We start from the raw sequence: 55621 nt of genomic DNA on the forward strand, positions 1-55621 counted from the left end.
GGCCCCGGCCCCGGCCCCGGCCCCGGCCCCGGCCCCGGCCCCGGCCCCGGCCCCGGCCCCGGCCCCGGCCCCGGCCCCGGCCCCGGGCATCCGCGCAGTTCGCTGAGGAGATGGCCCCGCTAGTCGATATCGGCGATCGCCGTCGCTGCCGAGCAGGACGACTGCGTCGGCCCGGTGATACTGCTGCGGCGGATCCTGGACGTGGCGCGGTTCCAGGTCCGTTGTGATCTTGTCCGGCTGGTTGTCACTGCTGCCTCAAGGCGCTCGAGACAGCCATCCGTGTCCTGCGACGTCCGTGCCGTGCGCGAAAGCCGGCCGCTGGGCGCGTTGACATCACATTGTCGATCAAGGCATGAGCTGTCAATCAAGGCATGAGCGGCGGTGATGGTCGACTTTCGAGTCGGCAGTGACGACCAGCCGGTTCGGCTCTTGCTCGGCTGGTTGTGAGGGCTGTCGCGGGGCGCTTGAGACGGCAGTGACAACCACCCGGGGGTGACCGGGGCGGCATGCATGACCCGCACCTGGGGGCGGTCGTGAGGGGAGGCCTGCCGTGGCCGCCGCGAGGCACGGGACGTTGTGTGGCCCGTACCGCAGCATGGTGTGAGAGAACCGCCGCGGACCGGAAGCCGGCGGTGACAAGCTTTCGGCGGCGAGTGGGGTGTCGGCGTCAGCCGGATAGGTCCGGACGGCTCGGTCGACGTCGATCGGCAGCGAAAGGGCTTCGCATGGGAGCGGGCCACGCGGCCGTGACGGCCGCGCGGCTCAACGCGTGGGGGACTCTCGACTCAGTCGAACAGGCCGTGCAGGAAGCTCTTGCGACGGTAGTGACCGTGGTGCCCTTGGGCGGGGCGACGGTAGTGGCCGTGGTGCCCGTAAGCAGGGGCGGCCGGCGGGTAGGCGTGCGGGGCGGGAGCACCGTACGGGGGCGGCGGGGGCGGCGGCGGGTAACCCGGCTGGTGATGCGGTGCGTGAGCGGGCGGCGGCGGAACCTGACCGCCGGCCGGGCCCCGGTTGTAGCTGGCCTCGACAGCGAACAGCTTCTCCAGCTCGCCACGGTCCAGGAAGATTCCGCGGCACTCGGTGCACTGGTCGATCGTGACGCCACTGCGCTCGTAGACCCGCATCTCGCCGTGACACTTGGGACAGGTCATATGCATTTCAATGACGGTACAAGGCTGTGTCTCGCCGTGGGGCGGAAGAACCTGTGTCCTTGCTGAGTGCGGGCGCCCAGAGCAGCAGGGCCGCCGGGTAGAGCAGGTAACCGAATCGTGTCGTCGGCATCAGCAGGATCGCGGTGAGAAGGCCGAACCCGCAGAACAGGGCGACCGACCGGGCGGTCCGTGGCGGGCGGCGCAGAAGCAGCACCCCGATCACGGCGGCGGCCGTCACGAGCAGGGCGGATGCGATGTAGCGGCCGCCCGGACCGGCCTGCGAGATCAGGTATCCGGGGAAGGGGGACTGGGCCGGGCTCGTCACCAGGCCGTGCCCGAGGGTGAAGCGGAACACGTTCTCGATCAGGGCGTCGGCGTCGACCAGCAGCGGCGGCAGCAGGGCCAGAATCGGCAGGCCGAGTGCGCCCGGGAGCAGGCGCCGCCACGTGCCGGTCACGATCGCCTGCACGGCCAGCACGGCGACCACCGGCAGCGCGAACAGCTTGCACGCGGCGGCCGCGCCGACGGCGATCCCGGCCCAGCCGGGACGGCCGGTCGCGACGAGCGCGAGGGCGAGCAGGCACAGGGCCAGGACCGGGATGTCGTCGCCGCCGGTGGCGAGGGTCAGCGCGGTCACCGGGAGGACGGTGGCGGCTTGGACGGCCCGTACCAGCGAGGGGGTGGGCGAGTCCCGTAACAGGAAGATCGCCGCACCGATGGCAGCCACCGTGACCACCGCGAACCAGATCCGCGCATCGGTCCACCAGTGATCGCCCGCAAGGGCGCGCGGCAGGCCGAAGAGGGACATCCCCGGCTGGTACGGCCGATAGCCGAGCAGCCGCTCGTCCAGCGGGATCGCCGCGATCTCCGCTCGGCTCAGATAGGGCGTGCCGCTGTGCAGCAACGACTCGCCCATGTGCTCGACGACGAGCACCTCCTCCTGGGCGCGGTCGGTCCGGCCGGCGGCCCGCTGGACTGCCTGGACGACCAGCGGCAGCAGGGCCACCGCGCCCCATGCCGCCCAGACCAGCAGGTCACGGCGACGGACCAGGTAGACCAGAAGGGCGGCGGCGAGGTATCCGGCGGCGGCGATCGCGCCCCACGCCCGATGCGGCATCAGCGTCGAGGTGAGGGCCGTGACCAGCGCGAAGGCGGCGGACAGCGAGTACAGCAGCAGGTCGACCGCACGGTCCGGCAGCTTGATCACGCGGGCAAGTCTGGCAGACGGCGAGCGGGAAGGCGGACCACCGAACCCTCCTCGTGCAGGGTTGCGGCCAGCACTCCGGGGCGCCCGCCGGAGCCGCGCTGCAGAAGGCCGAGGAAGCGGGCGGCCGAGTACGGCCGGGCGAACAGGTGACCCTGCCCGGCGAGGCAGCCCAGCGCCCAGAGCGCCCGGCGTTGCGGTTCGCTCTCCACACCTTCGGCCACGACCGTGAGGTGCAGGTTGCGGGCCAGGTCGACGGTGGTCCGGACGACCGCCGCGGCTTCGGCGGACGTCTCCACCCCGGCCACGAACTCGGAAGCGATCTTGAGCTGGTGTACGGGGATGCGGGACAGCACGGACAGCGACGACACGCCGGTGCCGAAGTCGTCGATCGCCAACCGGACGCCGGCGTCACGCAGCTCGGCCAGGGTTCGTTCGACCACGTCGAGCTGACTGACGGTCAGCGTCTCGGTGAGTTCGAGGACGAGGCGGTCGGGTGGCACCTCGTGCCGGGCCAGCCGGGCCAGCACCGCGCCGGGGAATTTCGGATCGAGCAGGCTGCGTGGCGACACGTTGACCGCGACGGGCAGATCGAAGCCGGCCTCCCGCCACGTCTGCCGGGCGATCAGTGACTGCTCCAGCACGGCGTCGGCGAACGCCGGGAGCTGACCGGAGCGCTCCACCGTCTCGAGAAACTGCACCGGGTTGAGATTGCCCTGCTCGGGGTGGTGCCAGCGGGCCAGCGCCTCGGCCGCCACCACCTCGCCGGTGCCGAGGTCGACGATCGGCTGGAAGTCGACGGCGAACTCGTGCTCGGCGACCGCCCGGCGCAGCTCGCCGGTCAGCATCAGCCGTTCCAGATCGGCGGTGTCGCGGGCGTGCGCGTAGACGACGGTCTGCTCACCGGCGCGTTTGGCCTGGTACATGGCGATGTCGGCGCGGCGCATCAGCTCCTCGACACTGCCCGTGCCGGCGGCCAGGGCGATGCCGCCGGCCGCCTCCACGGTGAGTTGCATGCCCTCGACGTCGATTCCGGCGTCCAGGGAAGCGAGCATGCCGGTGGCCCGATGCCCGGCGAGGGCCGGGGTGGGCAGCCCGGTGAGCAGCACCGCGAACTCGTCGCCGCCGAGCCGCGCGACCAGATCACCGGGGGCGGCGGCGTCCCGCAGCCGGCTCGCCACCTGGCGCAGGACCTCGTCGCCGGCGGCGTGCCCGAGGGTGTCGTTCACCTCTTTGAAGTGGTTCAGGTCGATCAGCAGCAGGGCGAACAGCCCGGAATGGGTGGTGGCGCGGAAGAGGCGGTCGGCCTGCTCGTACAGCCGGCGGCGGTTGGCCAGGCCGGTGAGCGGGTCGTGCGCGGCGGCGTGGGCGTTCTCGGCGGCGATGCGGGCGAGTTCGGCGTACGCCTGCGCGTTCCGGATCGCCGTGCAGAGCGCGGACGCGAAGGTGCGCAGTTTGTACTGCTCCACCTCGGTGAGCCGGACCGTCCCGCCGAACCGCAGCCGCAGCACCCCGACCCGGACGCTGCCGTCCTGCGCGACCAGGTCGACGGTGGTCTCGTCGACGGGTCGCTCTGCCGTGGGGCGGAACGGGCCGTCGGCGAGGATCTGCGATTCGGTGGCGCGCACCGTGCGGGCGGCCAGGTCGATCTCGGCCTCGGCCGCGGAGAAGATCTGCGCGGCCCGGGTGGCCGCCGAGTACAGGACCCGGGTCAGGTCGACGGCGTTGAGCTCGTCGGTGGCCTTGGCCAGGCGCTGCCAGGACTCGCGTTCTTCGCGGGTCCGGACGCTGCGGGATTGCCACAGGTGCATACACAGCACAACGAGCGGGACGATGAGCAGGAGCAGTGGTTCGGCGCCGGCTGCGAGCACCTCGACGACCAGGAGGACGGCGGCCAGTTCACCCAGATAGCAGATGATCTTGCTGGGCCAGTTGCGCAGCGCCACCTGCCACGCCCCGGCGCCGGTGGCGACCGACATCACCGGCGCGAAGATGATGTGGTCGACGGTCACGAAGGTGATCAGCGCGATGACGATCGCCGTGGCGGGGAAGGGCGGACCGTCGAAGGCGAGGAAGACGGCGGCCGCCGAGCCGGCCGTCAGCGCCTCCTTGGCCACGCCGAAGACCGATTTCTGCAGGCCCAGCGGCTTCATGCAGCGCAGCAGAGCCATCGCGACGATGGCGCAGAAGACGACCCAGGGCGCCGGGATGAGGGTGAGCCCGATCAGGACCGGGATCTCGCCCCAGGTGGTGCTGTCGGTGTTGGCCTTGACCCGGACCAGCACCTTCACCCGATTGGCGACGATCAGGGCGCCGCACAGGCCGACGAGCACGAGAGGGTGCGGCGGAGGGCCGGGGAGGCTGATCGCGGACGCCGCGAAACCGGCCGTGACACACGCCGCGAGGACGACGACGAGACCGACGAGCAGCCGTAACTGCTGATCGGTCACGTTTTCGTCGCCGTGGTTGCGGATCATGCGGTCCTTGTCGTCGCCGTGTGCGACCGTGCCGTCGCTCAAGGCTCAACGTAATTGATGCACGTCTGTCCGCGCATCCGAAGTTTTTCAGCCCCACTCCTGGTTACGACGCATGACATTCCCTCCTTTTGTCCTAGGTCGTCCTGACGGGACAAAGGTAGGTTCAGTCTGGTGTCGGATTCCAGTGGATCCTGTCGCTATGCGCAGAATGCGACAATAGCGTGACACTTCATCACTGACAGTTCCGGAATGGGAACTCAATGCGATGTGAATCGCGCTGAGACGCCCTCGGAATTCTATTTCCCGATACCCCGGGAGCATGTCTGAGCTGTGTGGACGAAGTGTGACGGCACGGCAAACTAAGCTTCCGGTATGTCCCAGGGAACCCAGCTCACTCACGTCGACGAGAGCGGCGCCGCGCGCATGGTCGACGTTTCGGCGAAGGCGGTGAGCGACCGGCGGGCGATCGCCGCCGGCCGCGTCCAGACCACCGCGGAGGTCATCGATCTGCTCCGCCGTGACGGCCTGCCGAAGGGCGACGCCCTCGCGGTGGCACGGCTCGCCGGCATCATGGGGGCCAAGAAGACACCCGATCTGATTCCCCTCTGTCACCCGATCGGGCTGCACGGGGTCAAGGTCGAACTGGAGGCCGCCGGCAGCACGGTGGAGATCGTCGCGACCACCAAGACCGCCGACCGGACCGGCGTCGAGATGGAGGCCCTCACCGCCGTCGCGACGGCCGGCCTCGCGATGATCGACATGATCAAGGCGGTGGACCCCGCGGCCAGCCTGGAAGCCATCCGGGTGCTGCGCAAGGAAGGCGGCAAGACCGGAGATTGGGTACGACCGGAGGACCGGCCGTGACCATCCGGGCCCGCGTGATCGTCGCCTCCAACCGGGCGGCGGCCGGCGTCTACGCCGACACCAGCGGCCCCCGCCTCGCCGCCGGGCTCCGCGAACTCGGGTGCCAGGTGGACGAACCGGTCGTCGTGGTCCCCGACGGTGACCCGGTCGCCGAAGCCCTGCGCGCCGCCGTCGCCGACCGCGTCGACGTCGTGTTGACCAGCGGCGGCACCGGTGTCACCCCGACCGACCGCACCCCCGAGGCCACCCGCGGCCTGCTCGACTTCGAGATCCCCGGCATCGCCGAGGCGATCCGCGCCCACAGCCGCGACCGGGTGCCCGCGGCCGCCCTCTCCCGCGGCCTGGCCGGAGTCGCCGGGCAGACCCTGATCGTCAACCTGCCCGGCTCGACCGGCGGCGCCAAGGACGGGCTCGCCGTACTCGGCCCGCTGTTGGCGCACACGGTGGACCAGATCCGGGGCGGCGATCACTGATCCACCCTGCGCACCGCGCCACCGGCCGGATCCGGGACGGGGATCATCGGCCGCCTCGCCTTGCGGGATAGGCTTCGACGGTGACCGAGTCGACCCCTGTGGACTGGGAGCTGGCGCGCACGCTCGCCTATGAGGCGGGCCGTGCGGCGGTGGGCGGCGTGGAGACGATTCCGCTGGCCGAGGCGGACGGCCGGACCCTCGCGGAGCCGTTGCGCACCCTCACCGACCTGCCCGCCTTTCCGACCTCCAGCATCGACGGCTGGGCTGTCCGTGGCAGCGCGCCGTGGCGGCCGGTCGGCCGGGTGCTGGCCGGCGGCACACCGCCGCCGCTCACCGAGGACGGCACCTGCGTCGAGATCGCCACCGGCGCCATGGTGCCGGAGCACGCCACCGCCCTGATCCGGATCGAGGACTCGGTCACCGGCGCCGACGGGCGCGTCGCCGGGGAGCCGCGGACCATCCCCGACCGGCGTCTGCCCGGCGAGGAGGCGCACCTCGGCGAAGAGCTCTTCCCGGCCGGCACGCCGGTGGATCCGGCAGTCGTCGGCGTTGCGGCCACCTGTGGTTACGAGACTCTGGGGGTACGCCCGGAGCCGCGCGCCGCACTCCTGGTCTTCGGCGACGAACTCCTCACCTCCGGCCCACCCGGCGGCGGCCGGGTGCGCGACTCCCTCGGACCGCAGGTGCCGGGCTGGCTGCGCCGTTACGGTGCGACCGTCGGCACCGTGACCGGCCCGGTCAAGGACACGCTCGACGCTCACCTCGACGCGATCCGATCCGCGCTGGACACCGCCGACCTGGTCTGCACCACCGGCGGCACGATGCACGGACCGGTCGACCACCTGCATCCGGCACTGGCTGAGCTCGGCGCGTCGTACATCGTCAACACCGTCGCCGTCCGCCCCGGCTTCCCGATGCTGCTCGCCCGGGTGCCCGGCCCCGACGGCCGCCCGCGTTTCCTCGCCGGCCTGCCCGGCAACCCGCAGTCCGCGGTGATCGCCCTGGTCACCCTGGTGGCGCCGCTGCTCGCCGGACTGCGCGGCCGGGCCCTGCCACCCCTGCCGTCGGTCGTCGCCGGCGCTGATGTGGCCGGCCGCGGCGACTTCACCCACCTGGCGCTCGCCGCCCTCGACCCGGCCGGTCGCACCGCGACCCCGGCCGGCCACGTCGGCTCCGCGATGCTGCGCGGCCTGGCGAACTCGCACGGCTTCGTCGTCGTCCGCCCCGGCGCCCGCGCCGCGGCCGGTGACCTGGTGCCCTTCCTGCCCCTTCCGCTGACTCCCGGGGAGCGCCCGTGACCACCCCTGCCCTCTCCCCGGACCCGTCCGTTCCCACCTCTTCGGCGGCCGCCTCCGCCGGTCCACCCGATCCGGTGTCTCCGGCGGCCGTTCCCGCTGATTCGTCTGTTTCGGCGTCTCCGACCGCTTCTGCCGCCGTCTCCGCTGGCCAATCTGTTCCGGCCGCCTCCGTTGGCGAGGGTGCGTCGCAGCCTGTCGCCGGTGCGGTGACCCGGGCCGAGGTGCTTGACGAGCCGTTGGATCTGGCCGCCCACGAGGCCGCCGTCGCCGACCCACGGGCCGGTGCCGTCGTCTCCTTCCAGGGCGTCGTCCGTGATCACGACCATGGTCGGGGCGTCACCCTCCTGGAGTACGAGGGCCACCCCACCGCCGCCGCCATCCTGCGCGAGGTGGCCGAGGAGATCGCCGCAGACCCGGACGTCTACGCCGTTGCCGTCTCCCATCGCGTCGGAACCCTGCAGATCGGCGATGTCGCCCTGGTCGCCTCGGTGAGCACCGCCCACCGTGCCGCCGCTTTCGCCGCCTGCGCCCGCCTGGTCGACGAGGCCAAGGCCCGCCTGCCGATCTGGAAGCGCCAGGTCTTCCTCGACGGCACCGAAGAGTGGGTCAACTGCCCCTGAACCACCATCACGGCGATCTTGTGAAGCCGCCGAGCTCGGTGGGAGACCTTACGGGGGAAGCGCGGACCGGTCCCGGCGATCGGGTGGTGACCGCCGTTGTCTCGCTGTCCACTGCGGCGTGTCGTCATGAGCGCCAGGCGGATCGGATCTTGAACCTCACGGTCGCCGTCTGTGCCGTTGCAGTGCGGCTTCCGCTGGTCGAGGTCAGGTAACCCGCCATCCGAACGAGCGGAGAACCGCTCGACGTCGACGAGCGGGCTCGATCGCCAGCCGTATGCCGGAAGCGGTCGCTCGCCCGGCGGAACCGGTGCAGGCGACGAGCCGTGGTCGGTGTGATGTCGTGTGAAGTGCGGTGGCGGGCTCCGGCCCGCAGGCGGTGGGTCAGCCGCCTCGGGGTAGTGGGATGGCGGCGCGCCTGGTGGTGGTGACCGGGGTGGGCCGGGCGGGGGCACCGCGCCGCCACGGGAGGGTGTTGACCAGCAGGATCAGGCCGAAGGCGGGGATGTTCCAGCGCAGCGACCAGTCGGGTGTGCTGATCAGCGTCAGGTAGCCGAGGACGGCGGCGGCCAGGTGGACCGGGCCGGCGAAGCGGGTGGGCCGGGACGGGTGGAGGCTGACGTACCGTCGCAGGCCGGTGTCGGCCAGGACCAGGACGGCCGGGATCAGCCACAGGCTCTCCGGTGCGGTGGTCACCGGCCCGGTGACGGCGGTGGTCAGCCCGACGAGGGTGAACGCGGCGACCTCGTCGCCGGCGGCGTGGGCCGACCGGGCGCGGATCAAACCCACCGCCACCAGCAGCATGCTGAAGGAGAACCACACCAGGACCGGTGGTGCGGGGACGTCGTAGAGCCGGGCCATCACTCCGGCCAGGGACTGGTTGGTGGGGTCGCTGATCGGTGCGGGACGGTCGAGTTCCCACATGGTCCTGCCGAACCAGGCGATGGTCTCCGCCGGGGCCACGGTGAGGGTCAGGGCGGTGACGGCGGCCGCGGTTCCCAAGGCGGTGAGTGCGGCCCGGCGTTGCCTGGTGACGAGCAGATAGACGATGAAGAGCAGCGGGGTGACGCTGACGGCGGTGGCGAGGCCGATTCCGGCGCCCGCCCAGGAACCGGACGTCCACGCGCGGCGCAGTGGGCCGGTCCCGAGGGAAGCGACTCCGGTTCGGAGCGGGTGAGTGTGCATATCGGCCCGGTGGGTCCGGAACGCGCGGGGACCTCGGAGAACCCGGCGGATGCGAGGTTCTCCCGGTACGCGGCGGATCGCGAGGACGCGAGGGCCTCCGAGAGCGCGGCGGATCGCGAAGGTGGGGGGCCGTTGGAGGAGCCGGCGGATTCCGGAGGGGTGAGGTCGTCGGAGGAGACGGCGGGCTGCGATGGTTCGGAGGCTGGCGGAGGTCTGCGGGGTGGGGCGGACGTCGGCGGCGTGATGGCGGCTGCGGGCGGCGTGGCGCAGCGCGACCAGGTCGGCGGCGAGCAGGGCGAGGATCAGCAGTTCGGGGCGGCCTTGGCCGAGGGCGGCGCGGACCGGTTCGGCGAGCAGCGCCAGGGCTGACACGGCTAGCACGACCGGGGCGCGCCGGCGGCCGTGCCGGCGGGCGATCGGGCCGGCGATGATCAGGACTATCAGGAGGAGGGCGGCGATTCCGGCGACGGCCAGCAGCCAGCCGGCCAGGTGCAGCGGGAACAGGGTGAGGGGTGCCAGGAGGACGGCCATCGCGGGTGGCAGGGCGGCTCCGGCTTGCGAGCCGGGAGCGCGGTACGCGTAGAGCCCGTCCCCGGCCAGCCAGCCTCGGATCGCCTCATGTTCGACGGCGAGGGCGCTCAGCCCGTACCGCTGAAGGCAGATGGTGATGATCGCAAGCGTGGCCGGCACGCCCAGCGCGACCCAACCTGATCGCATGCGCGAAGCGCTGTGCGCACCTGTGTTCGCCGGAATGGCGCGACCCCCGTCTCGTTACCGGGCACGGCGTGGCCTGCCGGTGGAACCGCCCGCTTGCGCAAGGGCGAAGCGGTCGGAACGGCGGCAGGTCGTGACCGGCGGAAGCGAGTTCGGGGTGCGGTGTGCGACCCGCGCGGTTCCTCGCCCGCTTTAACGCAAAGGCCGCGAGAAGGTTGTTATCCGGGCAATCTGCGCGCAGCGGCAGCCGAGGCTGCGGCGATCTTGGCTTCGCGCTTGGCGGTACGCACCGCGCGCCGCACCGAGCGCTGGCTGCGATCGACCGCGTGCGACGTCCGGTAGCGCAGACCGGGCCGGCCCTCGGTGTCGGCGGCCGCCAGCAGCAGCCCGCCGAGCAGGCCGAGATTGCGCAGCAGATGTTCGCGATCGCCCTTGTCCGCGAGCGTGTGCGGCACCAGGCCGGCGGCCAGCACCGTGGCGGCCGGGCGGGTGAAGCGGCCGGTCGCGAGCGCGAGACCGGCCAGCACGTCGGCGGCCGCCTTGACCCGGACCAGGGTCAGCGGATCGGTGGGCAGACGCGGGTCGGTCCGCTCCAGCATCGGGGTCACCCGGTCGGTGAGCGGGCGGGCCGCCTCGACCCGGGCCTCCGGCCGGGTCAGGGTGCGAACTCCGTCCAGCACGAAGAACGATGCCAGCATGGCTCGGGCTGCGGTGCGTACGGGCCTCATGCCCTCGTTATACCCGGATCCGGGCGATCACACCGGCTGCGTGCGGAGGTATCGGCCGAAGTGCGGGACGGTGAACGCCACGGTGCCTCGTTCGCCCGAGTAGATGAGTCCTTTTTTGATCAGGGCGTCGCGGGCCGGGGAGAGGCTGGCCGGCTTGCGGCCGAGCGCGGCGGCGATGTTTGAGGTCGGCACCGCCGCGTCCATGTCGTTGCCGGGGTCGTCGGAGAGCGCGGCCATGGCCCGCATGTACTCCCGCTCGGCCGGGGTGGCCCGCTCGAACCGGGAGCCGAAGAAACCGACGGCCAGCTCACCCTCGGCCTCAGGGGCGGCCACCCGGACGTCGTCGGCGGTGATCGGCGACTGCGGCGCGTGGTCCCAGGTGGCCTTCCCGTAGGCCTGGACGAAGTACGGATACCCGCCGGACTTCTCGTAGAGCAGGTCGAGGGCCTCCTGGTCGTACTCCACGCCCTCCCGCTCGGCGGGCACGCCCAGCGCCAGGTCGGCGGCGTCCCGGTCGAGCCGATCGATCCGCGCGTAGCGGAAGAGCCGCTCCGAGTACGACTTCGCGGCCGACAGCACGGCCGGCAGGTGCGGCAGGCCCGCGCCGACCACGATCAGCGGGGCGCCCAGCTGGGACAGCTCGTGGCAGGCCGCGCAGAGCGCCGACACGTCGGTCGCGCTGAGGTCCTGCATCTCGTCGATGAACAGGGCGATCCCGGTGCCCACGTCGGTGGCCAGCGAGGCGGCGTCGGTGAAGAGCTCCACCAGGTCGATCTCGATGTCACCGGAGTCGGCGCGGCCCCGGGCGGCCGGCACGTCGATGCCGGGCGCCCACCGGTCGCGCAGTTTGGCGTTCCCGTCGTTGGACCGCAGGGCGAACGCCTTCAGCACGCCGAGCACCTCGTCCACCCGGTCCGGGTCGCGGTGGTGCGGGGCCAGCTCACGGATCGCCATGTGCAGGGCGCCGGAGACCGGGCGGCGCAGCGACTGGTCGGGCCGGGCCTCGATCTTGCCGGTGCCCCAGAGCCGGCCGATCGCGGCGGAGCGCAACGTGTTCAGCAGGACCGTCTTGCCGACGCCGCGCAGGCCGGTCAGGACCAGGCTGCGCTCCGGACGGCCACGGGCGACCCGCTCCAGGACCACGTCGAAGACGTCGAGCTCGCGGCCGCGCCCGGCCAGCTCGGGTGGGCGCTGACCGGCGCCGGGAGCGTAGGGATTGCGCACCGGATCCACGCGTAGCACCGTATCGGGCCATCTAGCGCCAACGCTAGAGTCCACTCGATATCACCCTCTTGGCGGTTCTAGCATTTCGGCTAGAAATCGCTAGACGGGTTCATACTCCCGCAGGCAGAGGACGAAATCGACATCGTCGTACTCAGTGTCGTAGTAGTACCACTTGGTGTACTTAGGTACTTTCGCGCACTTGCTGACCGCGTCCTTCTCCCCCGTGGTGCGGCCGTCGATCCGCTTCAGGATCTGGTACGTGTGCGCTGTACACGCCACGATCCGCAGCTCCGGCTCGACGTTCGTACCCTCGTTGCGGACGCACTGACCGGATGCCGCGAAGCGGGCGTCCGCACTGGTCTGCGGCCGGGGCACATGCGCGGCCGGAGCGGTGGCGGCGATCGGGTCGGCCGGCGGCGGCTCGTCGTCACCGGCGAACGCGAACCACGCGGCGGTCGCCACACCCCCACCCGTCAGCACACTCAGCACCACCATAAGCGCACTCATCGGCAGCCCGGACCGGCGGCGGGGCGGCGCCGGCGGTGACGCGGCCGGCGAATACTGCGGCTGCTGGGGGATCCACGAGGGATCCTGCCCGTGCCAGGGGTCGGAAGCCTCCGAGTACGGCTCGTCGGGGGTCCCGTCCTGCCACGGCTGAGCAGGGTACGGCCCGTTCTGCGACATCGGGGGTCCCTCCGGGAGCGGTCTGCGCTGCCTGCCACCGTAGCGTGCGGCGGGCAATCGGATACCTTTCACGTTCGTGTCGTCACAGTTAGTGATCTTGGCCATGGCTTTCGGTGCCGCGGCGGGATCTTTCCTGCCCCGGATCGCGTACCGCCTGACCGTCCCTTTCGGAGCTCCGCCCCGGACATCGTGCGCCGACTGCGACCGGACGTTCCCCGCCGGAGCAGCCGGCTGGGTCCACAGCGGACCGTCCTGCTGTGGCGGCGGCCATGCCCCCGCCGTCGTGCTCGCGCTGATCGCCGGAGCGCTGGCGGCGCTGCTCGGCCCGGTGCCGGAACTGCCCGTCCACCTGCTGGCGGCACTGCCCGGGCTCCTGCTCGCGATGATCGACCTGGGTTGCCTGCGCCTGCCGGACCGGCTGGTCGGCGCGCTCGCCCTGACCGGCGGAATCCCGCTCGCGCTGCTCGCGCCGGATCGGATCCTCCCGGCGCTGGCCGCGGGTGCGGTGGTCGGCGGCATCTATCTGGTGATCGCGATGCTGCCCCGGCGAGGGCTCGGCCTCGGCGACGTGAAACTGGGCGCGGCACTGGCGTTCCTGCTCGGGTTCGCGGGCTGGCCGGCGGTGGCCGTCGGTTTCGGCACCGCCCATCTGCTCAACGGCGCGATCGCCGCCTGGTTGCTGGTGACCCGGCGGGCACGGCCGATCCCGTTCGGGCCGGCCCTGCTCGCCGGGTTCCTCGCCGGCGTCACAGCAGTCTGAGCTGACGGTCCCTCGGCCGGGACCGGGCAGCCTCGCCCAGCTTCTCGAAAAGTCCGGAATCGATCACGTCGAGGAATGGCGTCGGATGCTGCTCCCGCTCGCTGCCGTGCCGCGTCCGCTTCGCCGAGTGACTGACGTAGAGCCGATCCTGGGCGCGGGTCAGCCCGACGAAGAACAGCCGCCGCTCCTCGGCGACCTCCTCCTCCGAGGGTGTCGAACCCGGCCAGCGCAGCGGCAACAGCCCGTCCTCACAGCCGACCAGGAAGACCACCGGGAACTCCAGGCCCTTCGCGGCGTGCAGGGTGAGCAGGTTGACCGCCTCGGCCCGCGGATCCAGCGCGTCCACCTCGGCGCCGGTCGCCAGTTGCTGCAGGAACAGCGGGAGGTCGTCACCGACCCGGTCGGCCAGCGGCATCAGCAGCTCCGAGGCGGTCCAGATGTCCTCGGGAGCGGGCTGGCCACCGTCCAGTGTGGGCGCGGCGAACCGCTGAGCGAGCACCTGGCCGGCCGCCTTCACCCGGGTCGCCAGCGTGCCACCCGACCCGCCCGCGTGCCGTAGTTCCCGGGCGATCTCCTGGACGCCGGGCCGGTCCCGCAGCCGGTTGTGCGAGCGCTTCTGCACCGGCACGCCGGCGCGTGACAGCGCTTCGACGATCGGCCCGGACTGGGCGTCGGTGCGGTACAACACGGCGATGTCGGAGAACGAGAGGTTGCCGACGGCGGCGGCGCGGGAGTCCACCCGGCCCGAGTCGAGCGAGCGGTGCGAGAGGCCGCCGACGAGCTCGTCGATCGTACGAACCACGAAATCGGCCTCGTCGGACACGCTGCGCGCCGAGTACCGCCCCACCAGCGCGGCCTCCGGATCGAGCCGGGCCGGATCCAGTCGGCGCCCGCTGACCAGCGTCGACGGGGCGATCGCCTGGACCGCGGCGGCCAGGATCGGCGCCGACGACCGGTAGTTACGGGTCAGCCGGACCAGCCGGGCATCCACGAAGTCGGCGTTGAACCGCAGGAAGTACTGTACGTCGGCGCCACGGAACGAGTAGATCGCCTGGTCCGGGTCGCCGATCGCGCACAGGTTGCCGTCCGCCGGGCTGAGCAGCCGCAGCAGTTCGTACTGCAACTCGTCGACGTCCTGGTACTCGTCCACGAAGATCCACTGCCAGCGCCGACGGTACTTCTCGACCAGCGCCTGATCCTCGCGCAACAGTGCCACCGGCACGCTGATCAGGTCGTCCAGGTCGACGAGGTCCTGCTGGCGGAGCAGTTTCCGGTATGCCGCGTCGTCCTCACCAGCCTGCTCCCGGGCCTGAGCCTGCTCGTGCTCGTCGGCGATCCGCCAGCCCGAACCGAGCCCGGCCGCCTTCGCGTTCTCCTTCAGCACGGTCAGGCCGAGGGAGTGGAACGTGCCCACGGTGATGTCCTCGGCCACGTCCCCGAGCAGTGCCTCCAGCCGCTCCTTCAACTCGGCCGCGGCCCGCCGGGTGAACGTGATCGCCAGGCAGCGTTCCGGGAAGACCCCCAGCTCGGCACAGAGGTACGCGATCCGGTGGGTCAGCGTTCGGGTCTTGCCGGTACCCGGGCCGGCGACGATCAGCAGCGGCCCGCCCGGCGCCGAGGCGGCCACCCGCTGCATCGCGTCGAGCCGGTCCAGCAGCCCGGTGCCGACCTCCTCCATCCCGGCGAGCATCGGCTCGAACGGCTCGTGCGGGCTCGGTGGCGGAGCCAGCGGCGGCGGGGCCGGCTTCTCCTTCGCCGGTTTGGACTTGGCGCTCTTCGGCGCGGGCGCCGCCGTCCTGGCACGTGCCGGCGCGGGCTCGGCCGGGAAGTCGAAGAGCGTCTCCATCTGCGGAGCACTGTTGCGGTTGCGCAGCTCACCCGGCTCGAACAGGGTGATCACGCCGTACTCGCCGTCGTAGCCGGGAACCCGCCGCACGTCGCCGCGCCGCAGACGGGTGATCGCCTCGCGCAACTCCTCGCCGCCCGCCTTGCCGATCTCGTCGACCGGCACCTTGCGCAGGATGTCCAGCTCCGGGCCGAGCGTGGCGACCAGGTGGTTGAGCTGGGACTCGACCGTCTTCGACTTCGGGCCGACTCCGTGGATCTCGCCGACGATCTCGTGCAGCTGGATCAGGTGCTCGACGTGGTCGTCCTTCTGGAAGCCGAGCGGACGGTCGGCCAGATCCTCGACGCGGCTCAGCACGCCGACGGTCAGCGGGCGGCCGCATTCCGGGCAGCGGCCGTTGGCGGCGCGCGTGGCGGCGGGCTCCCAGTTGACACCGCAGGCGCGGTGGCCGTCGGCGTGGTACTTGCCCTCCTCGGGGAAGAACTCGAGGGTCCCGGCCAGGCCGAGGCCGTCCTTCACCGCGAAGTAGTCAGGCGTGCCGGTGAACAGGGTCGCCTCCCGGGCCAGAGCGGCCGGGGAGTGCGCGTCCGAGTTCGAGACCAGGCGGTACCGGTCGAGGCTGGAGACCCGCCAGTTCATCTCCGGGTCGGAGGAGAGACCAGTCTCCACCGCGGTGATGTGGTCGGCCAGGTCGGCATAGCAGTCGGCGATGGCGTCGAAGCCGGACTTGGAACCCAGGGCGGAGAACCACGGCGTCCAGATGTGCGCCGGGACCAGGTAGCCGCCGGCCTCCAGGGTGATCTCCAGAAGGTTCCGCGAGTCCAGGCCGAGGATCGGGCGGCCGTCCGCGGTCAGGTTGCCGATCCGGGACAGCGCCGTGTTGATCTTCGCGACCGACTCGAAGTCGGGCGCGTACAACAGGTGGTGGACCTTCCGGGTCTTGTCGTCCCGCTTGTAGATCGTGGAGATCTCCACGCTCAGCATGAACCGGGCCGGCGTGCTGCCGCGCAGCGAACCCGGCAGCCGCTTCGTCACCGGCTTCTCGTCAGCGAGCCGGAACAGGCCGGGCTCGGCAGGCTCCAGGCTCTCCTTGAGATGCTCGAACCAGGCCGGGTGAGTGAAGTCACCGGTGCCGAGCAGGGCGATGCCCTTACGCCGAGCCCACCAGGCCAGGTTGGGCAGAGTCAGATCACGGCTGCAGGCCCGCGAGTAGCGGGAGTGAATGTGCAGGTCCGCGACATATGTATCCGTGCTGACCTTCACCTGAGGCATCCTGTCACGGCCGTCGGTCTCGCCAAGCATCGCCACGCTCAAACACACTTACCGATCTTGATGGGTTACGCCACACGCAATTCGATGACCGTGACCTGCGGGGGCGCGCCCACCCGCACCGGTGGACCCCAATATCCCGCGCCGTTGGTCACATACACCGGCACGCCGTCCACCTCCCCGAAGCCGGAGACTACCGGCTGCTGCAACTTCACGAGCATGTTGAACGGGGCCATCTGACCGCCGTGGGTGTGCCCGGACACCTGGAGATCCACCCCGTAGGGCGCCGCCTCCTTCGCCGCCACCGGCTGATGCGCCATCAGCACCACCGGACGGCTGGTGTCCCGATCGCCCAGCGCGCGGGCGAAATCGGGGGCGTCCCCCTGCTCCTCGCCGGTGAGGTCGTTCACCCCGGCCAGGTCCAGGCCGTCGATCGCCACGCGCTCGTTGCGCAGCGGCCGCAACCCCAACCGGTCCACCTCCCGGATCCACTCCTCCGCCCCGGAGTAGTACTCATGGTTCCCGGTCACGAAGAACGCGCCATGCCGCGATTGGATACCGCCCAGCGGTGCGGCGAACCGGCCCAGCTCGGCGACACTCCCGTCGACCAGGTCGCCGACGACGCAGACCAGATCCGCGTTCACCGAGTTGATCACCTGGACGATCCGCTCCGCGTGGCTCACCCCGGTCAGCGGCCCGATGTGAATGTCCGAGACCACCGCGATCCGGGTCCCGTCCATCGCCCGCGGCAGCTTCGCCATCGGCATCGCGAACCGATCGATCCGCGGTGCACCGGTCGCGGTCCGGACGCCGTACCCGGTGATGCCCGCGGCCGTCAGCCCGGCGAAGATCGCCGTGCCCCGGGCCAGCAGCAGCCGCCGCTCGATCCCCTGCTTCTCCGCCGCCGCATCCCCGACACCGGCATCCGCATCCCCGACACCCACACCGGCATCCTCATTCCCGTCGGCGCCGGAATCCGGTGCGGCGGTCACGGAAGTCGCGACCGCGTCCGCGGGAGTCGCCGTGCCGGTGATGGGATCCGTGGCGCCGCGTGGGGAGACCGGCGTGGCGGCCGCGGTGGTCGCGCCGGTCCGGCTCACCCCTTTCCCGGGGGTACGCCCACCGCTTGCCCACGACCGCAGCATGAGAAACCGTGGAATCTCCAGCACGGCCAGGGTGACGAGCAGGTAGAACATCACGGCGATCCACAGATAGCCGGGCCACGCGAGCCACTTGAAATGTCCGGCGCGAACCCCGATCAAGGTCACCGGCGCCAGCACGCAGAGCAGCACCGCGAGGACCGTCCCGACCCGGCGCCCGACCCCCGGCCGCAGCGGATCCCGAACCAGCCGCTTCCACAAATAGAAGTGGATCAAACCGATGGTCACCAGGACCACCGCGAAGAACCCGAACAACCCAACCCTCCCCCGTCGGCCGACTCGTGGCCGCCCTCACCCTCAGCTTGCCCGACCCAGTGTCCCCGACTCACCGGAGCCCCTGTGCGGATCGAGCAGCGAGCCGGCCCGGCGATGCCCGCTCATGACGGCCACGTCCCGGTCAGGTGGCGGGCCAGCAGGGCGGCGTGGGACAACGGGCTCGACGTGTCCGCCGGGTCGCCGTTGGTCGTGTAGTCGAGCAGGACGAGCCCGTCACCGGCCATCCCGCGCAGACGCTCGACGAGGTCGGGAACACGATGCTCGAGAACCCAGCGATAGGTCGGTAGATAGATCTGCCGCCGGGCGGCCGGATAGTCCAGCAGCTCCGGCCCGTGCAGACCGGCGCGGTGCCCACGGACCGCCCCGAATCGGCGAACCGTCCGCTTGAGGCCCGTCATGGTGGTCACCGTCAGTTTCGACGGATCCACGTCGGTGCTCTCGAACACCTTCAGCGCCTGCCAGACGCCCTCCACCGACGCGGCGGTGACCTCGGAGGTGAACGGCACCGGGATCCCACCGTGCGGATAGAACGGGCTCAACCGCACCCAGGGCTCCGGCGCACGCGAGGTCACATCGATGATGGTGGCGCCCGGATGCGCGGCACGGACCGACTCCGGCTTGCGACGCCGGCTCGCGACATGAACGGCCATGCCCACCCCCTCAGCTTCGCGGCACATGCTGCCCGAGGGGTACGACAAAAACCGCGGCCACACCAACGATCACCGACCGGATCCGACAACAGGAGACCTGCCGTGACGATCCCTCCGGCCTGCAGCGCCCAAGCCGCTGATCGGGTCAGCGTGGACCCGGCGAGGTGCTCCAGGCGACCGTCGGGGCGCGTCAAGCCGCCTACCCGAAGGACGATGGTTCCGGCGGCACACCATCAGGCCCGCCGGAATCATCGAGGATCTGACCTTGGGCCTGGTGCGCCCCGCCCGGAGAACCCGCATGAGGGGCTATCTGTACGGCGCTCCAGCCAACTTGCCCGACCCGCCGAAGCCCGGTAGCGGATCAGCCGCCGGCAAAGGGCGGCAGCACGTCGACCGTCGTCCCGTCCGGCAGCGCTGCGCGGCGATCGTGGCAGGCCAGACTGTCGACCAGGAAGCTGGCCGATTTCAGCACCAGAGCGAGCCGCTCCCCGTGCCGATCGGCGAGCAGCCGGATCAGCTCGTCCACGGTCCCCGCGTCCACCGTCTCGCTGGAGGTGCCGGCGGCTGCCCGGGCCCCGGCGAAGAACCGCACGGTGAGCATCGGCCTCAGCCTCCGATCGCGGACATGGGACGGACCGGCTGAAGGAAGGCGGGGTCGTCGATGCCGTGTCCGGCCCGTTTGCCCCGCATGGCGACCTGCCATGCCTCGCCGATCTCGGCATCGGTCGCACCCCGGCGCAGCAGGCCGCGCAGGTCGCTCTCCTCGGTCGCGAAGAGGCAGTTGCGGACCTGGCCGTCGGCGGTGAGCCGGGTCCGGTCGCAGTCCCCACAGAACGGCCTGGTCACGCTGGCGATGACGCCGACCCGGGCCGGGTCGCCGGCCGCGTCGACGTGACCCGGCACCAGCCAGGTCTCGGCCGGCGCTGTTCCACGTGAAACATCATCGGGCCGCAGATCGAACGGCGCGAGTGCGGCCAGGATCTCCTCTGCGGTGACCATCTCGTGCCGGTCCCACTGATGCTGGGCATCGAGGGGCATCTGCTCGATGAACCGCAACTGGTAGCCGTGCTCGAGAGCGAACCGCAGCAGAGCCGGCGCCTCGTCGTCGTTGACCCCGCGCATCAGCACGGTATTGATCTTCACCGGGGTGAGTCCGGCGTCAGCGGCGGCGCGCAGGCCGGCGAGCACGTCGGCGTGCCGGTCCCGCAGGGTGAGCTCGTGGAATCGGGCGGGGTCGAGGGTGTCGAGAGAGACGTTCACCCGATCGAGGCCGGCATCCCGCAGGGCCACGGCGGTCCGGTCGAGGCCGATGCCGTTCGTCGTCACCGAGAGCCTGGGGCGCGGGTCGAGCCGGGCCGCGTCCGTGATGATGTCGACCAGGCCGCGCCGGATCAGCGGCTCCCCGCCGGTGAATCGCACCTCGGTCACGCCGAGTTGCTCCACCGCGATCCGGACGAGTCGTTTGACCTCGTCGTCGGTGAGTTGCTGCGGTTGCGGCATCCATGCCAGGCCCTCGGCGGGCATGCAGTAGGTGCAGCGCAGGTTGCACCGATCCGTCAGCGAGACACGGAGATCGGTGGCGACGCGACCGAAACGGTCGACCAGCACGTTGTGCACGGATCGAATCTAGCCGTTTTCCGTTACAACCGCCGCAACGAGTCGGCGGCGTTCCGTACCGCGTTCCGGTATCCGCTGCCGAAAGCGGCGGTGTGCACCAGCAGCAGGTGCAGCTGGTGCAGCGGGATCCGGTCACGCCAGCCGTCGGCCAGCGGCCATGTCTCGCGGTAGGCGGCCAGGATCGTGTCCAGATGCGGAACCCCGCCGAACAGGGCGAGCGTGGCCAGGTCGGTCTCCCGATGGCCGCCGTGCGCCGCCGGGTCGACGAGCCAGGCCCGGTCGTCGGCCGCCCAGAGCAGATTCCCGGGCCACAGGTCGCCGTGGATGCGTGCGGGCGGTTCGCTGTCCCCGTACCGATCGATGGTGTTGAGGATCTCCTCGACCACCGCGATGTCGGAAGCCGCCAGCGCACCGCGATCGGCGGAGATCTTGAGGTACGGCGCCAGCCGTCGCTCCGCGAACCAGGCCGCCCAGTCGTCCCCCGGCGTGTTGTCCAGTGGGAGTGGCCCGATATAGCCGGGCCGCGCGGCTCCGAAGGAGGCAGCGCCACATCGGTGCAGCGCGGCGAGTTCATGACCGAACCGTTCGGCGGCAGCCGGCGAGGGCGGCCCCGGTTCGACCCATTCCATGGCGAGCAGGTCGGGAAGGGCGACGAGAACCTCCGGCACGGGTACGCTCCCCGCCTCCCGAAGCCAGGTCAGCCCGGCGGCTTCCGTCTCGAACATGCCCGCCGGCGCCGGCCCGGATGGCCACGTCTTGGCGAACAGCGACGACCCGTCGTCCAGGGTCAACCGGCTGGCCGAGCAGACGCCGCTGCTCACCGGCGTCTCCCGGATCCGTTGGTGGGTGAGAAATGTCGGTAGGTGCTGCGGGTGCGCGCGCAGGTACGCAAGGTCCACCCGCTTATCTTCCGCTTCCCGTGACGTACGTCTCCATTTGGAGGCAAGATGGCGACATGACCCCTGTCATCGTGCGCTCGTACCGCCCGAGTGACCACTCCGCGGGCCGCCGACTGTGGGCGGAGCTCACCCGGCAGCACAACGAGATGTACGGCGAGCACAGGGACGACGGCGGCGCCGGTTTCGAGGAGTACCTGACCCGTCTGGACCTCACCGGCCTCTGGGTCGCCGACCACGCCGACGACGGGGTGATCGGGATGGTCGGGCTGATCATGCGAGGCCGCGCCGGCGAGGTGGACCCGGTCGTCGTGACGATCACGCATCGGCACAAGGGGATCGGCCGACAGCTGCTGAAGCACGTCGCTGACGAGGCGAAACGCCGGAGCATGAGCTCGCTGACGATCTCGCCGGAGTCCCGCAACATCGAGGCGATCCGCAGTCTGCACGCGGCCGGGTACGACGTGGTCACGTCGATCGAGCTGACCATGGACCTGGACCGGCACACCCACGCCCGGCACCGTGAGGGTCTGCAGTTGCACGAGTTGCCGTTCCGCTCCTAGCAGCACTTTCCCGCCGTCGCGCTGTGGACGGCATGGCGTGTCGTCCACAGGGCCGCCAACGGATCTTCGGACTCGGCCACGCTGCCCGGCATGAGATCCGACTGCTCGCTCCCCCTCGGTACGCCCGCCGAGTTCCTCGCGGCCCTGCCGTACCTGCTGGGTTATCACCCGCACGACGCTGTCGCGCTGATCGGCCTGCGCGGGCACGACCTGGAGTTCGGCGCCTGCTTCGACCTGCCGCCGCCGGGATTGGGCGCCGAGGTGCTCCGGGCCGGAGCCGCGGAGATCGCCGTGACGATCGCCCGCCAGGAACCGCAGGCGGTGGTGATCGTCGGTTACGGCCCGCCGCAGCGGATCACCCCGATGACCATGCACCTGGTCGAGGCTCTGCGCGTCGTCGAGGTGCGCGTCTCCGACGCGATCCGGGTCTCGGACGGGCGCTGGTGGTCGTACCTGTGCAGCGAACCGCGCTGCTGTCCGCCCGACGGCGGGCTCTGCCTGCCGCCGGACAGTGTGATCGCGGCCCGGGCGACCTATCTGGGCCATGTGGCGCTGCCCAGCCGGGCGGACCTGGTCACCCAGGTCGCGGCGGTGGAGGGGCAGGCCCGGCAGGCGATGGTGGCGGCCACCGAACGGGCCCGCGGCAGGTTCGCCGGCCTGCTGACGGACGAGCGGGCCGGCCGGCGGATCAAGCAGGCCGGCCGCCTCGCCGTCCGCGAGGTCGAGAAGCGCTATCGCGCCGGCGCCGCGCTGACCGACGACGACGTCGCCTGGATCGGCGTGCTGCTGGTGGACCGGGCCACCGAGGACTACGCGCTCGACAGGTGCGGCGCCGACGACTGGCGTATCTCGCTCTGGACCGACGTGTTACGCCGGGTCGAGCCGGTCTACGTCCCGGCCCCGGCCTGCCTGCTCGGATTCACCGCCTGGCGGGCCGGTCTGGGCGCGCTGGCCCGGGTCGCGGTGAACCGGGCGCTCCTCGCCGAACCCGGCCACCAACTCGCCCGCATGCTCGACGAATTGCTCGATCACGGGATCTCGCCGGGCACGGTGACACGGTGGGCCCCGGAGTAGACGTTCATGGTGGGCTCGCGGAGGAAGCCGACAAGCGTCATCCCGGCCTCCTCCGCCAGTTCCACGGCGAGAGTGCTGGGCGCGGAGACGGCCGCCAGCAACGGCAACCCGGCCATCCAGGCTTTCTGGGTGAGCTCGAAACTGGCCCGGCCGGACACCATCAGCACATGCCCGGCCAGCGGCAGACGGCCCTCCCGCAGCGCCCACCCGAGCACCTTGTCGACGGCGTTGTGCCGGCCCACGTCCTCGCGCAGCACCAGCAGCTCGCCGGCGGCGGTGAAGAGACCGGCGGCGTGCAGGCCGCCGGTCCGGTCGAAGGCACGCTGGGCGGCCCGCAGCTTCTCCGGAAGCCCGGCCAGGGTGCGGGCCGAGATCTCCAGGGGGTCGGCGGCGACGTCGTGGGGCGATCGAGTGCGTACCGCGTCGATGCTGGCCTTGCCGCAGACCCCGCACGAGCTGGTGGTGTAGAAGTTGCGGCTCGGATCGGTGACCGGCGGCGGCACGCTCGGATCGAGCACCACGTCCACCACGTTGTACGTGTTCGGCGTGTCCGTCCCCGCACACAGCTGGGCCGTCGTCACGTCCTCGGCCCGGTGGATCACGCCCTCGCTGAGCAGGAACCCCATGGCGAGATCGATGTCGTCGCCCGGGGTGCGCATGGTGACCGCGAGCGGTTTCCTCCGCACCCGGATCTCCAGCGGCTCCTCGGCCGCCACATGGTCCTGGCGGCGCCGGGTCCGCGGTGGCGCGCTGACATCGATCGTGACGACCGACCGACGGGTCGTGCTCCTACCCATGGCCGTCCCCTTATGGCGTCGAACCGAGCGCGTGGTCACGTCCGGCACGCGCTCGGGATACGGTACTCACGTGGGGGGATTCGCGGCAGTGGTCTTGGCCGGTGGTGCGGCACGGCGGATGGGCGGTGCCGACAAGCCGACTCTGACGGTGGCCGGCCAGTCGATGCTGACCAGGGTGCTGGCGGCGGTGCACGACGCCGACCCGCGCGTCGTGGTCGGGCGGATACCGGCCGACTTCCCGGTTCCGGTGCACGTCACGCGCGAGGAGCCGGCGGGAGGCGGCCCGGTCGCGGCCGCCGCGGCGGGGCTCGCCCTGGTGCCGGAGAAGGTGACCTACACGGCGTTGCTCGCGGCCGACCTGCCGTTGCTCACCGGCGAGGCGATCGACGTGCTGCGGCTCACCCTGGAGTCGGCGCCGATGGACGGGGCGCTCTACCGGGACAGCGACGGCCACCTGCAACTGCTCTGCGGTGTGTGGCGGACGTCGGGGCTGCGGACGGCGCTGACCCGGCTCGCCGAAGCGCGCGGCGGGCTGCACGGCGCGCCGGTGCGTGAGCTGCTGCAACTCTCGCGGGTGGCGGAGGTGTCGTGGCGTCGCCCGGGACCGCCGCCGTGGTTCGACTGCGACACCGACGACGACCTGCGCACCGCGGAGGAGTGGGCCCAATGAGCGAACTCGACGACTGGGTGGCGGAGGTGGTCGCTGAGCTGGGCCTCGGTGACGTCCAGGTGCCGGCCAAGGAGGTGCTCGACGTGGCGCGGGATGTGGCACACAACGTGCTGCGGCCCGGGGCGCCCGTCTCGGCGTACCTTCTCGGGCTCGCCGTCGCCGCGGGCGCCGATCCGGCCGACGCGGCGGCGAGGATAAGCGCCCTGGCGGTCGGCCGGGCCAAGCCCGCCGAATGAAACCCACCGGTCCACGCTGGACCCGGCTCGCTCGATAGGGTGACGGGGACGGAGGTGCGATCATGACGGCAGAAGCCGCTGGCGAGGCGTACGAAGGCGGACTCCTCGACGAGCCGACCACGGCCGACCTACGGGCCAAGGTCACCCAGGCGTGGCGCGAGTTCGCCGCGGCGCTGGCCGGCCTGCTGCCGACCCTGCAACCGGGCTCCCACATCGACCTCACGCTGGACCCGACGGCCTCGGGCACCGGCACGGCGGTCTACTCGGTGAGTCTCCGGGTGCTGCCGGAGGGCGTCGTCGAGGCGCTCGCGGTCGGTAACGCGGCCCTGCCGCAGGAGTTCCGGATGGATCGGGCGGCGGTCGCCGACCTGGTCGCTCTGGGCTGGTCGCCGCCGGGTGTGCTGGCCGGCTCGGGCGACTCGTTCGGTCTGCGGTCCGCGCAGGACAACGCCGCGCAGCTCGCCACGATCATCACCCGGACGCTGCGGGACGTCCACGGCGCTCCGCACCCCGCCTTCCTGGTCTACCTGGTGCACGACGAGGAGGACGAGCCGATCGAGGCGAGTCCGCTCGGCACCGCCCGGCACGAGCCGAGCATCGAGTCCAGCCTGAGCCTGGACGACCTGGACGACGACGAGGCCCTGCACGCGGCGCTCGCCGGGGTCGCCGACGACGTGGTGCCGCTGGACGAGCGGGTTCGTACGGTCGTCGCCACCATGTCCAAGACCACCGTCGACCAGTTGCAGGTCGACGCCGACGGTGACATCGGCATCCGGGCCGGTTCGGCGATGGTGTTCGTCCGGGTCCGGGACAACCCGCCCCTGGTCGACGTCTTCTCCCCGATCCTGACCGAGGTCGAGCCGAGCGAGCAGCTCTATGTGAAGCTCTCCGAGCTGACCAACCGGATGCCGATCGGCCGCCTCTACTGCGCGCAGGACACGGTCTGGGCGTCGATCCCGGTCTTCGGCCGCAATTTCCAGGCCATCCACCTGATGCTGGCGGTGCAGGTGATGACCGGGCTGGCCGACGAGCTGGACGACCGGCTGCACGGCGAGTTCGGCGGCAAACGATTCTTCGGTGAGGGCGACAAGCCGACCACCCCGAAGTCGGGCGACGACAGCCACCGCCCGGGGATGTACCTCTAGGAGCTCAGCGGGATCGCGGTCGGTGCCTCCACCAGCCGCGACAGCACGACCATGCTGCGGGTGGACGTCACGAACGGCTCCGCCCGCAGCCTTTCCAGCGCCTGTTCCAGGTGGCCGATGTCGGCGGCCCGCAGGTGCACGAGCGCGTCCGCCTGCCCGGAGACGGTGTAGGCCCCGATCACCTCGGGATGCCGCCGGGTCGCCACGGTGATCTGGGCCGGGGTGGTCCGCCCGGTGCAGAACAGCTCGACGAACGCCTCGGTCGTCCAGCCCACGGCGGACGGCTCGATGACGGCGGTGAATCCCTTGATCACGCCGGTGGAGCGCAGCCGATCGACGCGCCGCTTCACCGCGGGGGCCGAGAGCGACACCTTGGCGCCGATCTCGGCGTACGAGGCGCGGGCATCAGCGACCAGCAACGCAATGATTCGCTGGTCGACGGCGTCCATCTGCAACGATCCGCCTCCAGAGAGCAAGATTTCGAGCTGTTTGCTGCAACCTAGCCTACTTACTCTTTAACCTCATGAGCTACACGGAGCGCTTGCCGCGAAACAGGACATATCTGATGTGTCCCCCTAAGCATTTCACGGTCGAGTACGCCATCAACCCCTGGATGGACACCACGGTGGCGGTGGACACCGCCCTCGCTCTCCAACAGTGGGAAGAGCTCCGGACCACGCTCACCGGCCTCGGACACGTCGTGCACGTGCTCGACCCGGAGCCCGGCCTGCCCGACATGGTCTACTCGGCGAACGGTGCCTTCTCCGTCGACGGCACCGTCTACGGCGCCCGGTTCCTGCACCCGCAGCGGGCCGCCGAGGCCGTCGCCCACCAGGCTTTCTACCTGGCCGAAGGCTGGAAGTTCGTGGCGCCCGCGCAGGTCAACGAGGGTGAGGGCGACTTCGCCTACCTGCCGCAGGCCCACGGTGGCCTGGTCCTCGCCGGTCACGGCTACCGCACTGATCCGGCCGCGCACGCCGAGGCGCAGGAGGTGCTGGGCCGCCCGGTGATCTCCCTCCAGCTGATCGACCCGGCGTTCTACCACCTGGACACCGCGCTGGCCGCCCTGGACGACCAGAACGTCACCTACTATCCTGGCGCCTTCTCCCCGGGCTCGCAGCGGGTCCTGGAGCGGCTCTTCCCGGACGCGGTGATCGCCGACCGGGACGACGCCGAGGCGTTCGGTCTGAACCTGGTCAGCGACGGCCGTCATGTGATCCTCAACACCGAAGCGACCGCCATGGGGCGCAAGGTGCGGGAGGCGGGATACCTCCCGGTTCATGTGGACCTCTCCGAGCTCAAGCGCGGCGGCGGCAGCGTCAAATGTGCGGTTGCTGAACTCCGCCCCTGAAACGAGCATCGCTCGAACCCGTGCGCAAAGATGGATCGCATGACCGACGACAACCGCACCACTGAGCACACGGAAGACGGCTCCGTCATCGTCGTGGGCCCCGACGGCCGTCCGATGGGCACGTTCGAGTCGGACGGCTCGCTCACCCCGGAGGAGCCGGGCAACCTCATCGAGCAGCCGGCGAAGGTCATGCGCATCGGCAGCATGATCAAGCAGCTGCTCGAGGAGGTGCGCGCCGCTCCGCTCGACGATGCCAGCCGCGGTCGCCTGCGGGAGATCCACCAGCGCTCGATCGCCGAGCTGGAGGACGGCCTGGCCCCCGAGTTGCGCGAGGAGCTGGAGCGTCTGTCCCTGCCGTTCGAGGGTGAGACGCCGCCCAGCGATTCCGAACTGCGCATCGCCCAGGCGCAGTTGGTCGGCTGGCTGGAGGGCCTCTTCCACGGCATCCAGGCCGCGCTCGTCGCTCAGCAGATGGCCGCCCGCCTCCAGCTCGAGCAGATGCGCGGTGGCGTCCCCGGCCGGCCCGCGCTGCCGATGGGCGGCGTCATCCCCGGCAAGCAGCCCACCGGCCAGACCGACATCACCGGTCGCACCGGTCAATACCTTTAAAATCGCATTCTTTGTACGCCCGGGACCGTCCCGCCCGACGAGACCCGTCCAGCCTTCTCCGCGCGAGGTGGTCCCGGCGCAAGGCCATAACGCGGCCTGCGGGCCGAAGCGGTGGTCGACGCCCCACAGATCTCCACACCACCTCGCGTGGAGATCTGTGGCCCGATCCAAGCCGTAGGCCGCCACGCATGTGCTCCCGAAGCGTCCGTGGGCATCCGCGGTCCGATTCGAGCCGCAGATCGCCACACAAGCTGCCGAGGCGTGCGTGGAGAGCTGCGGTCCGATTCGAGCCGTAGATCGCCACGCGAGCTGTTGGAGCGGGTGTGGACGGGCGGCGAGCCCGTAGAGGGGGTGAGCGGAACCACCGCATCAGCCCGCAGCCCGCGTGTCGGCCGCAACCCACCGCACCCACCTCGCGCGGAGCAGGCGGGACGGCCGCTGTCCGGCGGAGAGCGGCGACGACCGTACGAGATCAGAGGTCGAAAAGGGACGACAGGTAGACCGCGACGCCGTCGTCGTCGTTGGTGCCGGTGACCTCGTCGGCGACCGCGCGCAGCGCGGGATGGGCGTTGCCGACCGCGACACCCCGGCCCGCCCAGCTCAGCAGCGGAATGTCGTTGGGCATGTCGCCGAAGGCGACCACCTGGTCGGCGGTGATGCCGTGCCGTTCGCAATACCAGGCCAGACCGGCCGCTTTCGTCACGCCCGCCGCGGAGATCTCCACCAGGGCCGACGACGAGGATCGGGTGGCCTCGACCCGGTCGCCCAGCGTGCTGCTGACCAGCTCGAGGAACTCGTCGGGGTCGGCGGTCGACGAGCGGGCCAGCAGTTTGACGGCCGGCGCCGAGGTCAGCTCCTCCGGGGAGGCGATCACCCGGACGCGGTGGTCGTGCTCCCACCGGATGGTCCAGGTGTCCTCGTGCAGGAAGGCGCGCCCGTCCTCGACCTCGACGGCCAGCGAGATGTCCGGCACCGCGTCGCGCAACTGCTTGGTGACGTCGAGCAGCAGGTCGACCGGCAGCGTCTCGGTGCGCAGCACGGTGTCGGTGTCCGGGTCGTAGATGACCGCGCCGTTGGCGCAGATCGCCGGCAACGGGGCCGGCAGCTGCTCGAAGAGCTGATCGAGCCAGCGGAGCGGCCTCCCGGTGACCACGACCACCGGGACCGGGACACGGCTCAGCACGTCGAGGGTGCGAGGGCTCAGTGTGCGGTCGCCGGTGATCAGGGTGCCGTCGATGTCGGAGGCGACGAGGCGGAAAGGTCCCATCACCGCGACAATAGCCGGTCCAGGTAGTCGGCCACGCCGTCCTCGTCATTGGCGAGTGTCACATCGTCGGCGGCCGCCAGCAGCGACGGGTGCGCGTTGGCGACAGCGACCCGGCCCCAGCCGGCCCACGCGAACATCGGCAGGTCGTTCGGCATGTCGCCGAAGACCAGCACGTCGGCCGGGTCCACCCCGACGGCCTCGGCGACCACCGACAGGCCGGTGCCCTTGTCGACGCCGGCCGGGCAGATCTCCACGTAGTCGAGGCCGGCCTGGGTGACGGTCGCCAGGTCCGGCGGCACCACCCGGCGGGCCGCGTCCAGCAGCTCGTCCACGCCCAGGTCGAAGGACCGGGCGAACGCCTTGATCACTTCGCCGGCCAGGCACTCGGCCCGGGTCCGGGACTCGACGGTCACCGGGTAACGCCAGGTCGGGTCGTAGTCGCCCCAGAGCGGGGAGTCGTCGTGTTCGAGGGCCTCGAACATCACCGACAGCGGGCCGGCCGCCGACTCCAGCGCGCCGAGCGCCTCACCGAGCGCGGTGCCGGGCATCCGGGCCTGCCGCAGGTAACGCGAGTCGGCCAGGTCCAGGACCCAGCCGCCCTGGGCCAGCACGAGGAAGTCGGCGACCCGGATGTCGTTGCGGGTGAGCGAGGTGAGACGCGGGCCGCGGCCGGTGGCGGCGACGATCCGGATGCCGGCGGCGCGGACCCGGTCGAGGACCTCATGGGTGCGTGCCGAGACGGTGTCGTCGCTGCGAACGAGGGTGCCGTCCAGATCTGTGGCGATCAGCTTGGGGAGCCCAGGTTTCATGGAAACCTCCGAGGGTCGGCAAACCCCCGCGGAGGGCGGAAGGAGAACGGTACACCCGAGCGGCCACCAGCTGCCATGACAGCTGGTAGCCGCTCGATGACGAGATCGTTACTTGGCGGGTTCCAGAACCTCGCGGCCGCCGAGGAACGGCTGCAGCGCCTTCGGCACCCGCACCGAACCGTCCGGCTGCTGGTGGTTCTCCAGGATCGGGATCAGCCACCGGGTCGTCGCGAGTGTCCCGTTCAGGGTCGCGGCGGTCTGCGGCTTGCCGTTCTCGTCCCGGTACCGGATGTTGAGCCGGCGCGCCTGGAACGTGGTGCAGTTCGAGGTCGAGGTGACCTCCCGGTACCGGCTCTGCGACGGCACCCACGCCTCGCAGTCGAACTTGCGGACCGCGCTCGACCCGAGGTCACCGGCGGCCACATCGATCACCCGGTACGGGATCTCGACCTTGGCCAGCATCTCCTCCTCCATGGCGAGCAGCCGCAGGTGCTCCTCGGCCGCGTCCTCGGGCTTGCAGAACGAGAACATCTCCACCTTGTCGAACTGGTGGACCCGCAGGATGCCGCGCACGTCCTTGCCGTGCGACCCGGCTTCCCGCCGGTAACACGTCGACCAGCCGGCGAACCGCGACGGCCCGCTGCTCAGGTCGAGGATCTCGTTCGAGTGGTACGCCGCGAGCGCTACCTCCGAGGTGCCGACCAGGTAGAGGTCGTCGGCCTCGAGCCGGTAGATCTCGCTGGCGTGCGCCCCGAGGAACCCGGTGCCCTCCATCGACTCCGGGCGCACCAGGGTCGGCGTGATCGACGGCGTGAACCCGTGCTCGACCGCCTGCTGGATGGCCAGCTGGAGCATGCCGAGCTGGAGCAGCGCGCCGACGCCGGTGAGGAAGTAGAACCGCGACCCGGACACCTTGGCCCCGCGCTCGGTGTCGATCGCCCGCAGCGCCTCGCCGATCTCCAGGTGGTCCTTCGGCGCCTCGATCCGCGGGATGTCGCCGACCTCACGCAGCACGACGAAGTCGTCCTCACCGCCGGGCGGGGCGCCCTCGACCACGTTCGACACGGCCAGGTGGGCCTTGCGCAGCGTCTGTTCGGCCTCGCTCGCCGCGGCCTCGGCCGCTTTCACTTCGAGGGCCAACTCCTTGGTACGGGCCAGCAGCGCCGCCCGCTCGTCCCCGGAAGCCTTCGCGACCTCCTTGCCGATGGACTTCTGCTCCGCCCGGACCGCCTCGAACCGCTGGGTGGCGGCCCGGCGCTCCTCGTCGGCACTCAGCAGGCCGTCCACGAGCTCGGTGGACTCACCACGCAACCGCTGGCTGGCGCGGATCAGGTCGGGGTCTTCGCGAAGCAGACGCAGGTCAATCACGGTTGTCGAGCCTACCGGCGTCCCGGTCCGTTCATCACCCGGATATCCCCCGGTGTCACGATCGGTGCGGCTGGTCCAGGTCGCCCGGGTGCGACGCGAACGGTGTGGCCGGCGAGATGGTCAGGTCGAGTGGCTCGTCGGGCGCCTCCACCTTCCGTGCCGGGGCGGCCGGCCGGACGTCGTCGGTGGTGGTGGCGGCGGGCAGCTGGAGCGCGATCAGCCCGAGGCCCACCGCGGCGATCGCGCACCACAGGCCGCGCCCGTGCGCCACCCGGATCTCCTCGCCGGACACCTCCATGGTGAAGTACCGCGGGATCAGCAGGCTGAAGTCGCCGAGCGGGCCGACCAGCGCCAGCAGCAGGGCCAGCAGGACCCCGCCGGCGGCGAACCCGGCGAGCCGCGCGTGCCCCTTGCCGGCGGCCGGGCCGAACAGGACCAGCACGATCGCGGTCGTCATGACCAGGAGACCGGCCAGGTATCCGGCGCCGGGCGCGCCGAGATCGATCAGCCCGGTCGTCAGGACCCGGCTGCCGGTCGCGCCCTCGCTGTTGATCACCGCCTCGTTCACGGTGGTGGTCTGCCACTCGGAGATCAGCGACCCGAACGCGGCGACGGCGGCCAGGGACGCGGTGAGCATCGGCAGCCGCCGGTCGGTGCCCAGGTCCCGCAGGACGCTGCGCCGGGTGGGCTCACCGAAGCTGATGACCGTGTCGTCGGGCGGGGGTTCCGAAGCCATGGGATCCATCATGGCCGCCCGGTCTGCGAACCAACGAGCGGGATATCGGCTAGCGTGCTGGACATGCCTATTCGTTCTTCTTCTGCCCGCTGGGAAGGGAACCTCACCGAGGGTTCCGGCACCGTCAAGACTGGCAAGGGTGGCCTCCAGGGCGCCTACTCCTTCAAGTCGCGCTTCGAGGAGGGCGAGGGGACCAACCCTGAGGAGCTGATCGCGGCCGCGCACGCCGGCTGCTTCTCGATGGCCTTCTCGAAGGGGCTCGCCGACGCGGGCTTCACCCCCACCTCGGTGGAGACCGTCGCCAAGGTTCACCTGGACAAGACCGACGCCGGTTTCGGTGTCTCCCGCATCGACCTGGAGACCGTCGGCGACGTGCCCGGCATCGACGACGCCAAGTTCCAGGAGCTGGCCACCGCCGCCAAGGAGAACTGCCCGATCTCCCGCCTGCTGAGCCCGGGCGCCGCGATCAGCCTGGTCGCGAAGCTCGCCTGACACACGTTTCACGGTCCCGGCGCGGCCCTTCTGGCCGTGCCGGTGATCCGGGCACAATGGGCTCGTGCCCGTCGACATGAGTCCCGAACGTTTCGAGGAGCTGGTGGGCGAGGCCCTCGACGAGGTCCCCGTCGCGCTTCTCTCCCTGATGAACAACGTCGTCTTCCTGGTCGAGGACCGGCCCGAGGACGGCAGTGACGACCTGCTCGGCCTTTACGAGGGCACGGCGCTGACCGAGCGCGGCTGGGATTACGCCGGCACGCTGCCCGACCGGATCACCATCTACCGCCTGCCCACGCTCAAGGTCTGCGACTCCGAGGACGACGTGGTGGAGGAGGTCGCGATCACCGTGGTACACGAGATCGCTCACCACTTCGGCATCGACGACCAGCGCCTGCACGATCTCGGCTGGGGCTGATCGGGCGCCGGAGGTCTTCCGCGGGGCTCGTGGCGACGTCTTGCTAGACGCCGCTGGAGCGCAGGCCGGCGAGCCAGGCCGCCGAGTTCGCGAAGTCGCCGTCGGAGAGGTTCGGCGGCGCGGCGACCGGCGGCTCCGGCTGCAGCCGGTGCTTGGGGTAACTCCCGAGGAACCGCACCTCGGCGCAGATCCGGCGCAGGCCCTGGAGCGCCTCGCCGAGACGGGGCTCGGCGACGTGGCCGGTGCAGTCGAGAAAGAACACGTACGTCCCGAGCTGCTCGCCGGTCGGGCGGGACTCGATCCGGGACAGGTTGATGCCGCGCACCGCCAGCTCGGTCAGCACCGCCAGCAGCGCGCCGACCTGATCGTGGCGGATCCACAGCGCCAGCGAGGTGACGTCGTCGCCGGTCGGCGTGGCCGGCGCGCCCGGCCGGGTGAGCAGTGCGAAGCGGGTGACCGCCTCGGCCCGGTCGGCGACCTTCTCGGCGAGCACGATGAGGTTGTTGCGGCCCACGCCGATCGGGGCGCACAGCGCGGCGTCGTGCTCGCCGGAGGCCGCGCTGATCGCCGCCGCCGCGTTGGAGAGCACGTCGACGACGACGGCGTCGGGCAGGTTGGCCCGCAGCCAGTGCCGGCACTGGGCGGAGGCCTGCGGGTGCGCGGCCACCGAGCGGATCTCCGCCAGCGGGGTCGCCGTCCGGGCGGCGAGCACGAACTCGACCGGTAGCAGCACCTCGCGGGTGATCATCACCGGGCTGCCGATGATCAGCTCGTCGAGGGTGACCGGGACGGCGCCGCCCACCGAATTCTCCAGGGGCACCAGGGCGGCGTCGGCCTCACCGGTGCGCACCGCCTCGATGGCCTCGGGAACGCTGCGCGCGGGCGTGCGCACCCCGTGCTCGGCGGCGGGAATGGTGCGCAGGGCGGCCTCGGTGAAGGTGCCCTCGGGGCCGAGGTACGTGAAACGGGTGGGCGGCGTTCCGGGCATGTGCGGAGTCTAGTCAATCAATAGGCGCAGGCGAGGACCCTGATGCCGGCCGGGGCCTGTGCTTTGACCTGTGGATTGCACACGTCGGTGCCGGCGGTGACGAACTGGAGGGTGGCCCCGGCGCCGGTGGCGACCACCGACAGCGGCTCGGCCCCGGTCATGCCGAGCGTGGTGAAGCTCCACGTCCCCGAGCAGTACGGCCCATCGGTGACCGTCAGACTCCCGTCGGGCACGCCCGCCTCCTTTCGGGCCAGCTCGATGATCTGCGCGCCGGTCGGCTGCCCCGTGCAGCGGGCCGCGTGCGAGGGAGTCGGGCTGGGCGAGGGCGTCGGTGCGGTCGTCGGTGTGGTCGTCGGGAGGGTCGTCGGCACCGGCGGCACGGTGAAGGTCTGCGTCGGCGGCGGCAGCGTGTACGTCGCCGTCGTGGGCGCCGCCGGCGGCACGAGGCCACCGGACGGCAGGCTGATGCTGGCGTGGGGCCGTGGCGGTCCGGTCGGCAGCGGCTCGGGCGGTGTGCCGCAGGCGCCGGTCAGCAGCAGGACCAGCGCCGGGACGAGCCAACGTGTGCGGGGGAACACGTTGACATGGTAGGGACCGAACGGTCAGCTGGCGATGCGGTGCCCGGCCGAAGTGAGGGTGTTGACCGCCTCGGTGAGCCGCACGGCCGGCACCAGGAGGTAATCCGTGTCGTACGTCGAGAAGGTCACGATGTTGACCCGGGCCTCGGCGAGCGGGCCGACGAGCGAGGCGAGCACCCCGTGCATGGCCAGGTTGAGGTCGGACACGCGCAGACATCGCCAGGCGGTGTCGGCCTCCGCGCCGGTGGGCACCCGGTCGTTCGGGCAGATCACCGAGATCTCGTCGACGCCCCAGGTCACCGAGATGACGCTCTTGTCGTCCGGACCTGCGGTAAGGGAGGCGGGCAGGGATGTTCCGGCCGGAAGCCGACACACCGCGTATTCACCCGGTAACAGGTCTAGATCCAGCATGCTCGCAGACTACGTTGCGGCTGTGTAACAACCAATGGTTGCCACCTGCGGTGAACACCACACCGCGCCGAACAAAAGGGACGTCAGTACCGCACCGGGGACAGGAAGGTCAACGTGCCGCCCACCCGGTCGCCCGCCATCAGCGGAGTGGAGACCGCGTCGACGGTGAGGGGAGCCTCGTCCTCGCCCGGAACGACCCGCATCAGGCCACGGGCCAGCCGCTCGCTGCGCAGCGCCAGCAGGGGCGGGATGTTCTCCGCCTCGGGGTCCTCCAGGCGGCTGCCGCCCGCCGTGAAGTCGATCAGGTGGAGCGCGGTGCTGAGCCGCCGGCCGAGCGCCTCGGCGGGCTTGCCCAGCCCGAGCAGCTCGCTGGCGGACGGCGACACGGCGAGGATCGTGCCGTCGACGCCGAGGATCAGGCATGGCTCGTCGGCGGCCGCGACGGTCATCGTCCAGCGCTCGACGCTGGTGACGAACTCGACCTCCGACGGTGTCCGGGCCTGCGGAACGAACGCTCCCGAGAGGGAGAGCTCAACATGCGCCACCGGCTCCTCCTCGCTCTGCTTCACACCGACGGCCGACTCGCGCCGGCCGTCGACGGCGTCGCAAGGAACGTTACCGGCGGGTCAGCCGCTTGTCAGCGGCAGTCTGTCCGTTGCCGTACGAAGAGTAGTCAAGACCCGGCCGATAGGGCGCGTTCGACCAGGTGCCCGGGTGCTCCGCGACGGCGGTCAGCTTGGCCGCGGTGGCCGGGGAGATCTTCGAGCCACCGGCGATCAGCAGGCGGTCGAGTTCCTTGTCGGTGGAGACCAGACAGTCCTTCGGCAGACCGTGGACGCTGATCACACCGGTGCCCACGAAGGTCAGCACGGCGGTGACCGGGACGTTGAGCCCCACGACGGCGGTGAGGGCCTTGGCGGCGCGGCGGGCGTCCCGGCGGGCCTCGGCGATGTACGCCGGGCGCTTGCCGTTGATCTGTACCACGTCGCCGGCGATCAGCACGCGGTTGCGACCCTGGTCGGTCACCGTGACGGCGTAGATGCCGCCGGGGCCGATCGCCAGGAATCCGGCGCGCTCGTCGGCGGGGTCCGGCTCGTAGTAGGCCTGGCCGAGATCGGTCCGCGGCCAGTCCACGATGTGCCAGTTCGGCCCGAGGCGGTCGAGGCGGGTGAGTGCTCGGGCCCCGGCGGCCTCGATGCGGCGGGCGCCGCGTTCGGCGCGTCGGCGGCGCGCCCACTCGGCGGGGCTGGGCATCCGCTGGGTGTCCTCGAGAACGGAACCCGGATGCTTGCGCTCGATGGGTGTGAGCGCTTGAGACGTCATGGGCAGCGCGGAACGGGTAGGGAAGACAGTCACTGCGACCTCCGGCAAAAGGTCAATCGGGCTCTCTCTATCCAACTACCGTACGTGATCGTATCCCTACGGAACAGACCGGTGAGTGGGAATGAGAGGGGATGAATGCCACATTCACGGCAACTTTTTATTTCGGATGGTGCATCTTGCCTTCCCAAGCTAGCTGCCCGTTCGAACCAGTGCATGACTGTCCCAGGATCTAGGCACAACGTCACGGCACGGTAGCGCTCGGTACGGGATAACCTCTTTCGGGTGTACGTCGACAGTGAAGTCGCCCGCCTCCGTACCGTACTGCTGCACCGTCCGGCAGCGGAACTAGCGCGCCTGACCCCGCGCAACAACGACACCCTCCTCTTCGACGGCATCCCGTGGGTGAGCCGTGCCCAAGAGGAGCACGACGCCTTCGCCGAGGCGCTGCGCAGCCGCGGCGTCGAGGTGCTGTACCTCGGTGACCTGCTCGCCGAGACGCTGACCCTGCCGGAGGCACGGACCGAGCTCACCGCGAGCGTCCTGTCCGACCGCCGGCTCGGCGACACTCTGCGCGCGAGCGTCGCCGACTACCTGGCCGACCAGGAGCCCGCCCGGCTCGCCGAGGTGCTGGTCGCCGGCCTCGCGCACGAGGAGATCAAACCGGGCGGTGGCGGCCTGGTCTACGAGATGATGGACCGGCACGACTTCGTCATCGACCCGCTGCCCAACCTGCTGTTCACCCGTGACTCGTCGGTCTGGGTGCGGGACCGGGTGGCGGTCACCAGCCTCGCCATGCGGGCCCGTCGCCGGGAGACCACGCTCACCCACGCGATCTATCGGCATCATCCGCGTTTTGCCGGCGCCGAGCTGCTCTTCGACCCGTCGCTGGAGCACGTGGAGGGCGGTGACGTGCTGGTGATGGCGCCGGACGTGCTGGCGATCGGCGTCGGCGAGCGGACCACCCCGGCCGGCGCCGAGCGTCTGGCCCAGCGGGTGATCGCGGCCGGTCTGGCGCACACCGTGCTGGCCGTGCCGATCGCTCAGGAACGCGCCACGATGCATCTGGACACCGTCTGCACGATGGTGGACGCCGACGCCGTGGTGATGTACCCGAACCTGGCACACAGCCTGCAGGCCTGGACGATCACCGCGGGCGCCGACGACGAGCTGCGGGTCCATCACCCACGCCCGTTCCTGGAGGCGGCGGCCGAGGCGATGCGCATCGACCGGCTGCGGGTCATCGACACCGGCCTCGACCCGGTCACCGCCGAGCGCGAGCAGTGGGACGACGGCAACAACACCCTGGCCATCGCGCCCCGGCTGTGCGTCGCCTACGAGCGCAACGTCGAGACCAACGCCCAGCTGGAACGGGCCGGCATCGAGGTGGTCCGGATCAGCGGATCCGAGCTGGGCTCGGGCCGCGGCGGCCCGCGCTGCATGAGCTGCCCGATCCAGCGCGATCCACTCGGCTAAATCAAGATCAATTCCCGGTGACGGTACGGGCCACGCGCCCTCACCCCACGAAAGAGGCGGGAGCGCGCGGCCCGGCTTCCGCCGAACGCCGAACGTCCCGCCGAGCGTGTGGAATTCGGCCGTCACGCGCACTCGAACCCGGCCCGGCCGTCATGCGCCCCGAACCCGGTCCGGCCGTCACGCGCACGCGCACGCCACACGCTGCGGAGAAAGTGGGCTATCGCAGCGTCAGCTGGCGGCCGATGAGGCCCTGCTTGGCGCGCCGGGCGGCCGCGTCCAGCGGTTCGTCCACGGCCAGGATGTCGGCGTACCGCTTGGCGAAGTCGGCGAGCGGCGCCTCGAAGTCGGCGCCCTCCGGCTCACCCGGCACGTCCCAGACCGGCACCAGCAGGCCGTGCGCCCGGAACATCCCGGCGAACTTGGTGTCCTCACCCAGCAGCAGGTCACCCGCGGCCGACAGCCGGGACAGCGCGTCCAGTGCCCTGTCCTCCGGCTCGGACAGCACCCAGCGCACGTGGCTCTTGTCCAGCGCGACCCGGCACCAGTACGCCGCCTTGGCCGCGGCCAGCCGCACGGTCGGGTAGATCGACGCGTTGGCCCGTTCCAGCGACGCCTTCACGGTGGCGTCCTGCATCTGCTCGGCGTCCAGCCAGTACTCGAACCCGTCGTGCATGGTGATCTCGAGCGGGTTGTCGACCAGGATGTCCTGAAGGCGCGGGCCCTCGCCGGGCAGGGCCGGCACCGGGACGGTGTCGCCGGGCTCGGTCGCCAGCGCGTTCAGGATCGCCACGGCCAGGTCACGGGAGACGTCACCGGACTGGACGTGCCGCTGCAGGCCGATGAAGATCTGCCCGTCCCGGCGGGACATCGCCGGCCAGGCCATCGGCAGCACCGTGGAGAGGGTGACCGAGCGGTCGCCGTACTCCTCGACGATCTCCGGCTTGAGGGTCAGCGGCGCGGACGCGGCCGGGACCAGCTCGCGCAGGGCGACCCATTCCGGCTCGTCGGCCAGGCCCTCGAACGGGCGGGCGACGAAGATGTCGCGCACCTTCGTCTTCGGTGCGGTTTCGCGGGACTTGCGACGCTTGCTCACGGGGAACCAGCGTAGGCGGTCCGTCCCGCGATCCGGTGACGTGCCCCACCCCGTGTCTTTATTTCGGCCGCTAGGTGCGCCCCTCACACGTGGGCTCGCCGGGCTTGAGGCGTGGGTATCTCGGCCGCAACTCCCCACGCGGGCTTATGCGCGGGGCAGGCGGACCTCGGCGACGGTGCCGCCGTCCTCGCGCGGGCGCAGCGAGACCCAGCCGTTCTGCCGCTCCACCAGTCTGCGGACCAGGTAGAGGCCGAGCCCGGCGCCGGCCCGGTGGTGCCCGGAGTCGGCCTGCCAGTATCTGTCGAAGGCGTGTTCGACGTGGTCCGGCGCGATTCCCGCCCCGCGGTCGGAGACCCGGAATCGCAGTGTGTCGTCGTCGGCGCCGGCGCACACCTCGACCGTGGTGTCCGGGTCGGAGTATTTCTCCGCGTTCGTGACGAGTTCGGTGAGCACGGTGGCGATCGAGTCGCGGTGCCCGTACGCCTTCGGCAGGTCCTCGGGCAGGTGCGCCAGCAGCAACCGTTCCCGCAGATCGCCGGGCAGCTCGGCGGCGGCCGCCCGTAACGCCTCGACCAGGTCGAACGGTCCGGCCGGGGAACCGCCGACCGAGCCGTCCTCCTCGCTCGCGGCGGAGAGCAGCCGGTCCACCAGGCGGGCCAGCTCACCGGCCCGGGTGCGGATCACCCGGACCGCCTCGTGCCTGCCGTCCTCGCCGAGGGTGTCCCAGTGGTTGGTGAGCGTGTCCGCGTACCCCTTGATCACGGTGACCGGGGTGCGCAGCTCGTGGCTGGTCACCGCGACCCACAGATCCCGGTCCGCGTGGCGGCGCACCTCCTCCGGCGCGGGCTCGCCGTGCGCGGGAAGGCCCGCCCCGAGGTGGTAGAGCCGCCCGATGAGGGCGGCCAGCAGGTCCGCCACCGCCTGGTGCTCGGGGCCGGGCGCGACGGGGTCGTCGAAGTACACGTGCAGGGAGCCGGCGTGCTCGTGGCGGGCGCTCAGCGTGTGCCGCACGGCGCCGCTCTCGATCAGCCCGGCGAGATCACCGTCGACGTGCGCGGCCGGGCGGCCGAGGATCGGCTCGCAGATCCCGGTGGCGGCGATGACGCGGCCCTGGCCGGCGGCGAACTCGGCGAAGGCCGCGCCGCACGCCCCGAGCGCCTCGGTGGCCAGCCGGACCAGTTCCTGCAGCACGTCGAGGCCCGCGTCGCCGGAGTCGAGGCGGCCGAGGACCGCGACCTGACCCAGGGTCAGGGCCGCATAGTCGGGGCGGTCCGGCATGTCTGCGAGTCTGCCTCGCCCGCCGGGTTTTCGGCAGACGAACCTAAGCGGATCCTTATGGGTGACCAGGCTCTAGTGGTACAGGTCACATCCGATCGAGATGGTCGAGCACGAACCGTGGACGGTCCGTGATCACGGCGTCCACCCGGTGTCCCAGCACGAGCTCCAGATCCTCCGGGAGGTTGACCGTCCAGACGTACGCCTGGTGGCCGGCCGCCTTGATCGCCGGCAGCAGCCCGGGTTTCGCCCGGACCAGCTCGACGCCGGGCCCCGCGGTCCGCGCGCCGAACGGCAGGCGGCCCCGGCCGACCCCGGGCGCCGCCATCTCCATCAGGTACACCGTGGGCAGGCCGGGCGCCTGGGCGCGGATCCGGCGCAACGCGAGGGCCGCGAAGGACATCACGGTGACCTGTACGTCGTCGTCCGGTTTCGGGTCCGCCAGGCCGTGCTGACGCAGCATCCCGACGAGCCGGCGTTCCACCTCGGCCCCGTACCGCGACGGGTGTTTGGTCTCGATCAGCAGCCGGACCTGCCGCCCGCTGTCGCGGACCGCCCCCAGCAGCCGCTCCAGGGTGAGCAGCCGGGACAGCTCCGGCAGATCCTTGTCGAAACCGGGATGCCAGGACCCGAAGTCCAGCGCGTCCAGCTCCGCCAGGGTCTTCGCGCTGACCCGGCCCCGGCCGTTGCTGGTGCGCTCCAGCTTGCTGTCGTGCACGCAGACCAGATGGCCGTCCCGGGTCAGCCGGACATCGCACTCCAGCCCGTCCGCGCCCTCGTCGAGCGCGCGCAGATAGGCCCCGAGGGTGTGCTCGGGCAGCGCGTCGGCGCCACCGCGGTGCGCGATGACCAGCGGGCGGTACCCGTCGCTCACAGCACGCGGGCGGGCTGCCCGTTGTCGGTGACGATGTCCTTGCCGAGCGCAGCCCAGGACTGCATGCCGCCGTCGAGGTTGCGCACGTTGTCCCACCCGTTGTTCATCAGGTAGGCGACGACCTGACCGGACCGGCCGCCGGCCCGGCACACCACGACGACCTCACCGTCGGTGGGCACCTCGGCCATCCGGGCCGGCACCTCCATCATCGGCAGGTGGTGCGCGCCGGGCGCGTGGCCGGCCTCCCACTCGTCCGGCTCGCGCACGTCGAGCAGGTAGGAGCCGGCAGCAACTTGATCAGCGGTGACGCTGGGTACCTGGGGTCCGAACACGGAAACAGACTACGGCCGGGAGGTCGTGATTCCGTTCCAGGGGCGGGGATCGGAGTGGCCGGGCGGGTCACTTCTTCTTCTGCGGGTTAGCCGTCAGCCACTCGCTCATCTTGTCGGCGGCCACGGCCTTGTAGAGCCCCAGCGCCTTCTCCCGGTCGGAGACCACCACGGACTGTCCGTTGATCGTCTCGCTGCCCTTGTTGGGGCTGGTCAGGAACGTCAGGTTCTCGCTGCGCAGGCCCTTCAACTCGAACGCCATGTCCTTGAGGGAGAAGTTCTCGTCGACGGTGAGCGCATCGGTCACCGAGTTGAGGAAGGAGGTGAGCTTGGCCGGGTTGCCCAGGGTGCCGCCGCTCGCCGCCTTGTCCATCAGCGCCTTGAGGAAGTCCTGCTGGTGCTGCATCCGGGCGAAGTCGCCGCGGGGGAACTGGTAGCGCTGCCGGATCCAGTCCAGCGCCTCCTCGCCGTTCATGTGCATGGTGCCCTTCTTGAACTGGCGGAAGGGCTTGTGGATCGACTTGGCGTCCTGCTCCACGTAGAGGTCGACGCCGCCGAGCGCGTCGGTGACCTCCTTGAAGCCGCCGAAGTCGATCGCCATGACGTGGTCGATGCGCACGTCGGTCATGCACTCGACGGTGCGGACCGCGCGGGGGATGCCACCGAAGGCGAACGCCGCGTTGATCTTGGCTCGGCTGCCGGAACTGCACGGCGCGCTGTTGCCGTTCGGGATGTTCACCCACAGGTCTCGCGGAATCGAGATGAGCTGGGCGGACTTGTGGTCGGCCGGCACGTGCATGAGGATCAGCGTGTCGGCGCGCCACTTGTTGGCCGCGTCCTGCTTGGCGTCGGGGTCACGCGAGTCGGTGCCGATCAGCAGGATGTTGAAGGCGCCCTCGACGGCCGCGGGCGGCCGCTCCTTGAGCTCGGTGAAGGCGTTGGTCCGCTTGAGATTGTCGTCCAGGCCGGAGACGTATCCCCACGCCGAGATGCCGGCGATCAGGGCGATGACCGCGATCAGCACGCCCGCCACGAGAGCGATGCGGCCCCATCGGGGCCGGGGGCGACGGCTGCCACCGCCGTAGGAACGACCGGTGCCGCCGGGCGGGCGCCCACCGGGACCGTTGCCGTCACCACCGTACGAGGGCCGGTCCCGATCGGGACGCCCGGGCCCGGGCACGGACGCTCGTCCGGAGGAGTTGCCGCTGGGGGAGGTGGTGGCTGACATGCGTTCCAGGTTACGGAGTGCGCGCCGCTGATCCGTTCCGTCACGACGCTTCGGCACGAAGGTAGGAGGAGAGTAATCGGGCGGACACGGGCCGGCGTCGGCGACTACGCCGGCCCGTGCACTGAACAAGGTCAGTGGGCCCCGTGCCCGGTGAGAGACCGGACTTCGAGCTCCGCGTACTTCTTCGGGTCGGTCTCCTTGGAGACGACCGTGCCGAGCCAGCCGAAGAAGAAGCCGAGCGGGATCGAGATGATGCCGGGGTTGGACAGCGGGAAGAACTGCCAGTCCTGGTTCGGGAACATCGCGGTGGCCGTGCCGGACACCACCGGTGAGAAGAACACCAGGACGACCGCGCTGATCAGGCCACCGTAGATGGACCAGAGCGCGCCCGCGGTGTTGAACCGCTTCCAGAACAGGCTGTAGAGGATCGCCGGCAGGTTCGCCGACGCCGCCACCGCGAACGCGAGCGCCACCAGGAAGGCGACGTTCAGGTTCTGCGCGAAGATCGACAGGGCGATCGCGATCGCGCCGATGATCAGGGCGGAGATCCGGGCGACGCCGACCTCCTCGCGCTCGGAGGCCTTGCCCCGCTTGATCACGCTGGCGTAGAAGTCGTGCGCGAGGCTCGACGACGAGGCCAGGGTGAGTCCGGCGACCACGGCGAGGATGGTGGCGAAGGCGACCGCGGCGATCACGGCCAGCATGATCGCGCCGCCGGTCTCCCCGCCCAGATAATCGAGGCCGAGCTGCTGGGCGAGCTGTGGCGCCGCGGTGTTGCCGGCCTTGTCCTGTGCCTGGATGTTCGCGCCGCCCACCAGGGCCGCCGCGCCGAAGCCCAGCGCCAGGGTGAACAGGTAGAAAGTACCGATGATGCCGATCGCCCAGAGCACGCTCTTACGCGCGATCCGGCTGGTCGGCACGGTGTAGAAGCGGGTCAGGATGTGCGGTAGGCCGGCCGTGCCGAGGACCAGCGCGAGACCCAGCGAGAGCAGATCCATCTTGTTGTAGAAGGTCTGCAGCGCGTTCCCTTCGACCTGGACGCCGTACCGCCCGCCGGGTTCCAGGAACTTCTCGCCCTTGCCGGACTGCGCGGCGGCGTCGCCGAGCAGCGCCGACAGGTTGAACTTGTAGTGCGCCAGCACCATCAGCGTCATGATCAGGGCGCCGCCCATCAGCATGAACGCCTTGACGATCTGGACGTAGGTGGTGCCCTTCATGCCGCCGACCGTCACGTAGACGATCATCAGGGCGCCGACCAGGATGATCGTGGCGACCTTGGCGGTACCGGCGTCCATGCCCAGGAACGTGGTGTCCGGCTTGATGCCGAGCAGCAGCGAGACCAGCGCGCCGGCGCCGACCATCTGGGCGATCAGGTAGAAGACCGACACCACGATGGTGGAGACGCTCGCCGCGGTACGCACCGGGCGCTGGCGCATCCGGAAGGCCAGCACGTCGGCCATCGTGTAGCGGCCCGAGTTGCGCAGGAACTCGGCGACCAGCAGCAGCGCGACCAGCCAGGCGACCAGGAAGCCGATCGAGTACAGGAAGCCGTCGTAGCCGTACAGGGCGATCAGGCCGGCGATGCCCAGGAAGGACGCCGCCGACATGTAGTCGCCGCCGATCGCCATACCGTTCTGGAAGCCGGAGAACTGCCGGCCGCCGGCGTAGAAGTCGGTGGCGGTCTTGGTCTGCCGGCTGGCCCAGACGGTGATGCCCAGGGTGATCGCCACGAAGACCAGGAACAGGGTGATGGTCAGGGTGCGCGAGGTGCTGGTGGACGCCTCGGCGGCCAGGAAGGCGGGGACGGTCACTGAGCGCTCCCGTCGGTGCTGGTGGCCGCCGGCGTCTCGTCGACCGAGTGCAGGATGGCGTCGGCCCGGGGGTCGAGCTCCTTGGCCGCGTATCGCGCGTAGTACCACGCGATCAGGAACGTGGAGACGAACTGCAGGACGCCCAGGAGCAGGGCGACGTTGATGTTGCCGATCAGCTTGATGGCCATGAAGTCCCGCGCGTACGCGGAGAGCAGCACGTAGAGCGCGTACCAGAGGATGAAGGCGACGGTCGTGGGGAAGATGAAGCGGCGCAGCCTGTGGCGCAGTTCAGCGAACTCCTCGGAGCGCTGCACTTCGAGGTATCTATCGGCGGATGCCGGCACGGAATTCACCACCTTTGTGAGGTCGGGCTTTCCGGCACCGTACGAAGGAGTGAGCCGCGTCACCGGCTGATGGTCGTGGTGTGCGCTGAGTGGTGGTCTGACTGCGCTGAGCGGCATCATGCCAGCTCGGCGTACCTCCCCCGGTAGTGGATCAGAGGTTCCCCGGCGCCGGGGAAGTGAACGACTTCGATCACGGCCTCGATCAGGGTGGCCCAGCCACACGGCCGGCTGTCGTCCAGGCGGCATCCGGCCCAGGCGCCGGCATGGGCCGGGACCGGCCCGTACGCGGTCTGCTCCCACTCACCGGACGCGAACGGGCCGCCGGGCGCCGGGAAGAGGCCGGCGAACCGGTCGGCGAGCTGACGGTCGGCGGGGCTCAGCGGGCTGAGCGCGAACCGTCCCGCGAGGGTGACGGCGTCGAAGAACTCGCTCTCGTCGTCGATCAGGCCGATCACCCGTCCGGGGTCTCCGCCCGCGATCACGGTGGAGGAGACGGTCAACCCGGCCGGCCCGGGCGCGGTCCACAGCGCCACCGGGGCGGCGAACCGGCCGCGCAGGCGGCGGACCGGGGATTTCTCCGTCTCCGGGACGGCGAACGGATCGGTGGAGTGGATGCGGCCACCCGGCTCGTCGGAGTGCATCCGATCATTCTCCCGTTTACAGATTGCGCACGCGCACATGCCGATTAATTGATCACCAACTATTTTCTAGGCATGACTCAGGTGGTTCTCCGGCCAGGTGACGTCGTTCATGTCGGTCCCGAGGCGAGCGTCCAGTTCTCCGGTGAGCGGACATTGACCTTCCGGGTCATCCGGGTCGACCCGCGGGCCACCTACGACGGCTGGATATGGCTGGACGGCTACGTCCTGGGCGCCGACGGCAGCGCCGAGCAGCGCCGCCGGATCTTCGTCCGCCAGGAGGGGCTGCGGCGGGCCGCGGTCAGCCGGGTGCCGGCAGCTCGTAACGGATCTCGAACTGCTGACCTGCCTTGATCATGACGGTGACCTCGATCGGCCGGTCGCCGTCGGTGTAGGCGATCCGGAACTGCCGCAGCACCGGGATGTCCTCGGGCAGCCGCAGGGCGACGAACTCGGCGACCGTGGCCGGCCGCACCGACACCTGGTCCACCACATGCCGCAGCGGGTGACCGAGAGCGGCCAGCACCGTCGGTGACCCGCCGCGCAGCCGCCGGCTCTCGGCCAGCGCGGTGCCCCGGGCCACTGCCGCCGGGTAGTACGCCCAGACCAGCTCGGCCGGCTCCCCGTCCAGATCGAGCACCTGGTGCCGGACCGCGACCGGATCGCCCGCGGGAATGCCGAAGGCGTGCGCCACCTGCGCGGGCGCCGCCGTCTCCCCCACTCGGAGCAGGCGGATCACGGCGTCCCGCCCGGGTGTCATCGGTGACGGGTAGTGACCAGCCCGGACCACGGCCGGCCGCCGGCCGGTGGAGACGACCGACTTTCCCTTGTGGCCGGTGACCAACCCCTCCGCTTTGAGGATGCCGAGGGCGCGGGTGACGGTCTGGTTGCCGACCGCGTAACGCCGGGTCAGCTCGGCGGTGCTGGGCAGGCGCCGACCGGGGCCGATGTCGCCGGCGAGGATCAGCGCGCGCAGGTCGCCGGCGAGTTGCCGCTGGCGGGAGCGGTGCCCGTCGTCGGGTATCTCAGGCTCGATCGCACTCATGACGGATCATCCTGCCGCAGCGTCGCTCGAAAGTGGACGATCGACAGGTGTCATCAGCTTATACATTTTGTGTAACGTCGTCGGATGACGATGGGAGGCGGACCATCAGCGAGGCATTGCCCCGGGCCGGGGAGGTGATCCATGTGGGCGCCGCGGCCAGCGTGCAGTTCGCCGGCAACCGGGCGCTGACGTTCCGGGTGATCCGGATCGACCCACGGATCACCTACGACGGGTGGCTGTGGATCGACGGCTACGTGCTGGGGCCGACGGGCGAGGCGACCGAGCGGCGGGTCATCTTCGTGAAACGGGACGGGCTGCGCCGGATCCGGTAGGAACACGCGCCCGAAATCAGCACGCGATCTTTCAACGGGGCGTCACGGCGGCGAGCAGTTCGGGCATGCGGCGGTCGAGCATGCGGCCGGCCAGATGGGCGCCGAGCAGATAGGCGCAGACGCCGTAGACCAGGCCCACCGGCAAGGCGAGCCAGGGCCACAGCGTGGCCAGCACCACCACGGGCAGCGAGCCGATCATCGCGCCGAGCAGCGCGGCCATCCCGGGAAGGCTCTTGCTGAAGCCACCGCCGGAGGAGAGCGCGAACGGGCCGGTGGTGTCCGGCAGGGCGTAGGCGGCCCGCACCGAGATCGGCAGCACCAGCGCCAGCCCGGTGCCGTAGGTGGCCAGCAGCGTGCCGAACTGGGTCGCGATCGCTTCCGGGCGGCCCGCCACCACGCCGGTCACGATCGCCACGAGCACCAGCACCGGCACCGTGAAGACGGCGTGCGCGGCGGCCCGCGAGTGGATCTCCAGCCGCCCCGGGACGCCGGTGGCCAGGTTGGTCGCGTAGGCGCTGCCCTCGTACCCGAACTGGTTCGCCAGACCGATCGGCGCGATCGCCCCGACCACGAAGGCGAGCCCGACCGCGCCCGAGCCGTCACCCGCGAAAGCGGTGGAGAGCGGCAGGAAGACCCCGGCCATCGTCAGCGTCACCAGCGCGGCCCGGCGTCGCGTCTCGCGCCACCAGTAACGGATCTCGCGGGCGGTCAGCGCCCCGAACCGGCTCCGCGGCGACCACCGAAACAGCAGCTTGGTCACCGGGCTGCGATGATCCGGCGCCGCGGCCCGGCCCGGACCGGTGCCCGCGGCGCCGACCATCGCCTGTTCCAGCGTGCGGCCCCACCAGACGAGCAGGCCGGTCACGGTCACGACCACGATCAGAAGCTTGAGGGGTACGGCCCACGCCCGGCCTTGCGCCACATCCAGCCCCAGCGTCCACGGCGCGCCGAGCGGCGTCCACCCGGTCACCGTCGCGGCGGTCTCGACGAGCGTCCAGTCGGCCCGGTTCAGCAATCCCAGCAGGGTGAGCTCCAGCGGCCCGATCGACGCCGCCACCACCGCCAGCAGGATGGTCGCCAGGTCACGGGCCCGCCGGGACCGCAGCGACGTCGCGAACGCGCTGATCACCGCCCGGCTCAGCACCACGCAGACGGCCAGCCCGCAGACGACGCCGAGCAGCCCGGCCAGTGCCGCCCCGGCGCCGCCCAGCAGAGCCGCCGAGTGCACCGTCCCCAGCGTGGCGCACAGTGTCGCCAGCGCGGGCAGGCCGGCCAGGGCGGCCGCGCCCATCCCGGCGATCAGCGTCCGGCGGCGCAGCGGTAGCAGGGCGAACTGGGCCGGGTCGAGGGTGCTGTCCACCCCGAAGAACAGCAGCGGCAGGAACACCCAGCCGAGGGTGAGCAGCGCGCCGCCGAACGGGAACAGGAACTCCGCCATGTCCGGCCGGTCGAGCAGGCCGGGCACCGCGAGCATCGAGTAGCCCAGGATGGCGAATCCGCACGCCGCGACCAGACCCAGCACGAACATCACGATCCGGGCCGGGCGGTCGCGCAGGGTGTTGCCGGTGATGCGCAGCTTGAGCCGGACGAACGCCCGGATGGACACCGAGCCGGGCGTGCCCGTCACAGCCACGCGAGCTCCGAACCGGTGGCCACCCGGCCGCCGACGACCTGGACGAACACATCGGACAGGGTCCGGTCGCCGCGGATCTCGGTGAGTGGCCCCTGCATCCGCACCACCCCGTCCGACATGATCGCCACGTGGGTGCAGAGCCGCTCCACCACCTCCAGCACGTGACTGGAGAAGACGACGGTGCCGCCGCCGGACACGTACCGCTGGAGGATGTCGCGGATCAGCGCGCCGGACACCGGATCGACCGCCTCGAACGGCTCGTCCAGCACCAGCAGCCGCGGCGCGTGCAGCAGCGCGCAGGCCAGGCCGATCTTCTTCTTCATGCCGGCCGAGTAGTCGACGACCAGGGTCCGGTTGCCGTTGCCGATCTCCAGAACGTCGAGCAGTTCGACCGCGCGCTGGTCGACCGTCGCGGCGGGCATGCCGCGCAGCAGGCCGTGGTAGGCGAGCAGCTCCGGGCCACTCAGCCGGTCGAACATCCGCATGCCGTCGGGCAGGACTCCGACCAGGGCTTTCGCTTCGGCGGGGGCGCGCCAGACGTCGTACCCCAGCAGCTCTGCCTGACCCGCGTCGGGCCGCAACAGGCCCACCGCCATCGAGAGGGTCGTGGTCTTGCCGGCCCCGTTGGGGCCCAGCAGGCCGAAGAAGGACCCGGCCGGAACGTCCAGGCTGACCCCGGACACCGCCAGGCGGGTGTCGAAGTGTTTGACGAGCCCGCGCAGCGACATCGCCGCCGTCCCGCCCTGCGGCGAACGCTGTGCCGGAACGCTCATGAAAGGAACGTATCGCCCCGGCGGCCGGTCCGGGAACACCCGGACCGGCCGATCGCCTCAGCCGACCCGCTCGATCACCGCACGCCTGATCAGGAATTTCCCGGGTTCGCGGACCTCCTCGAAGGCCGCGTTGTTGAGCAGGATGCAGCTTCCCGACGTGCTCGCCACGGTGACCGTGATGCTCTTGTCGTTGTCCAGGTTCGTGACCCGCAGCCGGGTGCCGAGCGGGAGGGTGCCGCTGGACGCGGCGGGCGCGCCGCCCTCGCCGGACAGGGTGACCGTCGAACCCGGGCAGACCACGTCGCCGTTCCCGTCCTGCTCGGGGGGCGCCTCGGTCTCCTGCTGACCGGGCGGCGTCTCCTGCTGAGCGGGCGGAGTCGCGGCCGGCGGGGTCGCGGCGGGCGGAGTCGCGGCCGGCGGGGTCGTGGGCTGTGCCACCGCGCCGCCGCAGCCGCCCTGCGCCTTCTGCACGTCGAGCAGGTCGAGCACCGCCTGCCGGTTGGCGATCACGGCCTCGGTCTGCGCGTTCGGGTTCGCCCGCTGCTCCGCCATGAACGCCCGCGTCTGGCGGACCTGCTCGTCCAGCCCGTCGCAGAAGGTGGAGGCACTGCTCATCCCGGTGCCCACCGCCAGGCCGCCGCCGAGCACCGCGGCCGCCACCAGCCCGATCACGATCTTCCGATTGCGCCCGGTGAAACCGCTGCCCGGCCGCCTGTAGGTGCGTCTCATGACCGGTTCTACGGGGGACGGATCGGCGGCGGCCGGGAGCCGTACCTTAAAGATCCTTAAATCAACTCCGGAGCGACTCCGGCGCGTGCAGCCGCAGCATCGTCGCGCCCACATCCGCCGGCACCCGCTTCCCGGTCACCAGCGAGACACCGACCATGACCAGGAAGGCGAGGGGCACCGTCCAGGCGGCGGGCTGCCCGACGAACTCGGCGAAACCGCCCCGCAGCGGCGGGCCGAGCACGGTCAGCAGGACCGACGCCATGGCCGCGCCACCACCGGCGATCAGCCCGGCGATCGCCCCGGCGTCGGTCAGCCGCCGCCACCAGATGCCGAGCACCAGCAGCGGGCAGAAACTCGACGCGGCCACCGCGAACGCCAGCCCGACGACCTGGGACACGTCCATGTCGGACACCTGGAGCGCGAGGGCGGTCGGCACGAGCGCGGCCAGCACGGTGGCCACCCGGAAGTCCCGGACCGACCCGCTGCGGCCGGGCCGCAGCACGTCCGTGAAGATCACCCCGGCGACGCTGGTCAACAGGCCGGACGAGGTGGACAGGAAGGCGGCCAGCGCGCCCGCGGTGACCAGGGCACCCAGCAGCCGGCCCAGATGACCGTCACCGAGGGCGGCCTCGGGCAGCAGGAGCACCACCGCGTCGGTGTTCCCGGTCATCAGCAGTTGCGGTGTGTAGATCCGGCCCAGCACCCCGTACAGGGTCGGGAGCAGGTAGAACATGCCGACCATGGCGAGCACCACGAGGGTCGTGCGGCGGGCGGAGGCCCCGTCCGGGTTGGTGTAGAACCGGACCAGGACGTGCGGAAGCCCCATGGTGCCGAGGAAGGTCGCCAAGATGAGCGAATAGGTGGTGAAGAGCCCGGTCTGGTCGGGAAGCAGCCAGTCGGCGCCGAACTCGGCGTCCACAGTGCTCACCCGGGGAACCGGATCGCCCGCCTCGAACCGGAGCGTCTCCCCCGCCACGACCTTCGTCGCACCGTCCAGGACCGCGTCCTGCTCGATGGTGACCGTGGTCGCGGCGTGGAAGACCGGGCCGGGCGGAGTCACCGCCGGGCGGCCGTCGGACTGCCACTGCAGGATCAGGAAGACCATCGGTACGGCCAGGGCGGTGAGCTTCAGCCAGTACTGGAACGCCTGCACGAAGGTGATCGCGCGCATCCCGCCGAACGCCACGTTCGCGGTCACCACCACGCCGACGACCAGGGCGCCCCAGGCGTACGACCCCCCGGTCAGGGTGGCGAACGTCAAGCCCGCCCCCTGCAGCTGGGGCAGCAGATAGAGACAGCCGATGAACAGCACGAACGCGGTCGCCAGCCGGCGCAGGGCGACCGACTTGAGGCGCACCTGGCAGAAGTCGGGCAGGGTGAACGCCCCGGAGCGGCGCAGCGGCGCGGCCACGAACAGCAGCAGGGCGAGGTATCCGGCGGCGAACCCGACGGGGTACCACAGCACGTCCACGCCGTAGCGCAGCACCAGACCGGCGACCCCGAGGAAGGACGCCGCGGAGAGGTATTCACCGCTGATCGCGGCCGCGTTCCAGGACGGGCTCACCGAGCGGGAGGCGACCAGGAAGTCCGAGGTGGTACGGGCGAAACGCAGGCCGTACGCGCCGATCGCCACGGTCAGCAGCAGCACCAGGATCAGACCCGGCGCCAGGTACGGGTTCACCGTTCCGGCCTGCGGATCAGCGCCACGAAGTCCTGCTCGTTGCGTTCCGCCCAGCGCACGTAGGCCGCGCCGACGAGCACCAGGAACGGGAACGACAGCACCCCGAGCAGCAGCCACGGAAGGTGCACCCCGAAGACCTTGAACTCGCCGACCGCCGGCGCCGCGGCGAACAGCAGCGGCAGCGTCCCGAGCCCGGCGGCGACCACCAGGGCGAGCCGCAGCGCCAGCGCCAACTGGGCGCGCACCAGGCCCTTGACCAGAGCCTCCCCGACCGGGGTCTGCTCGTCGAGGTCGGCGCGGGCACGGTCGGGTGCGCCGCGCCGGCTCGCGGCGTCACCCAGCACCACCCGGACGCGCGGGCGCGGAGGCGGATCGGCCATGCGTGGCAGTCTGTCCGTTCCCGCCCGAATGTCAATACGAGGACGGCGGGCCGCGCCGGGCGGCCCCGTCGGTCATCTCTCTGCGGCCGTCGACAACGGAAGGCGTACCTGAATGTGGCAGCCCCGTTGATTCGCCGGCTCGACCACCGCGATGGTGCCCCGATGCAGTTGGACCACCCAGCGGGCGATCGCCAGACCCAGCCCGGTGCCGCCGCCGGTGGCGCGTTCGCCCCGGGTGAAGCGCTCGAAGACCCGTTCCCGTTCGGCGGCCGGGATGCCGTCGCCCTGATCCACGACCGCGAACACCACGTGATCGTCGCGGCGCTCGGCGCGAACCGTCACGACGCCGCCACGCGGGCTGTGCCGGGCCGCGTTGTCCAGCAGGTTCGCGAAGACCTGGTGCAGGCGCTCCTGGTCGCCGGACATCACCAGGTGCGGCGCGGAGACCTCGAACCGCACGTCGAAGCCGGTGCCGCCGGCGTTCACCGTCGCCTCCCGGACCACCTCGCCGAGGAAGGCGGGCACGTCGATCCGCTCCCTCCGCATCGGCACCACCCCGGCGTCCAGCCGGGACAGATCCAGCAGGTCGGTGACCAGGCGGCTGAGCCGTTCGGTCTGGGCCAGAGCGGTCTTCATGGTGTCCGGCTCGGCTGCGGCCACGCCGTCGACGATGTTCTCCAGCAGACCGCGGAGGGCGGTGATCGGCGTACGCAGCTCGTGCGACACGTTCGCGATCAGCTCCCGCCGCTGCCGGTCGGCGGCCGCCAGATCCGCCGCCATCTGGTTGAACGCGGTGGCCAACTCCCCCACCTCGTCCTGCGACCGGGTCTCGATCCGCCGGGTGTAGTCGCCGCGGGCCATCTCCCGGGCCGCGACCGTCATCTCTCGCAGCGGCACCGTCGCGCCGTGCGCCATCACCTGGAGGGTGACCAGTCCCAACGCCGCGGCGATGGCGATCCACAGCACGTCGACCCGGTAGAAGTCGATGGCCCAGAGGAACACCAGCAGGCCGACCCCGCCGGCGAAACCGAGCGCCAGGGACAGTTTCGCCTTGATCGATCGGACCGGGTCCAGCGGCCGGGGCAGGTACGCGAAGACCGGCGCCACCAGGTTGTGGACGAACAGCATCAGACGGGCGATCACCGGTCGATCTCCAGGGCGTAGCCGACGCCGTGGACGGTGCGGATCAGGTCGGCGCCCAGCTTGCGGCGCAGTCCCTTGATGTGGCTGTCCACCGTCCGGGTCCCGGAGGCATCCGCCCAGCCCCACACGTCGGCCAGCAGCCGCTCCCGGGGCAGGACCGTGCGCGGCCGTCCGGCCAGGTGCACGAGCAGGTCGAACTCGGTCGGGGTGAGGTGCACCTCGACCCCGGCCTGGAGCACCCGCCGCTCCGCCTGGTTGATCTCCAGGTCGCCGAGCCGCAGAGTCGGCGGCTCCGGCCTCGCCGCGGCGGCGGACTTCGACGCCCGCCGCAGCAGGGCGTGCACCCGGGCCGCCAGCTCGCGCATCGAGAACGGCTTGGCCATGTAGTCGTCGGCGCCGACGGCGAGCCCGACCAGCAGGTCGGTCTCCTCGCCCCGGGCGGTCAGCATGAGCACCGGCACCGGCCGTTCCGCCTGGATCCGGCGGCACACCTCGAGCCCGTCGAACCCGGGCAGCATCACGTCGAGGACGATCACGTCCGGCGGGTTGCGCCGGGCCGCGGCGACAGCGCCCGGCCCGTCGCCGACCACCTCCACCCGGAAGCCCTCGGCGCGCAGGCGTGCCGCCACGGCGTCGGCGATCGCCCGTTCGTCCTCGACGACGAGCACCCGTCGTTCGATCGTCTCCACCGCTGCCACCCATCGAATCGTGCCTGATCCGGCCGGTGCGCCCCCGTGGCTCACCGGCCGTAGCCGCAGCTTATTGATCTTCTGCGTGGGCCTGGCGGGGGAGTTGTGAACAACCTGTGGAGGCATCCTTCGGGGCCTGCCGCACCCGAGGCAACGGGCAGCCGGGCGGTTGGCACCAATGGGGGAGCATTCCGGGTGTGTGGATTTCGGCCGTGCCGGGCGCCTGAAATCCACACACCCGCGGACTGCCTGTGGATAACCCTGTGGAGAACCCTGTGGGGCTGTGGATAACGGTGTGGATTCCCGGGTTCAGCGGGTCCAGTCGTGCTTGGCGGCGCGGATCAGGCGGTCCTTCAGCTCCCGGGTGTGCCGGCGGCTCACCGGCAACTCCACCCCGTCGACCCCGACCACGTAACCCGAACCGGTCAGCCGCAGCTCGGTGACCAGGCGCAACTGCACCAGATAGGAGCGGTGGATCCGGACGAAACCGGCGTTGGCCCAGCTCTCGGCCAGAGTGGCGAGAGAGACCCGGACCAGATGGGAGGTGTCCCCGGTGTGCAGCCGGGCGTAATCGCCCTGCGCCTCGACCCAGCGCACCGACGACCGCGGCAGCATCCGGGTCGTCCCGGCCAGCTCCACCGGAATGGCCGGCTCGTCCTGCGGCGGGGCCGGCGCGGCCGCCCGCAGCCCCGCCACCCGGCGCAACGACTCGCCCAGCCGCTCGGCCCGCACCGGCTTGCGCACATAGTCGGTGACACCCAGGTCGAACGCGTCCACCGCACCGTCGTCGTACGCCGTCACGAACACGATCGCCGGCGGCTGCGCGAACCGCCGCAGGATCCGGGCCAGCTCCATGCCGTCCAGGCCGGGCATCCGGATGTCCAGGAACACCGCGTCCACCTCGGTGTCACGCAGCACCCGCAACGCCTCGGTGGCGTCGCCGGCCCGGTGCACGTGCGCCACCCGGCCGTCCGCGTTCAGCAGATAGGCCAGTTCGTCCAGCGCGGGCGGCTCGTCATCGACGGCCAGCACGATCAGGCTCATGGTGCCACCGGAGCGCGGCGCAGCCGGCGTCGTGCCGCAGCGGACCGGGCCGGCCGATCACTCGCACGCTTGCTCATGCCCGCACCTGGGGATGGAATTTCGGCACCCGCATGCTCACCTTCGTACCCGAGCCGGGGGCGGTCTCCACCACCAGGCCGTGATGGTCGCCGAAAACCGACCGCAGCCGCTCGTCCACATTCACCAGACCGACGTGCTGCCCGTCCTCGGAATCCGAACCGTCCCGCTGGAACACCGCCGGATCCATGCCGACCCCGTCGTCCTCGACCGTGATGTGGCACTCGGCGCCCGCGTCGCGTGCCTCGATGCTCACCATACCGACGCCGGGCTTACGGGACAGTCCGTGCCGGACCGCGTTCTCCACCAGCGGTTGCAGGCACAGGAACGGCAGGCCCACCGGCAGCACCTCGGGGGCGATCTGCAGCCGCACCTGGAGACGGTCGCCGAAGCGGGCGCGTTCGATGGTCAGGTAACGGTCGATCGAGCGCAGCTCCTCGGCGAGCGTGGTGAACTCGCCGTGCGCGCGGAACGAGTAGCGGGTGAACTCGGCGAACTCCAGGATCAGCTCACGGGCCCGCTCCGGGTCGGTACGCACGAACGAGGCGATCGCGGTCAGCGCGTTGTAGATGAAGTGCGGGCTGATCTGCGCCCGCAGCGCCCGCACCTCGGCCCGCGCCAGCCGCTCCCGAGACGAGTCGAGCTCGGCCAGCGCCACCTGTGAACCGGCCCAGCGAGCCGTCTCCAGCGTCGCCTGCACCAGACCGGGTGCCGGCTGCCCGTCGGCCACGGCCACCAGCGCGGCCTCGGCGGCGCCGGACGGGCCGGTCAACGGGGCCACCACCGCGCCACGGACCACACAGTCCACCCGGTCACAGACGAGATCAGACCCGTTGAGCACGACCGAACGCTGCGTTCTGGTGGCCCGGCGAGCCGCCGCAATCAGCTCCGACTCGTGGTGGGCGCCGCGTCCGTCGTACGCCAGAAGGGTCTCGCCGTCGACGACCGCAAGCCCGACCGCACCGACCAGCACCCGCAGATGCCGCGCCGCCTTTCCGGCCGTCGCCGCGGTCAGCCCGGCCCGCAGCGGCTCGGCCGCCAGCGACGCCGTGTGCAGCACGTCGTAGGTGGCTCGCTGCATCGCCGTCGCGATCCCGCGCCGGG

58 protein-coding genes and 1 pseudogene (1 of these 59 cut by a window edge) are annotated in these 55621 nt (G+C 71.1%); 17 read left to right on the forward strand and 42 right to left on the reverse strand.

What is annotated here, in order from left to right; all coding sequences use genetic code 11:
• Positions 1-785 precede the first annotated feature (785 nt).
• Genes Aut01nite_RS20065 through Aut01nite_RS20075 form a run of 3 tightly spaced genes read right to left on the reverse strand, consistent with a single transcriptional unit; the run spans position 786 to position 4832 of the window.
• Positions 786-1157, reverse strand: coding sequence for a TFIIB-type zinc ribbon-containing protein (locus Aut01nite_RS20065; protein ID WP_043530794.1), 372 nt, complete (start codon positions 1155-1157; stop codon positions 786-788).
• Between the two features lies 1 nt (position 1158).
• Positions 1159-2358: a glycosyltransferase 87 family protein gene (locus Aut01nite_RS20070; protein ID WP_043530792.1), complete on the reverse strand. Its 1200-nt coding sequence runs from the start codon at positions 2356-2358 to the stop codon at positions 1159-1161.
• Complete coding sequence (locus Aut01nite_RS20075) at positions 2355-4832, reverse strand: putative bifunctional diguanylate cyclase/phosphodiesterase (RefSeq protein WP_204037598.1); 2478 nt, start codon at positions 4830-4832, stop codon at positions 2355-2357. The genes Aut01nite_RS20070 and Aut01nite_RS20075 overlap by 4 nt, the downstream gene beginning before the upstream one ends.
• Positions 4833-5204: 372 nt before the next feature.
• Here Aut01nite_RS20075 and moaC point away from each other — a divergent pair, with 372 nt between their 5' ends.
• The 4 genes from moaC (at position 5205) to Aut01nite_RS20095 (ending at position 8087) form a co-directional block, all read left to right on the forward strand.
• Positions 5205-5696 (forward strand): cyclic pyranopterin monophosphate synthase MoaC, encoded by a 492-nt coding sequence (moaC, locus tag Aut01nite_RS20080; RefSeq protein WP_043532837.1) that lies wholly within the window; start codon positions 5205-5207, stop codon positions 5694-5696.
• Positions 5669-6169, forward strand: a complete 501-nt coding sequence (locus tag Aut01nite_RS20085) for a MogA/MoaB family molybdenum cofactor biosynthesis protein (protein ID WP_084000028.1) — start codon at positions 5669-5671, stop codon at positions 6167-6169. The genes moaC and Aut01nite_RS20085 overlap by 28 nt, the downstream gene beginning before the upstream one ends.
• 80 nt (positions 6170-6249) lie before the next feature.
• The gene (locus tag Aut01nite_RS20090) at positions 6250-7467 is read left to right on the forward strand and encodes a molybdopterin molybdotransferase MoeA (protein WP_043532839.1); all 1218 of its coding nucleotides are present in this window, start codon (positions 6250-6252) and stop codon (positions 7465-7467) included.
• A gap of 206 nt (positions 7468-7673) precedes the next feature.
• Positions 7674-8087 carry a molybdenum cofactor biosynthesis protein MoaE gene (locus Aut01nite_RS20095; protein ID WP_043532840.1) on the forward strand — a complete coding sequence of 138 codons (414 nt, stop codon included), beginning with the start codon at positions 7674-7676 and terminating at the stop codon, positions 8085-8087.
• 381 nt (positions 8088-8468) lie between these two features.
• On the opposite strand, the gene Aut01nite_RS20100 is transcribed toward Aut01nite_RS20095, so the two are convergent.
• From Aut01nite_RS20100 to Aut01nite_RS20115, 4 genes are all read right to left on the reverse strand, one after another.
• Positions 8469-9986: a glycosyltransferase 87 family protein gene (locus Aut01nite_RS20100; protein WP_084000029.1), complete on the reverse strand. Its 1518-nt coding sequence runs from the start codon at positions 9984-9986 to the stop codon at positions 8469-8471.
• A gap of 215 nt (positions 9987-10201) precedes the next feature.
• On the reverse strand, positions 10202-10711 hold the full coding sequence (locus Aut01nite_RS20105) for a DoxX family protein (RefSeq protein ID WP_043532842.1): 510 nt from the start codon (positions 10709-10711) through the stop codon (positions 10202-10204).
• A gap of 27 nt (positions 10712-10738) precedes the next feature.
• The gene (locus tag Aut01nite_RS20110) at positions 10739-11944 is read right to left on the reverse strand and encodes a DUF8462 domain-containing protein (RefSeq protein ID WP_043532843.1); all 1206 of its coding nucleotides are present in this window, start codon (positions 11942-11944) and stop codon (positions 10739-10741) included.
• Between the two features lie 90 nt (positions 11945-12034).
• Positions 12035-12619: an LppU/SCO3897 family protein gene (locus tag Aut01nite_RS20115; protein WP_052164543.1), complete on the reverse strand. Its 585-nt coding sequence runs from the start codon at positions 12617-12619 to the stop codon at positions 12035-12037.
• 103 nt (positions 12620-12722) lie between these two features.
• On the opposite strand from Aut01nite_RS20115, the gene Aut01nite_RS43635 reads away from it, so the two are divergent.
• Positions 12723-13379: a prepilin peptidase gene (locus Aut01nite_RS43635; RefSeq protein ID WP_236643157.1), complete on the forward strand. Its 657-nt coding sequence runs from the start codon at positions 12723-12725 to the stop codon at positions 13377-13379.
• Here the strand turns inward: Aut01nite_RS43635 and Aut01nite_RS20125 are convergent.
• The 6 genes from Aut01nite_RS20125 to Aut01nite_RS20150 all read right to left on the reverse strand — a co-directional run bounded on the left by Aut01nite_RS20125 (position 13366) and on the right by Aut01nite_RS20150 (position 21096).
• Positions 13366-16488, reverse strand: coding sequence for a UvrD-helicase domain-containing protein (locus tag Aut01nite_RS20125; protein ID WP_236643158.1), 3123 nt, complete (start codon positions 16486-16488; stop codon positions 13366-13368). The genes Aut01nite_RS43635 and Aut01nite_RS20125 overlap by 14 nt on opposite strands.
• A 74-nt stretch (positions 16489-16562) precedes the next feature.
• Complete coding sequence (locus Aut01nite_RS20130) at positions 16563-17909, reverse strand: metallophosphoesterase (RefSeq protein WP_043532844.1); 1347 nt, start codon at positions 17907-17909, stop codon at positions 16563-16565.
• 122 nt (positions 17910-18031) lie between these two features.
• A complete protein-coding gene (locus Aut01nite_RS20135; protein WP_043532845.1) occupies positions 18032-18580 on the reverse strand; it encodes a DUF6939 family protein in 549 nt (182 codons plus the stop codon).
• A 361-nt stretch (positions 18581-18941) separates the two neighbouring features.
• Positions 18942-19181, reverse strand: coding sequence for a MoaD/ThiS family protein (locus Aut01nite_RS20140; protein ID WP_043532846.1), 240 nt, complete (start codon positions 19179-19181; stop codon positions 18942-18944).
• 5 nt (positions 19182-19186) lie between these two features.
• Positions 19187-20206 (reverse strand): GTP 3',8-cyclase MoaA, encoded by a 1020-nt coding sequence (moaA, locus tag Aut01nite_RS20145; RefSeq protein WP_043532847.1) that lies wholly within the window; start codon positions 20204-20206, stop codon positions 19187-19189.
• A gap of 14 nt (positions 20207-20220) precedes the next feature.
• The gene (locus Aut01nite_RS20150; RefSeq protein ID WP_043532848.1) at positions 20221-21096 is read right to left on the reverse strand and encodes a fructosamine kinase family protein; all 876 of its coding nucleotides are present in this window, start codon (positions 21094-21096) and stop codon (positions 20221-20223) included.
• Positions 21097-21152: 56 nt separating this feature from the next.
• On the opposite strand from Aut01nite_RS20150, the gene Aut01nite_RS20155 reads away from it, so the two are divergent.
• Together Aut01nite_RS20155 and Aut01nite_RS20160 are read left to right on the forward strand one after the other, a co-directional pair.
• The gene (locus Aut01nite_RS20155) at positions 21153-21656 is read left to right on the forward strand and encodes a GNAT family N-acetyltransferase (protein ID WP_043532849.1); all 504 of its coding nucleotides are present in this window, start codon (positions 21153-21155) and stop codon (positions 21654-21656) included.
• A gap of 90 nt (positions 21657-21746) precedes the next feature.
• Positions 21747-22730, forward strand: a complete 984-nt coding sequence (locus Aut01nite_RS20160; protein ID WP_043532850.1) for a DUF4192 domain-containing protein — start codon at positions 21747-21749, stop codon at positions 22728-22730.
• Here Aut01nite_RS20160 and fdhD read toward each other — a convergent pair.
• Positions 22685-23527 carry a formate dehydrogenase accessory sulfurtransferase FdhD gene (fdhD, locus tag Aut01nite_RS20165; protein ID WP_043532851.1) on the reverse strand — a complete coding sequence of 281 codons (843 nt, stop codon included), beginning with the start codon at positions 23525-23527 and terminating at the stop codon, positions 22685-22687. The genes Aut01nite_RS20160 and fdhD overlap by 46 nt on opposite strands.
• A gap of 70 nt (positions 23528-23597) precedes the next feature.
• On the opposite strand from fdhD, the gene Aut01nite_RS20170 reads away from it, so the two are divergent.
• From Aut01nite_RS20170 to Aut01nite_RS20180, 3 genes are all read left to right on the forward strand, one after another.
• Positions 23598-24197: an NTP transferase domain-containing protein gene (locus Aut01nite_RS20170; RefSeq protein WP_236643159.1), complete on the forward strand. Its 600-nt coding sequence runs from the start codon at positions 23598-23600 to the stop codon at positions 24195-24197.
• Complete coding sequence (locus Aut01nite_RS20175; RefSeq protein WP_043532853.1) at positions 24194-24433, forward strand: DUF6457 domain-containing protein; 240 nt, start codon at positions 24194-24196, stop codon at positions 24431-24433. The genes Aut01nite_RS20170 and Aut01nite_RS20175 overlap by 4 nt, the downstream gene beginning before the upstream one ends.
• 62 nt (positions 24434-24495) lie before the next feature.
• Entirely contained in the window at positions 24496-25578 is a 1083-nt protein-coding gene (locus Aut01nite_RS20180) for a T3SS (YopN, CesT) and YbjN peptide-binding chaperone 1 (RefSeq protein ID WP_043532854.1), read from the forward strand.
• On the opposite strand, the gene Aut01nite_RS20185 is transcribed toward Aut01nite_RS20180, so the two are convergent.
• Entirely contained in the window at positions 25575-26033 is a 459-nt protein-coding gene (locus tag Aut01nite_RS20185; RefSeq protein WP_043532855.1) for an Lrp/AsnC family transcriptional regulator, read from the reverse strand. The genes Aut01nite_RS20180 and Aut01nite_RS20185 overlap by 4 nt on opposite strands.
• A gap of 68 nt (positions 26034-26101) precedes the next feature.
• Between Aut01nite_RS20185 and ddaH the strand changes: the two genes are divergently transcribed.
• Positions 26102-26929 (forward strand): dimethylargininase, encoded by an 828-nt coding sequence (gene ddaH, locus Aut01nite_RS20190; RefSeq protein ID WP_084000030.1) that lies wholly within the window; start codon positions 26102-26104, stop codon positions 26927-26929.
• Between the two features lie 39 nt (positions 26930-26968).
• Positions 26969-27538 (forward strand): bacterial proteasome activator family protein, encoded by a 570-nt coding sequence (locus Aut01nite_RS20195; RefSeq protein ID WP_043532857.1) that lies wholly within the window; start codon positions 26969-26971, stop codon positions 27536-27538.
• A gap of 472 nt (positions 27539-28010) precedes the next feature.
• Here the strand turns inward: Aut01nite_RS20195 and Aut01nite_RS20200 are convergent, their stop codons facing one another.
• From Aut01nite_RS20200 to Aut01nite_RS20215, 4 genes are all read right to left on the reverse strand, one after another.
• Positions 28011-28805: a Cof-type HAD-IIB family hydrolase gene (locus tag Aut01nite_RS20200; protein ID WP_043532858.1), complete on the reverse strand. Its 795-nt coding sequence runs from the start codon at positions 28803-28805 to the stop codon at positions 28011-28013.
• Positions 28805-29614 carry an HAD family hydrolase gene (locus Aut01nite_RS20205; protein WP_043532859.1) on the reverse strand — a complete coding sequence of 270 codons (810 nt, stop codon included), beginning with the start codon at positions 29612-29614 and terminating at the stop codon, positions 28805-28807. Before Aut01nite_RS20205 ends, Aut01nite_RS20200 begins: the two co-directional genes overlap by 1 nt.
• 108 nt (positions 29615-29722) lie before the next feature.
• Positions 29723-30982: a serine--tRNA ligase gene (gene serS / locus Aut01nite_RS20210; protein ID WP_043532860.1), complete on the reverse strand. Its 1260-nt coding sequence runs from the start codon at positions 30980-30982 to the stop codon at positions 29723-29725.
• 55 nt (positions 30983-31037) lie between these two features.
• Positions 31038-31718, reverse strand: a complete 681-nt coding sequence (locus tag Aut01nite_RS20215; RefSeq protein ID WP_152629103.1) for a hypothetical protein — start codon at positions 31716-31718, stop codon at positions 31038-31040.
• Between the two features lie 63 nt (positions 31719-31781).
• Between Aut01nite_RS20215 and Aut01nite_RS20220 the strand changes: the two genes are divergently transcribed.
• On the forward strand, positions 31782-32210 hold the full coding sequence (locus tag Aut01nite_RS20220) for an OsmC family protein (RefSeq protein ID WP_043532917.1): 429 nt from the start codon (positions 31782-31784) through the stop codon (positions 32208-32210).
• Positions 32211-32286: 76 nt separating this feature from the next.
• Positions 32287-32628 carry a metallopeptidase family protein gene (locus tag Aut01nite_RS20225; RefSeq protein ID WP_173476748.1) on the forward strand — a complete coding sequence of 114 codons (342 nt, stop codon included), beginning with the start codon at positions 32287-32289 and terminating at the stop codon, positions 32626-32628.
• A 43-nt stretch (positions 32629-32671) separates the two neighbouring features.
• Here Aut01nite_RS20225 and pheA read toward each other — a convergent pair whose 3' ends face one another.
• The 5 genes from pheA to Aut01nite_RS20250 form a co-directional block, all read right to left on the reverse strand.
• Positions 32672-33616 carry a prephenate dehydratase gene (pheA, locus tag Aut01nite_RS20230; RefSeq protein WP_043532862.1) on the reverse strand — a complete coding sequence of 315 codons (945 nt, stop codon included), beginning with the start codon at positions 33614-33616 and terminating at the stop codon, positions 32672-32674.
• 17 nt (positions 33617-33633) lie between these two features.
• On the reverse strand, positions 33634-34194 hold the full coding sequence (locus Aut01nite_RS20235; protein ID WP_052164545.1) for a hypothetical protein: 561 nt from the start codon (positions 34192-34194) through the stop codon (positions 33634-33636).
• A gap of 24 nt (positions 34195-34218) precedes the next feature.
• Positions 34219-34605, reverse strand: a complete 387-nt coding sequence (locus tag Aut01nite_RS20240) for an ACT domain-containing protein (protein WP_043532863.1) — start codon at positions 34603-34605, stop codon at positions 34219-34221.
• 83 nt (positions 34606-34688) lie between these two features.
• Positions 34689-35150 (reverse strand): PAS domain-containing protein, encoded by a 462-nt coding sequence (locus Aut01nite_RS20245; RefSeq protein WP_043532919.1) that lies wholly within the window; start codon positions 35148-35150, stop codon positions 34689-34691.
• A 70-nt stretch (positions 35151-35220) separates the two neighbouring features.
• Positions 35221-35961: a hypothetical protein gene (locus tag Aut01nite_RS20250; RefSeq protein ID WP_043532864.1), complete on the reverse strand. Its 741-nt coding sequence runs from the start codon at positions 35959-35961 to the stop codon at positions 35221-35223.
• Positions 35962-36210: 249 nt separating this feature from the next.
• On the opposite strand from Aut01nite_RS20250, the gene Aut01nite_RS20255 reads away from it, so the two are divergent.
• Positions 36211-37401, forward strand: coding sequence for an arginine deiminase (locus tag Aut01nite_RS20255; protein ID WP_043532865.1), 1191 nt, complete (start codon positions 36211-36213; stop codon positions 37399-37401).
• Between the two features lie 217 nt (positions 37402-37618).
• On the opposite strand, the gene Aut01nite_RS20260 is transcribed toward Aut01nite_RS20255, so the two are convergent.
• The 8 genes and pseudogenes from Aut01nite_RS20260 to Aut01nite_RS20295 all read right to left on the reverse strand — a co-directional run.
• On the reverse strand, positions 37619-38494 hold the full coding sequence (locus Aut01nite_RS20260; RefSeq protein WP_043532866.1) for a DUF5926 family protein: 876 nt from the start codon (positions 38492-38494) through the stop codon (positions 37619-37621).
• 144 nt (positions 38495-38638) lie between these two features.
• Positions 38639-39772, reverse strand: a complete 1134-nt coding sequence (locus Aut01nite_RS20265; RefSeq protein WP_043532867.1) for a sensor histidine kinase — start codon at positions 39770-39772, stop codon at positions 38639-38641.
• A gap of 85 nt (positions 39773-39857) precedes the next feature.
• Complete coding sequence (locus Aut01nite_RS20270) at positions 39858-40643, reverse strand: glycerophosphodiester phosphodiesterase (RefSeq protein ID WP_043532868.1); 786 nt, start codon at positions 40641-40643, stop codon at positions 39858-39860.
• Positions 40640-40975 carry a rhodanese-like domain-containing protein gene (locus tag Aut01nite_RS20275; RefSeq protein ID WP_043532869.1) on the reverse strand — a complete coding sequence of 112 codons (336 nt, stop codon included), beginning with the start codon at positions 40973-40975 and terminating at the stop codon, positions 40640-40642. Before Aut01nite_RS20275 ends, Aut01nite_RS20270 begins: the two co-directional genes overlap by 4 nt.
• Before the next feature lie 67 nt (positions 40976-41042).
• Entirely contained in the window at positions 41043-42200 is a 1158-nt protein-coding gene (locus tag Aut01nite_RS20280) for an LCP family protein (RefSeq protein WP_043532870.1), read from the reverse strand.
• 131 nt (positions 42201-42331) lie between these two features.
• A complete protein-coding gene (locus Aut01nite_RS20285) occupies positions 42332-44011 on the reverse strand; it encodes a monocarboxylic acid transporter (protein ID WP_152629104.1) in 1680 nt (559 codons plus the stop codon).
• Complete coding sequence (locus Aut01nite_RS20290) at positions 44008-44364, reverse strand: DUF485 domain-containing protein (protein ID WP_236643160.1); 357 nt, start codon at positions 44362-44364, stop codon at positions 44008-44010. Before Aut01nite_RS20290 ends, Aut01nite_RS20285 begins: the two co-directional genes overlap by 4 nt.
• A 107-nt stretch (positions 44365-44471) precedes the next feature.
• Positions 44472-44984, reverse strand: a pseudogene (locus tag Aut01nite_RS20295) (flavin reductase family protein); the annotation flags it as partial.
• Positions 44985-45068: 84 nt separating this feature from the next.
• Here Aut01nite_RS20295 and Aut01nite_RS20300 point away from each other — a divergent pair.
• On the forward strand, positions 45069-45347 hold the full coding sequence (locus tag Aut01nite_RS20300) for a hypothetical protein (protein ID WP_084000032.1): 279 nt from the start codon (positions 45069-45071) through the stop codon (positions 45345-45347).
• Here the strand turns inward: Aut01nite_RS20300 and Aut01nite_RS20305 are convergent.
• On the reverse strand, positions 45295-46038 hold the full coding sequence (locus tag Aut01nite_RS20305; RefSeq protein WP_052164547.1) for a GntR family transcriptional regulator: 744 nt from the start codon (positions 46036-46038) through the stop codon (positions 45295-45297). The genes Aut01nite_RS20300 and Aut01nite_RS20305 overlap by 53 nt on opposite strands.
• Before the next feature lie 143 nt (positions 46039-46181).
• Between Aut01nite_RS20305 and Aut01nite_RS20310 the strand changes: the two genes are divergently transcribed.
• Positions 46182-46370, forward strand: coding sequence for a hypothetical protein (locus tag Aut01nite_RS20310; RefSeq protein ID WP_236643161.1), 189 nt, complete (start codon positions 46182-46184; stop codon positions 46368-46370).
• A 31-nt stretch (positions 46371-46401) separates the two neighbouring features.
• Here Aut01nite_RS20310 and Aut01nite_RS20315 read toward each other — a convergent pair whose 3' ends face one another.
• The 9 genes from Aut01nite_RS20315 to Aut01nite_RS20355 form a co-directional block, all read right to left on the reverse strand.
• Positions 46402-47997, reverse strand: coding sequence for an ABC transporter permease (locus Aut01nite_RS20315; RefSeq protein ID WP_373871522.1), 1596 nt, complete (start codon positions 47995-47997; stop codon positions 46402-46404).
• Positions 47994-48776 carry an ABC transporter ATP-binding protein gene (locus Aut01nite_RS20320; RefSeq protein ID WP_052164549.1) on the reverse strand — a complete coding sequence of 261 codons (783 nt, stop codon included), beginning with the start codon at positions 48774-48776 and terminating at the stop codon, positions 47994-47996. Before Aut01nite_RS20320 ends, Aut01nite_RS20315 begins: the two co-directional genes overlap by 4 nt.
• 57 nt (positions 48777-48833) lie before the next feature.
• Positions 48834-49505, reverse strand: a complete 672-nt coding sequence (locus tag Aut01nite_RS20325; protein WP_043532874.1) for an SCO2207 family protein — start codon at positions 49503-49505, stop codon at positions 48834-48836.
• Between the two features lie 61 nt (positions 49506-49566).
• Complete coding sequence (locus tag Aut01nite_RS20330) at positions 49567-51186, reverse strand: sodium/solute symporter (RefSeq protein WP_043532875.1); 1620 nt, start codon at positions 51184-51186, stop codon at positions 49567-49569.
• A complete protein-coding gene (locus tag Aut01nite_RS20335; RefSeq protein ID WP_373871523.1) occupies positions 51183-51596 on the reverse strand; it encodes a DUF485 domain-containing protein in 414 nt (137 codons plus the stop codon). The genes Aut01nite_RS20330 and Aut01nite_RS20335 overlap by 4 nt, the downstream gene beginning before the upstream one ends.
• A 42-nt stretch (positions 51597-51638) precedes the next feature.
• On the reverse strand, positions 51639-52694 hold the full coding sequence (locus Aut01nite_RS20340; protein WP_052164555.1) for a HAMP domain-containing sensor histidine kinase: 1056 nt from the start codon (positions 52692-52694) through the stop codon (positions 51639-51641).
• An 11-nt stretch (positions 52695-52705) separates the two neighbouring features.
• Positions 52706-53407: a response regulator transcription factor gene (locus Aut01nite_RS20345; RefSeq protein ID WP_275409708.1), complete on the reverse strand. Its 702-nt coding sequence runs from the start codon at positions 53405-53407 to the stop codon at positions 52706-52708.
• Positions 53408-53707: 300 nt separating this feature from the next.
• Positions 53708-54442 (reverse strand): LytR/AlgR family response regulator transcription factor, encoded by a 735-nt coding sequence (locus Aut01nite_RS20350; RefSeq protein ID WP_043532877.1) that lies wholly within the window; start codon positions 54440-54442, stop codon positions 53708-53710.
• Positions 54443-54515: 73 nt separating this feature from the next.
• A protein-coding gene (locus Aut01nite_RS20355) for a sensor histidine kinase (RefSeq protein WP_043532878.1) crosses the window boundary here: on the reverse strand, positions 54516-55621 show its 3' portion. It continues 88 nt past the right edge of the window; 1106 of the gene's 1194 nt are visible here — the last part of the coding sequence; its start codon lies beyond the right edge, outside the window; the stop codon is at positions 54516-54518.

Origin of the sequence: Actinoplanes utahensis, assembly GCF_016862455.1 — a bacterium.
Taxonomy (GTDB): Bacteria; Actinomycetota; Actinomycetes; order Mycobacteriales; family Micromonosporaceae; genus Actinoplanes; species Actinoplanes utahensis.

What these genes read in the sequence shown, in the direction of transcription:
- Aut01nite_RS20065 (WP_043530794.1), bottom strand. Translation starts at nt 1,157, where the DNA reads ATGCATATGACCTGTCCCAAGTGTCACGGCGAGATGCGGGTCTACGAG.
- Aut01nite_RS20075 (WP_204037598.1), bottom strand. Translation starts at nt 4,832, where the DNA reads ATGATCCGCAACCACGGCGACGAAAACGTGACCGATCAGCAGTTACGG.
- moaC (WP_043532837.1), top strand. Translation starts at nt 5,205, where the DNA reads ATGTCCCAGGGAACCCAGCTCACTCACGTCGACGAGAGCGGCGCCGCG.
- Aut01nite_RS20100 (WP_084000029.1), bottom strand. Translation starts at nt 9,986, where the DNA reads ATGCGATCAGGTTGGGTCGCGCTGGGCGTGCCGGCCACGCTTGCGATC.
- Aut01nite_RS20105 (WP_043532842.1), bottom strand. Translation starts at nt 10,711, where the DNA reads ATGAGGCCCGTACGCACCGCAGCCCGAGCCATGCTGGCATCGTTCTTC.
- Aut01nite_RS20115 (WP_052164543.1), bottom strand. Translation starts at nt 12,619, where the DNA reads ATGTCGCAGAACGGGCCGTACCCTGCTCAGCCGTGGCAGGACGGGACC.
- Aut01nite_RS43635 (WP_236643157.1), top strand. Translation starts at nt 12,723, where the DNA reads ATGGCTTTCGGTGCCGCGGCGGGATCTTTCCTGCCCCGGATCGCGTAC.
- Aut01nite_RS20135 (WP_043532845.1), bottom strand. Translation starts at nt 18,580, where the DNA reads ATGGCCGTTCATGTCGCGAGCCGGCGTCGCAAGCCGGAGTCGGTCCGT.
- Aut01nite_RS20140 (WP_043532846.1), bottom strand. Translation starts at nt 19,181, where the DNA reads ATGCTCACCGTGCGGTTCTTCGCCGGGGCCCGGGCAGCCGCCGGCACC.
- Aut01nite_RS20155 (WP_043532849.1), top strand. Translation starts at nt 21,153, where the DNA reads ATGACCCCTGTCATCGTGCGCTCGTACCGCCCGAGTGACCACTCCGCG.
- Aut01nite_RS20160 (WP_043532850.1), top strand. Translation starts at nt 21,747, where the DNA reads ATGAGATCCGACTGCTCGCTCCCCCTCGGTACGCCCGCCGAGTTCCTC.
- fdhD (WP_043532851.1), bottom strand. Translation starts at nt 23,527, where the DNA reads ATGGGTAGGAGCACGACCCGTCGGTCGGTCGTCACGATCGATGTCAGC.
- Aut01nite_RS20175 (WP_043532853.1), top strand. Translation starts at nt 24,194, where the DNA reads ATGAGCGAACTCGACGACTGGGTGGCGGAGGTGGTCGCTGAGCTGGGC.
- Aut01nite_RS20180 (WP_043532854.1), top strand. Translation starts at nt 24,496, where the DNA reads ATGACGGCAGAAGCCGCTGGCGAGGCGTACGAAGGCGGACTCCTCGAC.
- ddaH (WP_084000030.1), top strand. Translation starts at nt 26,102, where the DNA reads ATGAGCTACACGGAGCGCTTGCCGCGAAACAGGACATATCTGATGTGT.
- Aut01nite_RS20195 (WP_043532857.1), top strand. Translation starts at nt 26,969, where the DNA reads ATGACCGACGACAACCGCACCACTGAGCACACGGAAGACGGCTCCGTC.
- Aut01nite_RS20200 (WP_043532858.1), bottom strand. Translation starts at nt 28,805, where the DNA reads ATGGGACCTTTCCGCCTCGTCGCCTCCGACATCGACGGCACCCTGATC.
- Aut01nite_RS20205 (WP_043532859.1), bottom strand. Translation starts at nt 29,614, where the DNA reads ATGAAACCTGGGCTCCCCAAGCTGATCGCCACAGATCTGGACGGCACC.
- Aut01nite_RS20215 (WP_152629103.1), bottom strand. Translation starts at nt 31,718, where the DNA reads ATGGCTTCGGAACCCCCGCCCGACGACACGGTCATCAGCTTCGGTGAG.
- Aut01nite_RS20220 (WP_043532917.1), top strand. Translation starts at nt 31,782, where the DNA reads ATGCCTATTCGTTCTTCTTCTGCCCGCTGGGAAGGGAACCTCACCGAG.
- Aut01nite_RS20225 (WP_173476748.1), top strand. Translation starts at nt 32,287, where the DNA reads ATGAGTCCCGAACGTTTCGAGGAGCTGGTGGGCGAGGCCCTCGACGAG.
- pheA (WP_043532862.1), bottom strand. Translation starts at nt 33,616, where the DNA reads ATGCCCGGAACGCCGCCCACCCGTTTCACGTACCTCGGCCCCGAGGGC.
- Aut01nite_RS20240 (WP_043532863.1), bottom strand. Translation starts at nt 34,605, where the DNA reads ATGCTGGATCTAGACCTGTTACCGGGTGAATACGCGGTGTGTCGGCTT.
- Aut01nite_RS20265 (WP_043532867.1), bottom strand. Translation starts at nt 39,772, where the DNA reads ATGCCGGACCGCCCCGACTATGCGGCCCTGACCCTGGGTCAGGTCGCG.
- Aut01nite_RS20280 (WP_043532870.1), bottom strand. Translation starts at nt 42,200, where the DNA reads ATGTCAGCCACCACCTCCCCCAGCGGCAACTCCTCCGGACGAGCGTCC.
- Aut01nite_RS20300 (WP_084000032.1), top strand. Translation starts at nt 45,069, where the DNA reads ATGACTCAGGTGGTTCTCCGGCCAGGTGACGTCGTTCATGTCGGTCCC.
- Aut01nite_RS20305 (WP_052164547.1), bottom strand. Translation starts at nt 46,038, where the DNA reads ATGAGTGCGATCGAGCCTGAGATACCCGACGACGGGCACCGCTCCCGC.
- Aut01nite_RS20320 (WP_052164549.1), bottom strand. Translation starts at nt 48,776, where the DNA reads ATGAGCGTTCCGGCACAGCGTTCGCCGCAGGGCGGGACGGCGGCGATG.
- Aut01nite_RS20325 (WP_043532874.1), bottom strand. Translation starts at nt 49,505, where the DNA reads ATGAGACGCACCTACAGGCGGCCGGGCAGCGGTTTCACCGGGCGCAAT.
- Aut01nite_RS20340 (WP_052164555.1), bottom strand. Translation starts at nt 52,694, where the DNA reads ATGCTGTTCGTCCACAACCTGGTGGCGCCGGTCTTCGCGTACCTGCCC.
- Aut01nite_RS20350 (WP_043532877.1), bottom strand. Translation starts at nt 54,442, where the DNA reads ATGAGCCTGATCGTGCTGGCCGTCGATGACGAGCCGCCCGCGCTGGAC.